Origin of the sequence: Paenibacillus sp. MDMC362 (genome assembly GCF_003269305.1) — a bacterium.
Lineage (GTDB): Bacteria > Bacillota > Bacilli > Paenibacillales > Paenibacillaceae > Paenibacillus_AQ.
In genome coordinates this window covers 1-57,671 of sequence record NZ_QLYT01000059.1, presented here as the reverse complement: position 1 = coordinate 57,671, position 57,671 = coordinate 1, and the positions used below count along the sequence as shown (strand labels likewise).

Genomic DNA, 57,671 nt, shown 5'->3' with positions numbered 1-57,671 from the left:
CCGCCCAGCATAAGTCCCAGGAAAAAGCTTGCGTTGATATATCCCCACCATGCCTCTTCCCTGTGCAGCACATCGGCTACATACACGTAGATGGTCGCCGCGATCCAAATCACGCCCGCCATCGTCTCCAATACATAAATCACATGAATCGCACGAATAGAAGGCTGTTTCCAAATGAGTGTCCAGCCTTCTTGAATGGAACGCCAATTCGAAACGCGTGCCTTCTCTTTCTGTTCCGAAGAGGATTCATGCCGATCCTCGATCATCTTCATGCAGACAGCGGCTGCCAGGGCCAGGGCAAAGGTCAGCCATATCACATTGCTTCCGCCCAAGGCTGCGACCAGCAGTCCCCCAACGGCCCAGCCTCCCAGTTGGATCAACTGATCCACGATGGCAACAAAGCTGTTCGCTTTCGTCAGGTCAGCGGCATCCACCAGTCGCGGCAGCATGGCATGACTTGCAGGTGCAGCCCAGCCATCGAGCAGAGAGATGAGGAATACGAATCCGAGAATTGCATAAACCGCCACCTCCTGCTCTCCCAGCGCATAGCAGGTTACCAACAATAGAAACAGCATGGCCGTTTTTCCGATCTGGGACGAAGCAAGCAATGACTTGAGGCTGTATTTGTCCATCAATACGGGTGCAAAACTCCCGCTTATAAAACGAGCCATCGTCGTGAGAAAGGGTACCATAGCCATCAGCATCGCAGATCCTGTAATCTCATGGATCATAGCCATCAGGCCGACAATGTAAAATAAATCGCCGCTATTGGCGAACGCCTGACCGATCCAGAGATACCGAAAAGATTTTCTTTTCATCTTTCTACCCCAATTCTGTATTTAGTTGTATGGGTTAGGGTAGAAAAACCTACATGTTCTGGCCTCCGTACATTTTATATGGTTAATATAGTAACACCGTTAAGGACTTTTGTTAAGTTCATGGACTTTTTTCATCCCCGGTTAAAACTATTTGGCCCCCTCCACGGTCTAATGATCAGTCAAGCGCACTCAAGTACTTGAGCATGATCCAATCCGGCCAATGGATGAATAGATGAAACGAATTCGTGCCATGACATGAATACTAGTGCTAGTAGTTAGGGGTGAGTGAACTGAGAGTGAAAGAGTCGAAGCAACAACAGTTCAGCGAAAATATGGAGAAATGCAAAAACAAGTTATACCGGGTAGCCTATTGCTATGTCAAAAATGAACAGGAGGCACTGGATATCGTCTCCGAGGCAACCTATAAGGGATATCTCGCTTACGAGCGGATGAACACGCCGCAGTATTTTGATTCCTGGATGACCCGGATCGTTATTAACGCTGCCATCGACCATCTCGGTCGCAAGAAGCGGGTTACTTTTATGGAAGATCAGACGCAGGACTATGCAGCCGCAGAGCATGCCGTACCGCTGGAAGAGAAGATGGACCTGTACGATGCGCTGGACAGACTGCTGCCGGAGGAGAAAACCTATATTATTTTGAAGTTTTTTGAGGACCTGCGTTTCAGGGAAATGGCGGATATGCTGTCATTGTCCGAAAATACGGTTAAAACCAGGTTCTACCGAATTATCGGAAAATTAAAATCATATCTACTCGAGGGAGAGGTCGATAGCCTATGACAGGAAAAGAACGCTACGAACACATTGAAATCCCCGCCCAGCTAACCGGCGTAATCGATGCTGCACAGAAAAAGGCGGCTGCCCGCAAACGCTCCATGCGCTTGACGAGATACTCTTCCGTTGTTGCAGCTGCCGTTGCCCTGCTATTCGTGGTCAACATCCCGACGGTGGCCAACGCCTTATCCAAAGTCCCTGTGGTGGGCATCATCGTTCAGGTTCTGCAGTTCGGGGGCGGAGGCGAGCGGACCGACGGCGTTACCGTGGGCACAGAAGCTTCCGAAGACGTATTAAAAATTCAATTTAACCAGGAAGGCAAGTCCGTTTCCAGTGTCCCGGCCTACACGGTGGATCATCGGGATGCGCCAAACCGTCTGATCTTCACGTTTAACGGCGTACGAAATTTTGATTATGAAACCCTCAAGAAAGACATGCTGGCTCTGCCGCTGGTGAAGGATGTCTATGAGAATGTGATTCTGGACGACTCGGCCATGCGTTTTGTCGTTGAGCTGAAGGATGGCGTGAAGCATACCGTATCCGAATATAAAGACCCCGGCTATATTGAGCTGAAGCTCACTTCGACCGGAGAGCCGGTAACCCCGCGCGAGGTCTTCTATATCCGCAGTGAAGCCATGCCGCAAGGGGAATCCCTCGCCATCCTTGAAGAGATTTATATGGAAGACGACGTGACCTTCATTAAGACGGCCAGCAACGACTTCATCGCGGTCATCGGCGGGTTCGATACCCGCGAGGATGCCGAGCAGAAGCTCGGCGAAATTTCGGCCCGCGACAGCTACGGCGATGATCTGCGCATCGACAGCTGGATGAGTAATGAACGCCCGAACTAACCGGTAACGCGAAAAAAAGCACCGCTCCGACAAGTGTTGGAGCGGTGCTTTTTGATGATGGTCCATTACGCTGCATTGGCGCGTTTGTTACACGACAGCTCCGGAAGCGACTCTCCAGGCCGCGAACAACCTTAAGCGTTTGGATGAGGATAGATCATGACTTTTACGCTGGTGTCCTTGTGCGTGCGAGCAAGCTCTACGGCTTCCTCGATCTGATCCAAGGAAAATTGGTGGGTGATGATGTCGCGTATGCGGCTGGCCTTGTTGTTTTGCAGCATCTGAATAGCCGCCGGGTACGTGTTTGCGTAGCGGAACACGCCATATACATCCAGCTCGGCGTCAACCAAAGCGCCAATATCCACCGGGATCGCATCCTTTGTGGGCAGACCTACAAACACGATCCGGCCTCCCCGGTTCACATATCCGATAGAATCCGCGATGGCCCCGGCGTTGCCCGACGTTTCAATAATAAGATCAATGCCATTGCCGTCCGTCAGTTCGTTCAATCGCTGCGAAACGGATTCGCCCATCGGATTGATCACGCCGGAGGCTCCCATCTGCAGGGCCAGATCACGCCGGTATTCCACGACGTCGCTGCCATATACCTGAGAGGCTCCGGACATTTTGGCCGCCTCCATGGCAAGCAAGCCAATCGGCCCCAGTCCGAGCACGAGCACCCGGTCCTCTGGCCGGATACGCCCCCGTCGTACGGCATGGAGTCCTACGGACAGCGGTTCAAGCAAAGCACCTTCCTCAAAGGACATTTCATCCGGCAGCCGGAACAGGAAGTCGCTTCGCACCGCAACGTATTCGGCCCAAGCCCCGTTAACCGGCGGGGTGGCCATAAATACAACATCCGGACACAGGTTGTAACGTCCGCTTTTACAATAAGAGCAGCGCCCGCACGTTACGCCCGGTTCCACGGCCACGCGGTCACCAACGGAGACATTTCTTACCTTCTCCCCCGTCCTTACCACAACGCCGGCAAGCTCATGCCCCAGAATCAGCGGTTCCTTCACCTCATACCTGCCAATCCGTCCATGCTCATAGTAATGCACGTCCGAGCCGCATATGCCGATGCAGTACACCTGAATCAAGGCTTCATCCGGCTTCGGCTCGGGAATGGGAACCTGCTTCACCCCGATGGATAACGGGCGATCAAGAACGGCGGCAGACATCATATTGAATTGTGACAAGCTGCTTTCACCTCTCATCTCAAGAAATCGCTTACCCACTTAGTTTACACGATAAACTATCGCTTCATAAGGGTGTAGCGCGAATTCGTCGAAGCTTCGGTCCGAACGCTCGTAATTCGAGAGTACAACTTCCGGTTGATGCTCACGCCATTCCGCCGGGAACTGAAAATCCGGTGTTCCGCTATAGAAGTTGAGAACAATCAAGTACGTCTCGTTTCCCAGCGACCTGGAATAGGCGAAAATTTCTGAATGCTCGTTAAGCACGGCTTCATATTTTCCGTAGATCAGCGCTTCACTGGATTTGCGCAGTCGGATCAAGGCTTTATAGTAATTCAGAATGGAGTCGGGATCGGTTAGCTGCTGCTCTACGTTGATTTCATGATAATTCGGATTGCAGCGGATCCACGGCACAACCGTTGAGAAGCCGCCATAGAGCGTGTCATCCCACTGCATCGGCGTTCTTGCGTTGTCCCTAGCCCGGTACGCGATTCTACGCATCGTCTCGGGCACGTCTTTCCCGTCCAGAAGCCGCTCGCGATAATAATTGTAGATCTCCACGTCCCGATAATCACTCAGCTCTGCAAACTCGACATTCGTCATTCCGATTTCCTGCCCCTGATAAATAAACGGCGTCCCCTGCATCAGCATAAAAAAAGTAGCCAGCATCTTGGACGATTCCTTATGATAATGGACCGGATCGCCAAAACGGGATACGGACCGCGGCTGATCGTGGTTCTCCATATAGAGGGCATTCCAGCCCACGCCTTCAAGGCCCGTCTGCCATTTATGCATGATCTGCTTCAATTCGGCCAAGTCCCAGACCGCATAATCCCAGCGTCCTTCCAGTCCGAAATCAAGATTGACATGCTCAAATTGAAAAATCATATTCAGTGACCCGTTCTCTTCCCCGATCCAGCGGTCTGCTTCCGCTATCGGAATGCCGCTCGCTTCGCCAACCGTCATAATGTCATAATGAGCAAACGCCTCGCGTTTGAATTGCTGAAGAAATTCATGGATGCCCGCGATATTCCGATGTCCGGGATTCGAGTCGACATAACGAAGGTGATTCGGATTCGGCATATCCGGCAAACCCGGCAGCTTCTTAATATGGGTAATCGCATCCACGCGGAAACCGTCAATCCCTTTATCCAGCCACCAACGGATCATCTTGACCAGATCATCTCTGACCGCCGGATTCTCCATGTTTAAATCAGGCTGCTTCTTGGAATAGAGATGGAGATAATATTGATCCGTTAACTCGTCATATTCCCAAGCGGAGCCGGTGAAGACGGATTCCCAATTATTCGGCTCGGCTCCATCCCTCGCATTCCGCCAGATATAGTAATCCCGCTTCGGATTGGTCCTTGAGGAACGGGATTCAATAAACCACGGATGTTCATCCGAGGTATGATTAAGCACCAGATCCATAATAAGCCGCATGCCGCGGTTATGGATCTCGGCCAGCAGCTGATCGAAGTCGGCCATGGATCCGAACTCCGTCATAATATCCTGATAATCGCTGATATCGTAACCGTTGTCGTTATTGGACGAACGATAGATAGGGCATACCCATATAACATCAATCCCGAGATCCTTCAAATAATCCAGGCGGGATATAACCCCTTGCAGATCCCCGATGCCGTCTTCATTCGAATCCATAAAGCTGCGCGGATAGATTTCGTAAGCAACGGCTTCTTTCCACCATACTTTCTGCATTGTCGTATCCCCCGTTTACAATAAAGATGCTGCTTATTTAGAAATGCAGACCGAGTCATTACACGTACATCATTAACCAACTTGGTCCGTCGCAGCATACAGTATTGCCGTTTAAGCGATCTTATAAGCCTAACAACCATAGAATAGCCATGCCGCAGGGATATGCGGCATGGCTATTGGCAAGTCTATTATGAAACTACGAAAAGCGAATTCCTCCCTGCTCCCATGCAACAGTCCGCATGGGTTCGGTCAGACCCCGGTAAGGACCGGCCTTCGCTCCCTTGAATTCCAGCTAACCCCGTACATACTTCGCAGTCAGCGATTGTTCCGCCTTGATCAGTTCAGCAGGCGTTCCTTCGAACATGACCCTGCCTCCCCTGCTGCCGCCCTCGGGTCCGAGATCAATGATCCAGTCCGCCTGACGGATCACATCCAGATTGTGCTCGATCACGATCACCGAGCTGCCATTATCAACGAGCCGATTCATCATGTCCAGCAAATGCCCGACATCCGACATATGCAGTCCGGTCGTCGGCTCGTCCATCACGTAGATCTTCCCCTGCTTGTGCAGCTCGCTGGCCAGCTTGATGCGCTGGCTTTCGCCCCCGGACAGAGTGCTAAGCGGCTGTCCGAGGGTCAGATATTGCAGGCCCACATCGTGCAAAGCTTCCAGCCGCCGCCTGATTTCTTTTTTCTCGAAAAAATCGAGCGCCTGCAGCACGGTCATATCCAGCACGTCGGTAATCATTTTTCCATGGAACTTATACTGCAGTACATCATCCTTAAAGCGCCTGCCGTCACAGGTGTCGCACGGAGACTTGATGCCTTCCATGAACGCCAGGTCCGTATAAATGAAACCAAGCCCGTGGCAGTCGGGGCAGGCCCCTTTGGAATTGAAGCTGAACAGGGATGGACTCTGATCGTTAGCTTTGGCGAACAAACTCCGGATGTCATCCATGATGCCCGTATAGGTAGCAGGATTGGAACGGATCGAGGTGCTGACGGCGGACTGGTCGATGACGACAGCCTCGGGATGCTGGGACAGGAAGGCATGATGAATCAGCGAGCTCTTGCCTGACCCCGCTACGCCCGTGACCACGGTCAACACGCCTTCCGGGATATCCACCGTTACATTGTTCAGATTATGATGATTGGCATTGGCAATCCGCATCTGTCCTGTCGGTACCCGGAACTGTTCTTTCATCGGCATGTAACGTTTCATATACTGCCCGGTTAACGTAGAATCTTGGCTGCATAGCTGCTCAACCGTGCCCTCGAAGACAATTTCCCCACCCCGGGTTCCGGCATTCGGCCCCACGTCCACCACATGGTCGGCAATTTCAATCACGTCACGGTCATGCTCCACGACCAGCACCGTGTTGCCCTTGTCGCGAAGCTTCCTGAGCATGTCGTTCAGCCGGTGAACATCCCGTGGATGTAAACCCACGCTAGGCTCATCAAAAACATACATCATGTCCGTCAGGCTGCTGCCCAGATGCCTAACCATCTTCACCCGCTGCGACTCGCCCCCGGAGAGCGTGGTCGTCTCCCGATTCAGCGTCAGGTAATCCAGCCCCATATCCGTCAAGTGCTGCAGCCGCTCGGCCAAGCTGGCCACCATAGTGGCAGCCACGGGCTCTTTGATATTCAGGATGACCTCTCTTAACTCCCCGATCTCCAAGGCCGCACAATCGGCGATATTATAACCGTTGATCCTGCAGATTAATGCCGCTTGACTGAGTCGCGTCCCCTTACATAACGGGCATGTGCCATGCGTAATAACATTTTTGACGTGATTCAAGGTGCGTTCCGACAATTCACTGCTGTCTCTCTGAATATAGAGCCGGTTAAACTTCAACACGAGACCTTCGAAGTCGGACTGTACCGGTCCTCCCTTGGACGGGAACGTCACCTTCCCCTCCTTGCCGTACAGGAAAAGATCCCATTCCGCTTCGGAATAGTCGGCCAGCTTCTTGTCGTTATCAAAGAACCCGGACATGGTGTAATTCTTCATATACCAGCTATCTACGGAGAAAATAGGGAATCGGACCGCCCCCTCATTCAAAGATTTGCTTGTATCCAGCAGTTTATTTAGATCGAGCTCGACCTTCCTGCCGATTCCCTGACATTCCGGACACATGCCTTGCGCATCATTAAAAGAAAAGACGTTGGAATATCCCACAAACGGCTTTCCCACCCTTGAAAACAACAGACGGAGTATGGCGTACAGATCCGTAATCGTCCCTAGCGTGGATCGCGAATTGCCCCCCAGACGCTTCTGGTCAATGACGATGGCCGTCGACAAGTTCTCGATCGAATCGACGTCCGGCTGACTGTGCCGTGGAAGTCGGTTACGGACAAAAGCGGTAAACGTCTCATTCAGCAACCGCTGAGCTTCCGAGCTGATGGTATCGAACACGATGGACGATTTGCCCGACCCGGATACGCCGGTAAAGACCGTGATTTTTCGTTTAGGAATTTGCAGCGTCACATTCTTCAGGTTATTCTCTCTGGCTCCACGAATGTTGATATATTCTTGCACCATGGCCGTTCCTCCCTTGTACCCTGTAGTGTTCTTATTATAAAAGGGCAATCATGACATGTACTGTCATAATGGATGAAGGCTTTATTAAGTTATTCCCATAACCGCGAAATATCAGGAAGGTTGTTGCCGCATTAATGCTATACTTAGTTTATAATGAGTCAGGAGAAAGAAAATGTTACTCCCTCCCATTTTTGATTCCGGTTTGCCAACAAGCATCCTGTCCCTTACAATTTACGGAACATCATCGTTTCTTAGAATTCATGATTAACAGGAGAGTAATGACGATATGAGCAAAAAAATAGTCGCCATCGATATGGATGATACCATCTGCCATCTCATACCCAAGGCCATTCATTATCACAATCTGCAGTACAAGGAGCCTCAGCTAACGCTGGATCAGATTACCGATTATAACCTGCACCAAATCTGGCATCCTGAATGCTCGGAGGAGTTTTTCTTCGGAAAGCCGGGTTTATATGAAGAACTTGAACTATTTGATGAATATACGATTGACGAAGTCCACAGAATGACGCATGATTATGACGTCATTGTTGTTACCGCAGCCCGCCCCTCCTCGGTGCCCGAGAAATGGAGATGGCTGCAGCGGCATATGCCTTTTATTCCGTTCGAGAATTTTTTCGTGGCCAAGCGCAAGGATTTAGTGGAATTTGATCTTCTGATTGACGATGGTCCCCATAATGCGATTGCCGCCAGAAAAGCCGGAAAACAAACCATTCTGATTCCGCGTCCGTGGAACGCGCACATTCAGCATGAATTTATTCTGAAGGATTCCTGGAAGGGAATGAACGAGCTAGTAGACCGCATTTTATCTGATTCTAACCATCAAGGGGATATGAAATAAATGAATACAGACCGCAATAGCCGGTACCTATCGCAAGACATCCATTTTTTCGCGGCCGCCTTATCGGAAACGGTGGTTTCCGTATGGGAAGAGGATCCCGCAAGCGTATACGTGGAGATCGAGCGAGGTTACATTGAATGCTACACACCGGATGTCGTCCGCATCCGCAACGAAGAGACAGGTTATCTGACGCACTACAGCCGTGACACAGCTATGTTTCAACGGATGTAAACCGATAAAGGCCGCTTCCCTTGCCGGGAGGCGGCTCTTTAATTGCTCTGATTACCTTTTAGCTGACAGGATAAGAATCAGGGTTGCATCTCCAATTCTCTTAACAGCTGAAATATCTGTCCCCGATGGTGGGACTCATGCTCAATCAGATGATAGATGACCCATTCCGGTGTTACATCGTACGGTTCCAGTTGTCTGACTTTCCTCCAGTCCGAGAGGTCCATGCCTTTGAAGTGGGCAAGCAGTTCATGACGTACCTTCTGCATACGGTGAAGGTGTTCATCCAGTGACTGATCCGGGACTTCAGAAAGACGGTTATCTTCGGAACGGTGATCCCAGGGAAAGCTTGCCTTTATTTTCGGATCCCAATCGGATTCAAGCACCTCAGCGTATAGCCAGTCCGCTTCAATATAAGCAATATGGTACAACAGCGAACCGATCGACTGCCGACCGTCCGCCCTATGGTTCAACTGCTCATACCGAATCCCTTCCAGCCGTTTCAATATCGTTCGCCGCACATCCTCAAGTCCCCATATCCAGCGGCCGATCTCCGGCTCAAATCCAGGCAGTGCCTCAACCGTCAACGTTTTCCTCTGCAAATCTTCACGCTCCCTTAAATCATCCTATGGACTTAAGAGTAACAGGCTCAAGCGGCAGACTGCCAGGTAAAGTTCGGTTTAGGCAAAAATCATCCCGGGCCATTCAGCCGTTCTTACTTCTTTCTAGTCGCAATCGCCTCTGCCGTTTGTTTAACGGCTTGATGCCCAAATACAGCAAACGCCCCTGCGAGTATGCCTTGAATGATATTTTCCACGCTCCAGCCGATCAAGCCGGTTGTGAACAGAATCGATACGACCATAACCAAATATACGATGCTCCAATTCGGAACCTTTGGCGTTTGCTTCAGCACAAATCCGATTACCCAACAGGCAGCAACGACCATGAAGAGCCGCGGGTCGATCAATTGAAAAATGACGCTCCATTCCATGGTAAACCCACCCTTTCCATTCATCTTCTACATCCTATTCCCCGAGCCTATCGATCGGCTTGTATTAATATCCTTATTCTCGCAAGCAAAATAATAGAATCTGCCAAGCTGAATTTACGATAGGTTTGACGATAGATATGCAGACGAAGAAGAAGCAACGAATTACGTTGTTCCCCGGTGGAGGAAATACGCAGTGAGTATCCTTATGAATGGCGGTGAGACTTAAGGCTGCTGCCTCCCCGCTTCAATAATACCGATGATCCAGTCGGTCAGCCGCCGATCCTTCTCTTCTTGACTGCAATCAGAGGGAAAGGCTAGGTAATGCTGATGCTCAGGAATCCGGGGCACGCCCTTCTTAAGAGAAGCTTCTTCTGAATCCTCTTCGTACTGCAAGAAGCGCAGATCTCTTCCATCCAGTGTCTGATAGGCATAACAGCTATACTCATGCCCATCAATAACGGTCCAGTGATGTCCTTGTACCCTGGGATTGCACAGCACATGCGTACCCTTCAGCTTGTTTAGCGAGTAAAGAAAGCCTTGCAGCTTGGCTTCCGTGACGTGGTAATCATCCAAGTAATAGCGCTGCGAGACTCTGGCAGCATTCGTGTCGATAATCTGGTAGTTTAGAATAAACGCAGCCCCTGTGTGCAGCACCGGATCAAAGTAATCCTTCTGAATCCAGCCCTTATGGCGGGACAGGCGATCGGACACTAGGTAATCGATATTGCTATGGTCCAGGTTATGACCGAACGTTACCAAGAATTTGCGATTCTTCATATAGATCTCTCCCTTATACATCTGAATATAGATCCATTATTTCCCATTAATATTATACAAAAAGAGGCAGCCCCCACACCAACGGAAGCTGCCCTGCTCTAACCTAGCTAAACCTATCTAAACCTGTTCTTACATCCCCAATTCCAAACCAAACTTGATGTTATACCTTACTAACTTCAGCTTCATCCTCTGCGGTGGCCTGAGCTTCGACAGCGGACTGCTCGCCCTGCCATAACAGCTGCATCTCTTCGCTAGTGGCGAGCAGCTCCGTCAAGCTGCCCTCCGCTTCGATCCGCCCATCCTTCATGACGATGATATGATCGGCCTTCGAAAGGGCTGCCCTCCGATGCGATACCGCGATGCAAGTGACGCCCTGTTCCTTGAACAACCCATCCCATACCTGCTGCTCCGTCTCCACGTCCAGCGCGCTGGACAGATCATCAAAAATGAATAAATCCGCGCCCGTGATCAGCATGCGTGCCGTAGCCGCCCGCTGGATTTGTCCCCCCGACAGCATAACGCCCCTCGGACCGACAAACGTCTCCAGTCCCTGATCCAGATTTTCGATATCCTTCTCCATGACGGCCAGCCGAACAGCCCGTTCCAGAGTTTCCTCGGTCCGCTCCTTCTTCCCTTGCACGATGTTCTCTCTCAAGGGATCGCTAAACAGCCTTGGAACCTGCGGAGTATATGCCGCCCGAGGAGGCATAAGGAAGGTTGCCGGATCCACCTCTTCCCCGTTCCAGCGGATCGTTCCTTCCTGTTTCGGCAGCAGTCCCAGCAATGTCCGGACAAGCGTTGACTTCCCCGCCCCGATTCGTCCGGTCACCACCAGAAACTTGCCGCGCTCTAGGCGGAAATTAATATCCGATATGCCATTCACCGAATTCGGATAATGGTACGATAAATTCTTGACCTCCAGCTCCTTCAGCTTCTCTCCCGGTTCTCTGTGAATGACGGGCAGTTCCGGCGGCTCTTCGTTCAGATACGTTTCCCGTGCCTCAATGATCCGGTCTTCCTCACCAGGGCGAAACAGCGAGCGCATCCGGTCAAAGGAAACCTTCAGCCGCTTGTGCTGGAATACCATATAACCGAATAAGGAAATGCTGAAGCCGATATTGGCCAGGTAAGAAGTGAACAAAGCAAAATCCCCGACGGTAAAATGCCCGGCCTGCATTTCAGCAGCGCACATCAGCAGAATCAGTCCCGTACAGATGCTAAGCACATGCTGATTCAAGGATCGCATCCATTGTTTGAACAGATTATCCTTCAGCGCTGCCTGCCGGCGGTCTTCGTTCAGCTTCATGAAGCGCTCATGTACATGATCCTCGGCCTGCCCGAGCTTCAAGGCTTGAACCGCACCGAAGGTTTCCGCGATAAAGCTGGTAATGCGCCCTGTAGCTTCCCGGTTCTTTAGGCCGTAACGACGCGCGCGGTTGCCGGACAGATTGTTCAGGAGCGTGACCACGACGAGCGGCAGCACGGCCACCAGCATGATCTTCCAGTTAATGCTCGCCATAATGACAACGGATACGAGAGCAAAAACGAGACGTCCCCAGAAATCCACCCAGGATTCCACGTATTCCACAACTTCATCCACGTCATCGCGGAAGCGGCTCATCGCCTCCCCTGGAGAAGCTGGCAAATTCCGCCCCGGCCAGCGCATAATCCCGGCCAGCATGTTCGTGCGCAGAATGGCCTGAATGTGGTAAATATACGTTACCCATTGATAGAAGGCCGCAAAGAACGTCCCGACCCGCGCAACCCTTACAACGGCAATAAAGATCAAGGGCACCGCCAGCCATACATAATCCGTGGAACTGGCCGTTGCCCGGTCAAAAAACCACTGCATCCCCAGTCCGATCAATAGCGGCAAGGAATGAAATATGCACCACAGCAGACCGTTGATTAAAAATAATGAAGGCCTGAATCGAAAGAGACGTCCTATAAAACCCGTGATGGTCATGCCAGTTCCTCCTCTCTGCCTGTGCTCAGCAGTCTGGCATAATGTGATGCCGGATCAAGCGCAAGGGCTTCCCGTGCGCCGAATTCCATAATTCGCCCGTCACCCAGCACCATAATTTTATCCACTTGCTCCAGCGTAGCCAGCCGGTGCGCGATGATGATGCCCGTACAGCTGCTCATCAGCTGATCCACGGCTACCTGCAGCATCGTTTCCGTTGCGGCATCCAGGCGTGAAGACGGTTCATCCAGAATCACCAGGCTTGGTTGCGTCAAAAATACCCGGGTTAAAGCGAATAGCTGCGCTTCTCCCGCGGACAGCGAAGCTCCGCCTGCTGTCAGATGCGTATCCAAGCCTTCCGGCTGCGCATCGATCCATTGCCGAAGCCCCAAACGCTCCGTCGTTTCCAGAATGAATGCATCCGACACGCCGTGATCAAACAACGTCAGGTTGTCACGCAACGAGCCGTCGAACAGCTGCACATCCTGTGTGACCATACCCACCCGGCGGTAGAGCGCAGGCAGCTTCAGCTTCGTGATATCGGTCCCTCCAACGCGGATCACGCCCCTGTCGATGTTATACAGTCGAAGCAGAATACGGCTGAGACTCGACTTTCCGCTGCCGGTACGACCGATAATGCCCAGGCGTTCGCCTGGTTTGACTTCAAAGTTGATGTCTTTTAACACCGGCTTATCTTCGTTATAACTGAAGCTGACACCCTCAAATTCCAAGCCGAGCGCTCCTTCCGGAAGCTCTTCCTGCTCTCCGTCCACAATCTCGCTCTTGTTGGACAACAGCTCTCTGGAGCGCAGCATGCCGGATTTTGCTTTTTGGAACTCCTGCACCTGGTCACCCAGCATTTCGATCGGATCATTCAGCATCTGCGTATATTGGTAGATTAAGAACAGGGTCCCCAGCGTAATTTCACCGATCAGATAATAGCGAACCCCTAGTAACAGGACAGCGGTAACCGCAAGGGCAAACAGAATCACCGTGGTATTCCAAGGGACAACGCGGAGCATCCAGGCTTTTCTTCCTTTCAGAAACACGCTGCGCATCATCCGGTGAAACCGATTCATCACATACGGCACATTGCCGTTCGCCTGTACATCCTCAATACCGGCGATGCGTTCCTCAATTAACCCGAACAGGGAAGCGCTGGCTTCACGTTCATTCTTCGAAGAATTGACGCCCATATTCCGGATGAACACCATGAACAAAATGGACAGCAGCGTAAACACCGTCATAACGATCGCAATCGGCAGATTGACCGTAAACATAAATCCTAGTATGCCGGCGAGCAGCACAAAACTTCCGATAACCTGCACGATGAACATCGCGAAGAAGTTCGAAATATTCGTCACGTCGCCGTCAACGCGCTCGATCATCTCGCCGGGCGTTTTGACATTATGAAATCGCATATCCAGCCGCAAGCAATGCTTCAAAAGATCGCCGCGAAGCCGGTTTGTCGCGCGCCATGAAATATCGTTCCCCATATAGCTGACAGCCACGGTTATCAGCTGGTTAAAAACAGCCACGACCAGAAACAATCCCGCCAGCTGAATCAGCGTGGCTATAACTCCGCCTTCGGCTGCCGTGTCAATAAACCGTTTGACAATTTGCGGATTCAAAAGCTGCAAGCCCGTCGACGTCAGCAGCAACACGAGCAGCAGTATTAGCCGTCCTTTTACCGGTTTCAAATACCGCAGCAGCCATGACATTGAAACCTTTTCTTGTTTGGGCACAGTGCCCACCCCCATATGCAAGCAAGTATGTACGAACCTCCATCCCCCTAAAGCAAGGTGTGGCGGCAGTAAATCATTACCAGTCTACATGATATCCACAGTCATTCCTAGGTAAAGAATAATTATAAATATGTAATAAACCTTCTCCCCCTATATAAAAATAGCAAGTCAATACCTGCTTCAAAAAAAAGCGAATCCGATAATTCAGCATACTCGTATATGTATAATAGAGTGACGTGCAACTTTTTGGAGGTGGGCATAATGAATACTGGGATCAGTGGATTAGACGGACTGGATGAAGAGAAGCTATCAGAAATTCGCGAAAATGCCGCAAGGCTCTCGGACATGAAACAAGAAGTGCCCGTGGAAGAATTGTTCTCGGAATCATTTATTCAAAGACATACCAAGTTTTCTTCAATCGGTCACTTGCTGAAAGCTGCAGGTTATGAGGGAAACACAGATGAAGAGTTTGACGAATTCATACAAGGACATACGATTAACCCGTTTATCATTGAACATACCCCATTTCGCAGCTGGCAGGATTTCCAGGAATTAGCCGTATCGGCTTATATCACGAAATGGGTGGGATTGTAAATAGTTCATCCAAGAACCTGGACTTTTGCCTCAGATGAGGGAAGACAACCAAAGAAGCCCCTCTAACCGATGTTAGAGGGGCTTCTGATATATTTTTTAAGGGGTGCTTATATCATATGCTCCGAATATTAATGGGAGCTTAAATTAGGATTAAAGGGACATAAATTGTTGGATGGGGCACAAATAGCACTGCTCTTTTTCACTCCCCCAACAAGGGAGGTTTGCATATATATGGAGGAGAACCATATTTCCTATCTCAAAATAATCAGGGGTTTATTCGGTTGTAACTGTAGCCGTCTTGGTCTTATTATCCCAACTCACCTTAGCACCTAATGCTTCACCGATGGCCCGAAGCGGCACATAGGTCACGCCATTCTCAAGCTTGCCATCCGCGATCTGCTTTCCGTTGACGACGACATGTACCTTATCCTCCACTGTACCAGCCTCCTCTTTCTTCTGAAGCCCCAAATATTTAGCAATGCCATTCACATGCCCGATCGCAATAAAATCTACTACATCCTGCCGTTTAAGCTTGGCTGCATCTGCCGCGACATCGATAAACAAGTTTTCGGTTAAGACAGCAGGCATTTTAGATTCACGGACCATATGCAAGTTAGCGGCCTTCTGCCCCCGATCGATGACTCCAAAAGATTTAATGGCATTCATGACCTCCGTATGCATAACGTTCTGCAATTTTACCGAACCGGAGCTTGCCGAGGTATATCGATATGACTCAAAGCCCCCTGCTCCTCCACCCGCGTTACAATGGATGCTAACTAGAATATCAGCGCCAGCAGCGTTTGCCTTATGAGTCCGTTCAGCCAATTCAAGGAACACGTCTGAAGACCGGGAGAGTAGTACTTGGACATCGCTATATTCAGCTTCCAATCGTTTCTTCACAGCAAGAGACACTGCTAACACGATGTCCTTCTCCTGCAGGCCGTTTCCGGTTGCTCCGGAATCCTTCCCGCCATGCGCTGCGTCAATCCAAACCTTTTTCACGATCATTCACCGCCTTTGTAGGTTGTTGAGTAGCCCGGTGATCCATTACAGCGAAGGCAACTGCAGCAATTCCTTCCATCAAATGCTTCCACGCTTATATTAGGCAAGCAACTGTAAGTCCTACTGCAAGGACGAGTATAATATATAAGATACTCCAATCTGGTACATTCTGTGTTTGCTTAAGCCTATTGGATGGCCTAGATACAGCCTCTATTCCCTTTTCGGGCATTTCAGAAATTTGAAGCAATAGCAATCCCGTGAACTACAGGTCTGGTGAATTATTCGCCTTCATAGCTTGTAATATGTATTACTCGGATTAACTTTTTCATTGATCTTTTGGTGAGGGCTGGTTATTCTCCTGCTGATTCTGGGTAGTGCACCCCGCATCATGCAGCAGTACGTATCAATTCTCGCCTCTTTATAAGGTTGTACCCTATCAGCGGAAAGGTACTATAGATAGTGGTGAACCTTTGTTAAGGTTCACCACTGCATTAACTGCATTAAAGACTTTTTATGCGTGATTCTTCTTATGCTTTTTACACTTTACAATGACTTTTTGTCCAGGTTTGAGGACTATAACTTTAATCTTATGATGATGTCTTTTCATAAGAAATCCTCCCTTCACAGAAGATGATTCATTATATGCACCGTCTACGAGAATGGATTGGACTAATAATCTATGAAGTGAAATTTATGTACAGACCCACTCTCCCTGATTGCACTGTGATCCTTTATATGTTTGTAACTGAGGTTATGGAAAGGGCACCCAGATTTGTCTGGATGCCTTCAAATATAATCCTGGAACATTCAACTCACGCAAGTGGGGTCCTTATATAAGGTGTTCACTTAAAATCCCCAAGTACGCAGTATAATTACCAGTAGAATAAAGAGAACGAGAATAACACCAATACTGCTGCCATACCCAGAACCTTCGTATCCACTCATTTTCCCTACCCCTTCCCAATTGGAATAATACATAGTATGTACGCGCATCTGATAACACAAAGGCAAGAGGTAATAGTGAAGTACATATTTTATATAAAAACAAGAACTATCGAAGATGAGATTACTTTTTAGCCATGTTCTGGGGTGCTTTTCTGTCTTTTTTGAGATACGTCCTTCGTTGCTTAGTAACGAATAATAATTTCCGTAAAGGGCACCATAATTCTGGTACCTGTTCCACTAAATAATCAACAATATTACGGAAAGGAGTTCAAATCGTGAAGAAAATCCTTGCCACATTTTTAGCCGGTATAAGTATTGCTTTGATTCTTGTGGTTCCTGCTTTTGCAGAAAACAACAACATGAATTCAAACGATATGAGAACCAATAATGTGAACACAAACGGCTATAACACGAATGCTGTAGGCAATGACAACGATACAGACTGGGGTTGGCTCGGTTTACTCGGTCTTGCCGGCCTCGTGGGTCTGAGACGTCGCAATCCTGAACGCCATTAAAGAGAACGTTGAAGCAATATCATAAAATCCTGCTCATTCGAGCGGGATTTTATGATTCCTTTCATCATCTCAGAGTCCCCCTTGGTCAAGATCGGTCCCTCCATCACCCTCATCTTTAACTGCACCGGCAAAGCCAGCCTCTAAAGTAAACCCCATTTTTCCAGTTAGCATCTACACGTGTTCAAATGAATCATAGTAAGTATTACCTGACTTTGATATACTGACATCATTACTTTTGTCATGGGTGCGTGATCAATCAGATGTGGGATAAAGAACTAAAAATAGCCATTCAGAAAAAGCAAATCGTGACGGTATACCTTATCAATGGTGAAGCATTACAAGGCATACCCGATTCTTGTACAGATCGGTTAAAGATGCGGAGTGCTTATGGGCCAGTCTGGGTTCCGTTAGAGGAAATAAAGCATGTAAGTCGATTAATACGACTAGACGAAAAAAGGAATCTGCTGGCATCTAGCCCGTAGTTTCTTTTTTTGTGTCATTTTCTATCTGGCTTTCTATAGCAAACTTCTTTCGCCCTCACCACTCACCTAATTCAAGTTCACTATGACACCAATCCATTCCTCATTTTGATGATTCACGTACACTATAACCATCTATAGGAAGGTGTCACTGTTGGGTAGGCCTTAACCCAAACAATGTAGATGGAAGAGTCAGAATACTATCATCAAAAAGAGCTCAACAGTATTGATAAGATTGTGACAAAATTCGGGGATTTCATCCGGGTAGGTAAACAAAGCATTTTCGATGAATCTCAAATTGCACGAGAAAAGAAGAACATCGGTCCAAAGACTTTGCAAATAATTCTTGATTACGGAATCTTTTTAAAAGACGATTCCTCAAAATAGGATGAATTCAAATAAGGAGCAGCTGTTAGGTAACTGTTCCTTTTTGATTTACTTGATTGACATGCCCATTCGCTTGGAAGGAGCTGTACTGATATCCAGCATTCCAGTTTAAAAAGTACCATAAAAGATACTAGTAATCCGTCCAGTAATAAGCCTCCTTTATTTGCTTACTCCCTCGTCCTTCAGGAGATCCGCCGGCGATCCGAGCTGAACACCTTCTCGACCTGTTGCCAAGATCGAATCCCATTGCGACGTCGAACGATTCGGGTTTCCTTTGCGACTGCCCTTACCCTGGGAAAGATCTCGGCGTGTTCCCCTTCATACAAAGTCGGTCATCATCATGCCGATTTCCTGGTCGTATAGGGGCGGCGGGAAAGTCTTTTTGCTGTAAACAATCGTCATTGTCTTCACCTTCTTTCTACCAGCCTGTGGACAAATAACACTTTGTGCTTAGGTACATTATGGTGAACCTTGTCATAGGTAGAAGTACGGATCATTAAGCTAACGGGGTGGAATGCTGTCTTCATGTAGTTCATGCTTGTCTTTATTCTCTTTATCTAAATATTCGGCGCTCTACTTAATTCTCAATTAAAAAAGAAAAGCAAACACCTTCCCAAAAGGAATAGTGTTTGCTTTCTTTCGTCAATTAAGCTTTCTTTTTCTGAACATGAGAACCAAGCCAGCGCACAAGGCGATGAGTCCTGCAAGTCCCAAGTTGAAGAGGTTTGTTGATGTATTCGGCAACTTGTTGCCTTGAGGTGTACCAGATTGGTCTGCAGATGAAGGAATTCCACCAGATTCTCCTGCGATCATTTCGTTGTTATCTTGTGCAGAGTCTGACTGGCCAGCCCCATCTCCAGAATCCTCAGGAGTTGTACCGTTACCTGGATCCGTTGGATTTGTACCATTGCCCGGATCTGTTGGGTTAGTTCCGTTACCTGGATCCGTTGGGTTCGTACCATTGCCGGGATCTGTTGGGTTCGTGCCGTTACCCGGATCTGTTGGGTTAGTTCCGTTACCTGGATCCGTTGGGTTCGTGCCGTTACCCGGATCTGTCGGGTTCGTACCATTCCCTGGATCTGTCGGGTTCGTACCATTCCCTGGATCTGTTGGCGGTGTATTCGGCTCTGTTACTCGAATGGTAACTGTAACCTCTGTCTTGTTACCCTTGCCATCATCTACAATGACGGTGAAGCTGTCTTCGCCAACAAAGTCAGGATCTGGAGTATAGGTCCAGCTTCCGTCCGGATTCACAATTACGCTTCCGTTCCCCGGTTGTTTGCCTGGGATATATGTCAGCTGATCTCCATCCGGATCCGTACCATAAACATCGCCCGTTACGGATGTACCTTTGTCCGTAGTCACTTCCTTATCCGGAGATACTGGAGGTTGATTTGTTGGTGGTGGAGTCGTTGTTTCCGTCACATCAACGATAATCTCAACCTCAGTTTTGCCGCCCCTGCCATCTTCAACGATAACCGTGAAGCTATCCTCGCCGACAAAGTCAGGATCTGGGGTATACTTCCAGCTTCCGTCTGAATTCACAATGACTGTTCCGTTCCCCGGTTGCTTGCCTGGGGTATACGTCAATGGATCACCATCCGGGTCGGTGCCATACACATCACCGGTCACGGAAGTGCCTTTTTCCGTTGTTACTTCTTTACCAGAAGATACTGGAGGGTTATTCGGCTTGTCCGTTACATCCACAGTCACCGTCGATGTCGTAACTCCGCCCTTACCGTCGCTCACCGTGACTGTAAAAATATCCGGACCTACATATCCGGGATCCGGCACGTACTCCCATGTTCCGTCCGGATTGACGATCACCGAACCATGCTTCGGATTACTTTCGATGACAAACGTAAGCGTATCTCCATCCGGATCGGTTCCATAAACACTGCCAGTTACCGATGTATCCTTCTCCGTCGTTACTTCATAATTTTTAGTCACAGGCGCTTGGTTTGGCGGGTCTTCTACGTGAATCGTCACCGTCGAAGTAGAGGTCCCACCTTTGCCGTCGCTTACCGTAACCTCAAAGCTATCGGTTCCGGTAAAATCAGGATCCGGTACATACGTCCACGTTCCGTCCGGATTGACGGTTACCGAACCGTTTGTTGGATCGCTTCCTTTGTTGAACGTAAGTGAATCGCCATTTCCGTCCACGCCGTATACGCTTCCGGTTACGGTTGTGTTCTTCCATGTCGTTTCTTCGAAATCCGGCGCGATCGGCGGACGATTCACATCGACCGTAACACCGTTGGAATTCCGGGTTTCATGATCCCCTGACAACAAATTGTCGTACTCCACAGTCGCTTGGTTGGAGACGGCAGTCGTTTTGTATTTCGAGAGGATTTTAACTTTGAATTGGACCGTTGTCCCGTCAGGTAAGACGTCGACGTTCGGAATTCTGCCTGCCTGGCTTCCGTCCGCTCCGTTCCCTAACCGAACGACAATCCGATTTTCACTTGCAATAAATTCCCCTTGGTCATCGCCGCCTGCATCGGTCAACTGACCGGCATTCGGGCCCGATACAATCTCTAAAGATCCAGGGACGTATTCGGTTCCCTCAGGAATGTTATCCGTAAATACTGTGTTGCCCGAATCGTCTCCACCGTCATTTTTAAAGTTAACGGTGTAAGTTAAGACATCCCCTTCTTGTACATTGTCAACGGGGTCTACGGACTTTGTTACAACACCACATGGTTCTGTATCAAGGAAGATGTCGTCTAAGAAGTTCCCTGCATCTTGTCTTCCATCGGCACTACTAACCGATTCAAACGCGAAGCGTGTTACCTCCTGCCCAGCTGGAACGGTATACGTACCGGAATAATACGTCCATTCTTTATTCCCGGAGCTTATTTCTCTCACGGTATTTAAATCTCCGATTGATACAGTGGATGGACCGATTTTAACTTGCATCGTGTCTATACCTTGATCTCCCCTGTGGGCTAACCGCCAATAAATCGTTTGTCCCGGTGTCGTTTTCACATCTTGATATAAGGTGGATGCTTCCATTGCATTCAATTCTGCAAATTGATTTCCATGCGCACGAGAGATATTTACATAACCATTTTCATACCTCTCTATCTGCAGTAAATGATCAGACGCTGTTGTTTCCCACCCGGGGACTTCATCCTCATGAATTAACGAATATACACCAGAAGGGGCAGTAGGATCAGGGAAAGGTCTATTATTTGCTGGCTCTTCAAAACTACCGTTAACTAAAGCAACCCTATTCCCGCATGAATTCTGAGTTGGATCTGCAAATGTTGTTTGAATCCCAAGCGGCGCAAATGGCAGCCAGTTGCTGACTATTAAAGCTGTCGCCGCTGTGATAGCAGCCCGTTTCATTAACCGCAGGTTCATTTTTCAACCTCCTATTTAAGTTCAATCACGAAGTCTTTTTTCTAGAGCCTAAAGCATTAAAGTTAGCTGATAATAGCAGACATTCGAGATTTTTCATGATGTGACTCTATCAGTTCTCAATTCAAATGGGGAGGCATTCATATGTATTTTTCATTCGCCTCAACTGCCTTTACTTTTTTCCCCCCTCGTTTATCATCATTATCTATAGACAAAGCTAAAAGCCCCGACTATCACTAATTCAAATTTTAAATATCTCAAAAAGAAAACCTCCGTCCTAAAGCAGACGGAGGTTTCCGTCGTATTCGATAGCTGGCTGACATAGGATTTCAGTAAATCCGTTAGCCCCTGTAGCTTTGCGTCCCCATTTTTCAATGGGTTTGCCTTTATCGTACGAGCATGTATTTTTTGAGAAAATTAACCATTAGATTTAAATTATATTATAAGAGAATCATAAGTTAGGATCTCGAGACTCATTTTTCGTAGTTATTTCTTTCTATTTGTCGTTTTTAGGAAAAGTATGATGATAATAGGACATTGGTCATATTTTTTAGAAAACGTTTATTTTAAATATAGAACAAAAAAGCTGTACGATGAGGACAGTTTTTTTTACTTTCCTATTCTTAAAACTCCTCATGATCCTGCTCAAAGAACCCCATTAGTTTCAACGTATTGGCCATACTCTAGGTTCCCTGAAGTATCAAACCAAAAGCCCTTTCAAGCTGCTGCGTATAGAACCGATACCGTTGATACACCCAACGCTGCTTTTCTATCAGAATCGTAGTGTTGGCAGTCTTATCAGCATGAAGATCCTCCTGATCGATGCGGCGAGCAACTTTGCCATCAACGACCGCTGTTTTAAATCGTCTTCGAATTTTTCAAAATCCTGCATGAGCATTGCCATCTCTTTATATTTTACGAGCAGGAATTTTGTACGCTGGATCTCCGCTTCGTTTTGCTTTTGGAAAGAATTCTCCTTGTCCCCACGCCATCGCCGCCCCTTCCGTTTATTGATTCTCTGGGGTTGGATTTTATTAATTTTTAGCTACCGGGATTAAACTTGATTGGTTCTTTTAACATTAACCGTGTATTTAGGTACCCCGGCCTGAATCAACCGGGATTGTGACCCTGGTCTCTATTAAGCGGCTCCGCCGCCTTTATCATTTTTGTGACCTTTTCCTTATACTTCTTCCACTTCGGCTGAATTTGGCTGGAAGGAATGCCAGCATTTTTTTGAAATCTCAACCCATGTCTTACCCTCACTCAGACTTTTTTCCAAGAACAACGGGAAATCCAATGGAATATCTTCAAAAGAGGCGTTCTTTCAGGAAGAACCGTTCCAGCTCCTCCTTGCTAATCTCTTCATCGCTGGATAACTGGCTTTCCTCAGAATCAGAGGTGCCGTTCGCTGCGACTTTTGATCAGCTTCCTCGAAGGTCATTTCCTGCCCATCCGATTTTTCCTCATGCTGCTGGTCTTGCATCCATTCCGGGAGTTCGGAACCTTCCTGAACTCCTCCGCTCATGATGATTTGATCTCCCCTCACAATTTATCATTCATGTAGACTATGAAACTTTACATACTCGAGAGGAACTTATCTTCTCCTTGGATGGTCCATTTGAGTTAGTTGAGGATGGCCAGCTTATGAATTTCACAGACAGTAAACCTGTAAAGTTTCATGATTTGGATTACACGATGGACAGACGGATCAGCTTAAAGCTCAGTCATCCTGCCAGTAGGTACTATAATTCTGCCTTCGTGCAAAGGAAAGATATCGAGCAATTGCTGCAGTTTTATGGAGAAGATTTTTAAGGAGGATCTTTGATGAGAGGACATATCGCCAAAAAAGGGAGCAAGTATTACATTAGATACCTATTCCCACGTGCTGCCCAACTTGCAAGAAGCTGTTCTAAATACAATTGGTGACTCAATCTTAGGGAAGCAAATCGAGGACGAAAAACCCACTTTACTAGACTAAAGGGTAGAAAAATAGTAGAAGAACGGGTTAAACAACAAAAATGGCGCGATTCCGAAAACTCAGAAAACCGCGCCGTTGTTGACTTTATGAAGATGCTGGTGAAGGGAATTGAACCCCCGACCTACGCATTACGAGTGCGTTGCTCTACCCCTGAGCTACACCAGCACATGTGGTTCGATGTTATTCCTCACGAAACAACAAAAATTATTATAATACTTCAGCAGCAAAATGCAAGCCCAATTCTTAGGGAATATCCCCCGAAACTGGCGCAATTACCCGCCTAATTTCTCCTGCACGGATTGGATCTTCTGTTTGCTTGAGGAAACTCGATCCCTGCGGTCATCGATCTTCACGGAAGTCGATACGCGCTGCGCACCGGACAGAAAAGGCGCTTCATGCAAAGCCTCAATTGCCCGCCAGATCATGTTAAGGTCTCCCTCGATGATGGTGCTCATCGAAGTCAGCTCATAGGATATTCCCTCCTGTTGTTTCAATACACGCTGCATCTCGGCAACATAAGAGCTCAAACTCGTTGTTGCGGTTCCGATCGGAATCACCGTTACCTCCGCTATCGCCATTTTGAAAACCTCCCTCGTTCCCATCTCATCTATATGGAATGCTCTAAACTCCCGAATACTGTTATCATAACAATTCTGGCCCTCCATATCAAAGTCCGTCTGTCTTTAGCTTCACACAAGATATGGTGTACCTCCCTCGTTTCGTCCATACGAATATATCCTATTTTGTCAAAACGATAATATACGTGGTATCTGCTCAGAAAAGGTCGCATTTGGTCACAATTCAGGAAATGTTATGGCCTTTTGGCAGTTTCTTAACTGGCACAATGACCGCTCGTTTGCTATAATTCATTTTGCGTTCAATTTTAAGAATATGGTTTACAAACACAATATATTGGGTTAAATTAGATTAACAACAACCAAATATAGTGTATATAGGTGCCGGATCAACCTATAAGGCAGTCCGGCTTAATAGGGAAGCATGGTGTAAATCCATCACGGTCCCGCCACTGTAAGGGCTCTACGGCTGTTTATGATCTATCAGCCATCCACGTACGACATATGCCACCGAGGAACCCTCGGAAAGGCAATGCCGAGGGAAGAAGCTCGAGTCAGGAGACCTGCCTATATGCAGTAGACACCAACCTACGGGGTTTTAGGTAAGTGTTCGTTAAACTTGCGTCTGTACATAACATCATGCCCGTTCATGGGCTTATGGCAAACGTCATTTTCGAATCACAGCGCACGGACATTTTCAAGCCTGCCCGCGGGTTTTAGAAAATGTTTTTTTGATGTCCTTTTTCATATTTCCCCCGAAGAAAGCGAGGAATTTATTCATGCCCCAGCTCGTAGTTAAACCGAACAACCGTCAGCTCGCCTTTGATGAAATTCGCCTCTCCGTATATGCCGACCGTACTCTGAAAGGATTGGACATGCTCGATAAAGAGCGCCTGCTCCGCGGCGTCAATGCCAAATTGCGCGGTGAGCAAGTTACCGGCGAAGAAATCAGCAACGCCTTCACGATGTCCGCCCTTGAGCTTGTCACCAAAGAGGAGCCGAATTGGAAGTTTGCAGCTGCGCGTTCGTTTCTGACCTCTTTATATAAAAAAGCGGCCACCAACCGCCGATACAAAGCCTACCCTGAAGAACCATACGGTGCCTTCTATCCGCTCATTACGGAGCTTGTACAAAAAGGCATCTATCGCGAGGACCTTCTGACCAGCTATACCAAAGAACAAATCGAAGAACTCGGCGAGTGCATCGATCCAAGCCGAGATCTGCTGTTTGATTACATCGGTCTGTTGACGCTGGCTGAGCGTTACCTGGCAAACGATTTTGACGGTCGCGTTATGGAACTTCCGCAAGAGCGCTACATGGTCATCGCGATGTTCCTCATGCATAACGAGCCTGCCGACAAGCGTCTTGACCTTGTCAAAGAAGCCTACTGGGCCATGAGTAACCTGTATATGACAGCCGCTACGCCGACAATGTCCAATGCAGGCAAAAAGGTAGCCGGCCAGCTTTCCAGCTGCTTCATCGATACCGTAGACGACTCCCTGGAAGGAATCTTCGATTCCAATACGGATATCGCCCGCCTCAGCAAAATGGGCGGCGGCATCGGGGTATACCTCGGTAAAGTCCGTGCACGCGGCTCTGACATCCGCGGTCACAAGAACACCAGCTCCGGCGTTATCCCTTGGATTCGCCAGTTGAACAACACCGCTGTCAGCGTTGACCAATTGGGAACTCGTAAAGGTGCCATCGCGGTTTATCTGGATGTGTTCCACAAAGACATTTTGTCCTTCCTGGATCTGAAGCTGAACAACGGTGACGAGCGTATGAGAGCACATGACGTGTTCCATGGCGTATGTCTGCCTGACCTGTTCATGGAGGCTGTAGAAGCACGTGAAGAGTGGAGCCTGTTCTGTCCGCATGAAGTGAAGAAAGTCATGGGCTGGAAAGACGAGAATGGCCGTCCGCTGGGCCTGGAAGACTTCTATGATCAAGGACAAGGCGAAGGCGAATTCCGTCAAAAGTATGCGGAAGCCGTGGCGAACCCGCTGCTGCCGCGCATTACGGTACAAGCCATCGACATTATGAAGCGTATCATGAAATCCCAGCTTGAAACGGGTACACCGTACATGTTCTACCGCGACACGGTCAACCGTGCGAACCCGAACTCTGCGCATGGCATGATCTACTCTTCCAACCTGTGCACGGAGATCATGCAGAACCAATCTCCGACAGTCGTTGAACAAGAGGAGCTGGTTACGAAAGACGGACAAACCCGGATCGTCATTTCCAAAATCCCTGGCGATTTCGTTGTCTGCAACCTGAACTCCATCCACTTGGCTCGTGCTGTACCTGCCGGTGTGCTGGAGCGTCTCGTTCCAATCCAGGTTCGCATGCTGGATAACGTCATCGACATTAACAATATTGAAGTTCTGCAAGCTCAATATACCAACAGTCAATATCGTGCGGTCGGTCTCGGCACTTTCGGTCTGCACCACCTGCTGGCGCTGGAAGGGATCCGCTGGGAATCCGACGAAGCCGTTGCCTATAATGACAACCTGTATGAGCACATCAACTACCTGCTCGTTAAATCCAGCATGGAGCTGGCCAAGGAAAAAGGACATTATCCGAAATTCAAAGGCTCCGACTGGGAGAGCGGCGAGTACTTCACGTTCCGCGGTTACACTGACGGCGAGCATGAAGGCAAGTTCGTAACCACCGAACAATGGCGCGAACTGCAGCAAGAAGTGCAAGCGAACGGTGTCCGTAACGCATGGCTGTTTGCCATCGCACCGAACGGCTCTACATCGATCATTGCCGGTTCCACGGCGAGCATCGATCCATTGTACGAACTTCTTTCTTATGAAGAAAAAACCACCTATAAAGTGGCTAACCCGGCTCCGGATCTGTCCGAAAAAACGATCTGGTACTATAAAACGGCTTTCTTGATCGATCAGCATTGGTCCATCAAGATGGCTGCCGCCCGTCAGCGTCACGTTGACCAGGCACAAAGCTTTAACCTGTATGTCCGCCCAGATATCCGTGCTTCGGAATTCCTGGAGCTGCACCTGCATGCTTGGAAAGCCGGTATCAAGTCCACGTACTATGTACGCAGCCGTGCGCTGACGATTGAAGAGTGCGAGTCGTGCGCAAGCTAAGAGTTTAGTCTAACCTTTTTCGAACCCGCCCAAACCCTCCCTTCCAAGGGAGGGCCCCAAGGGCTCTGCCCTCTGGACACCCGGAAGGGGTTCAAAGTGTGAATGTGCGCTTCTACGTTACTTTGGTGGCTAGAAGCGCTTTCTCCCTTCGGGAACGCTGGAATTTAGTGCGGAGACGAATGAGTTGCTTCGTACGTTTTTTGAGTTACTGCCTGCTGGGATCGCTCTCCCTTGGGAATCGCTTCTCATGTGGTGCGGGGTCAATGAGTTGGCTGCATGCGGGTGTTCCCGCATAGCAGGAGTGGATAAGCTTTCTAAATAGAAGACTGCAAGGGTAAGGGTGTCCAATCGGAAGAGTTTACGTCCGCCTTTGGGAGCCCTTTGCAACCTTTACGATACATTCAGGCAAAGGGCGGACAACAAGCGGCTGGAGATGGATACCCGTCCCGTGAATACGCTGGACCAATATCCCTCAGCTTCGCCTCTGCGCCGCCCTACTATGATATACAAGGAGAGAAAATTGGCATGCAAATGCAAAAGATATTTAACACCGAAGCACCCAACCGCTCCACTCGCGTCATTGAAGGTGAATGCTCCGGGATCTTGAACTGGAACGACATTCGGATGCCTCATATGTATAAGCTGTACAAGGTCCTGCTGCTGAACCACTGGATCGCGGACGAGATTCCGATGTCTAAGGATGCGCAGCAGTTCCCGCGCCTGGACCCTGAAGAGCAGCGCACCTTCAAGATCAACATTTCTCTGCTGGCTGTTCTGGATTCCATGCAGACGATGTTTGTCAGCGACGTGAAGCGTTACTTCACGGATTCGTCGCTCGAAGCCATCTCGGCTATCATCGGTCAGCAAGAGGTGGTTCACAACCAATCCTATTCCTATGTGCTCTCTTCCATCGTTTCGGATCAGGAACAGAAGGAAATCTTCGAGTACTGGAAGCATGATCCGGTTCTGCTAGAGCGCAATCAGTTCATTTCGGACATCTATCAAAACTTCCGTGACAATCCGTCGCCGCAGTCCTTCTTCGAAGCCATGGTCGCGGACCTGATCCTGGAAGGCATCTTCTTCTACAGCACGTTTGCCTTCTTCTACAACTTGGCCCGTGACCAGAAGATGATGGCAACCAGCCAGATGATTTCCTATATTCAGCGTGACGAGAACCAGCACTGTTACTTCTTCGCCGAAGTGTTCAAGCAGCTGCTCAAGGACTTCCCTGAGCTGAACACGAAAGAGAACATCGACTACCTGTATCGCACCATTGACCGTGCTGTTGAGCTTGAGACCAACTGGGCTCACTACACACTCAGCAATGTGCGCGGCATCGATCTGAATGAATTGGGCGATTACATCAAGTACATCGCGAACCGTCGTATCACCATGATGGGTCTGGAAAAAGCTTATGAAGGCGTGGACGTTAACTGCATGCCATGGATCAAGCCTTTCTCCGATGAAGCCCTCAACGCGACGAAGACCGACTTCTTCGAAGCCAAATCCCGTAACTACGGCAAAGTTGGCGACGACAACGGGTTTGACGATCTATAAGCCCCTCTCCATATTAACAAACCTCCGTGAGCCCTTAACAGGAATCCACGGAGGTTTTTTTGTTACTGTATATGATCGGCCACAGTCCAAGTCTACAGCTCTTACTTACGGTCTATCAATGCTATCCCTTCGCTGCCCATACCTCGATCTCCACCAGAATGGACGGCATCGCCAACGCCGGCACGTAGGCCATCGTCATGGCCGGCGCCTTCCCCCCGTGGAATTTCTCCCATACCTGATGGAAATGATCCCAGTCGACCTCCTGAGCCGCCCAAATGTTGATTTTGACGATATGATCCGCCGACATCGCTTCCGCAGCCAATAACCTCTCAATGTTCACTAAGGTATTCTCCACCTGCTGCTTCATATCGTCCGGCAAGTTCCCCTCCCTGTCGGTTCCCACCTGTCCGGAGAAGACCAACAGCTCGCTCCCTCTCGGAACCTTGGTTATATGGGTATAAGGCCCGATCGGCGGGGCAATAACAGGTGGATTGTACCGCTGAATTGGAGACGGCTGCTCCTCATCGGCTTCATTCAAAATAGCCAGCGTCTGATGGTCTTCCCACGTTCCGTTGATTTTCACGTTTTTTCGGGCAATGCCTTCTGTATGGAATCCGGCTTTCAAAAGCACATGGATCGAGGCCCGGTTGTGCGGCATCACGCCCGCCTCAATCCGGTGAAACTTCAATTCCTGAAAGGCAAACCTCACGACCAATTGAACCGCTTCGGTCATATAGCCCTTTCCGTTATGGTCTTGGTCCATAAAATAACCGATCCAGCAGCTTTGCAGATCTCCCCGCACCACTTCGGTCAGCATAATCTCGCCGATGATCGCTCCGGTGTCCCGCAGCCCAATCATATAGACATACCCTTGATCTGCCTTACTGTCTACCATGGCCTTTCGAATCCGCTCAAGCTGTCCCTGACGGGTGTAGAAGCTCTCTTCTCTTAAACCCGTGAACCGCTGAAAAAAATCCCGGTTATCCTTCTCGAGCTTCAGAAGTGCGTCCACATCCAATTCTTCTACCGATTTCACATAAATCTGTTTCCCTTGCATGAACATCCATATCCCTCTCCTCTGTTTGAATCATTAGAAACACAAAAAAACACCACAGCGCGCCTGTGGTGTACATGCCGATCTATGCAACCACAAGCTAGCGACCTGTGGTGTTTCATTCCACTGCATCCTCATTCGGTCACCGAATGGAAGGATCCTTGATCGCCGAATATCCGATTTTGGACACACTTCTCCCATAATCGGACGGATCAAAGAAAACAGCGGTGGAGTATCCCATGCCTTTTGCCAAAGACGCCAATGATCTTTTTTTCATGTGAATACTCCTCCCTTCTGCTTCGCGTGTTTCACCTATGCCAAACATCTATGTCCATATAAAATCTCTCGCCTTAAGCTCGAGTCGCAGCGTTAGCTTTCCATCATCTAATTAACCATAGGATATATGATTAGAAATAAAGGGTCAAATCCGCTTAACTGGACTCACATGACTGTCCCCTTCGGATTGCCTTGGGACGGTCCTCTGCCCTGCTTCAGATGCTTCAGCTGAGCTACAATGATAACACTGATCACGACCAGCAGAAACCACGAGCTGATTTTGCCGATATGCACAAGGCTCCATGTGCGCTCCTGACCCGGATAAGTCCAGGCCCCAAGAAACGTAGAAATGTTCTCAGCGATCCAGATAAAAAAGCCAATGAGCAGAAACGACAGCACCAGCGGCATCCGCAGCGTTTTTCCGTCCACGTCAAAATACACCATGGTTCTGCCGAACACTACGAATAACAATGCCGTGAGAAGCCAGCGTGCATCCCACACATAGTGATGGGTAAAGAAGTTGGCATAGATCGCTGCGCTGATCAGCACGGTCAGCACGGGCAGCGGCCAGCCCGTTATACGCAAATGCATTCGGCGCCATGCCTGGCATATATAACTGGCCACACTGGCGTACATAAAGCCGCTGTACAGCGGGACGCCGCCGATTTTGCTCCAGCCTTCCTCCGGGTAAGACCACGAGCCCATATGCACTTTATACAGCTCCAGCATCAAACCGATGACGTGAAAGACGCAGATGACCTTCAGCTCATCCCATGTCTCCAGCTTGCTCGCCAGCATCCCGATTTGCGCCAGCACACATATGAGAAGGATGAGATCATACCGCGCCAAGCCGGGAATCTCAACCACCTTGGTCAGTCCCAACGCACCGAAGATCATAACCGGAAATATGCAGGACAACGCCTGCTGATAACCGAATATCCACAGCTTCCGTATAAATTCCATAAGCTCCTCCTACCACCTGCACATTCGTATACTTCACCCTACCACAGACCGCGATTTCAATAAAAGAACAGCATTGTCATATTTCGTGCAATCCATTGAAGGGTGTAATGCAAAAAAAGAGAGCAGCCCTTCAGCTGCCCTCTTACCCGTTAACGTCCTATTTACCCATGCTTGAGGTTGTCCTTGACGCCAACGATGCAGCTCAACAACCCCCATTCAATCGCTTGATACCTTTCAAGTTTCCCTATCTTACGCCAGGCTTCAACGGCCGCAGGGATTATCTTCTCAACATGGCCGATGAACGACCGGTCAGAGCGCGGCAGGGTGAGCCGTTTTTTTCTTTTTGACCCGTAACAAAAATGTAAGAGGTATGGCAATAACAGCCACCAACGTTCCGATCATAAACACGTCATCAATGCCCATCGTTGTCGCGGCACGCTGGGTCGAAGCCCCCGCGCCCAAGTAGTAGGACGTTCTGGATACCACCAGTGCGCTGAATATGCCGATCGATAACGAAGCGAGCCCTTGGCGCGCCCAGTTCGTGATCGACGAGGCGTGGCCTGAATATTCGCTGGACACCGCGCTCATTGCTGCGTTCGTTAACGGCATATTGCATAAAGCAATGCCGAGGCAGCGAACCAGCTGCAGCAAGGAAATGTACAGAACCGAGGTATGGACGCCGATTCCGCTGAAAGCGAGCGTGGCAGCCACAATGATGAGAACTCCCGTGATCACCAGCCGGAACGGACCGATCCGATCATAAAATTTGCCGATAATCGGCGATGCAGCGGCCATGACAACCGCGCCCGGCAGCATGATAAGCCCGGTATCCATCGGAGACAGCTTCAGCACAGTCTGTAAATAGAGCGGCACCAGCAAGGTTCCCGTATACAGCGATATCGTCACGATGCAGTTCAGGATCAAGCTGTACCGAAATCGGGGGAATTTGAATACTTTAAGCTGCAATAACGGGGATGAAATCCGCAGCTCCCACTTAATGAAGAACAGCAGCAGTAAGATTCCGGAGATGAGCAGGGACAGGGTCTTCCAGGATCCCCAACCCCAGTCGTTGCCGTGGCTGAAGGAGAGCAGCAAAAGAGAGCTCCCCGCCACCACCGTCAAGAATCCGAGGAAATCGAACCTCTTCTTCCCGGTCAGTCGATAAAAAGGAATGAATTTGCTTACGATGACCATCGAGATCAGGCCGATCGGAATATTTAGAATGAAAATCGATTTCCATCCAAAATATTGCACCAGCCATCCGCCAAGTGTCGGCCCAATCACCGGTGCCAGCATAGAGGCCAGGCTCCATAGTCCCATGGCGTAGGCTTGCCGCTCCCGTGGGAATACCTGGTAAATGATGGTCATCGTAATCGGGATAATCATCCCGCCGAACACGCCTTGCGTAATCCGGAAAGCAATCAAAGTCTCGATGTTCCAGGCTACAACGCATAATAGCGACGAGAGCGTAAAGCCCAACAAGGCCAGGACAAACAGCCTCTTATAACTGAGCTGGTCTCCCATGTAACCTACGATGGGAGCCACTATGCCCGTTGCCAGCAGATAACCGGCCATCAGCCATTGAGTTGTGCTCAGCGTGGCATCGAACTGCTCCATGACAACGGGAAAAGCCACGTTGATGGTCGTGATGCTGAGCACCGCCAGAAAATTACCGAAAAAGATAGCGCTCATTATAAGCCAAAATGAAGATTTATCTTGTGTATTCACATGAAGCCTCCTAAACAAAGTAACCCCGCCCGGATCTGGTTAACAGAGCTGGAGGCGGGATTCAAAGAGTTTGGTCTTTGGTTATGGAAATAATTTTTTGCCAAGCAATCGCAGTAAAATATACAGGTTATCCGCTTCGTCCTCATCCAGCTGCTTGAAGGATTCCATGACGGCATAATCTCCTTCACTGCGGGCATCGAGCACAAGCTGCCGGCCTTCTGCCGTAAGATTGACGTAGTGGCTGCGTCCATCACTGGGATTTGGCGTTCGAACCACCAACCCCCGCTGTCCCAGAGCGTCCACTAAATACGTGATCGTTGCAGCCTTAAGCTCCATATGCTCAGCCAACCGATTGGGAAGCAGCGGACCCTGCTGCTCGATCAAACTTAAGATCTTATACTGATTCATCGTTAAATCGTTCTTTCTCAAGTGACTCAAAAAAGATACGACCCGATGCCTCGTCATTTTATCCGATAACTCACGATACATGTCCATGAGTCTCTCGACGCTTGCTTCTCTTCCGTTCTCCAGAGTTTTTCACCTCGCTTCTTATTTTAGTTCAATGATTCTAACTTGTAAACACCATTTTCATGATTATCATTCTATTTAACCCCACTTATTGAGGATTAACTGACTAAATACTTAAATTGTTCGAAGTTTATTTCAGAATTTCAAACATCCATGATTCTTGAAATCAGAAACATCAACGATGAAAAACTCCCAATCATTCCCCTAACTCGAAACGCTCGGTAGGATAGCAGGCTCCTACATAAAAAGGACTCGCAAGATCTATGCGATCTTACGTGCCCTTATCTTTCCCGTTTATTCCTCATCGTCCGCAAACAATTCATGCAGCATCGCTTCCCGGCGATTCACGAATTCCTTCGTAATCATATAATGATCCGTTTCCTCCAAGCTCGACTCTTCCACCCCTTCGGAAGTCAGCTTGTAGATGACGGAATCGGGATAGGCCATAACAATCGGCGAATGCGTGGAAATAATAAACTGCGAGTCTTCCTGGACCAGGTCATGGATGCGTCTAAGCAGCGCCATTTGGCGGAACGGGGATAACGCCGCTTCAGGCTCGTCCATAATATACAGGCCGTTCCCCCAAAACCGATGCAAAAAGGTAGCAAAAAACGATTCTCCATGCGACTGCTGGTGAAGCGATTTGCCGCCGTAGGAATCATAAAGTCCCGGTCGCTCCCGTTCCAAAGCATCTACCTCGCTGGCGACGTTATAATAGCTCTCCGCCCGAAAGAAAAAACCATCCCGCGGTTTGCGTACGCCTCGAACGGTTCGTATGTATTCATGAAGCTTGGAATGCGTCTCTTCGGTTGAGAACGAGAAGTTCATCGTTCCTCCTTCCGGATTAAACCCAAGGGCCGTGGCAATCGCCTCCAGCAGCGTGGATTTGCCCATGCCGTTCTCGCCCACGATATAAGTAACCTTGGGATGAAAATGAAGACCGTCCAAAGCCGCAACGGCCGGCAAATTAAAAGGATATTCATGAAATGAAGGGATACGATCCCTCATTAACACAACGCTTCGTAGATAGGCAAGCATAGCAGCGTTATCCAAGCGCTTTCCCTCCTCGATTGTGAAACCTATAATTACTACTCTACTATATATCATTCCAGCAATGGTTCCAATTCAGGACCATCACTCGATATTTCCGAGCATAAACATGGGACGTTTCCCTGGAAGGGTGAATACGAACATCCTTTTTCACGCCATAACAGGAGGCATTGCCTCGAGCTATTGATGCCTCGTGGATACTCAATAAAAATGCGCCATCACAGGGCTTGTCGGGACCTGGAATGACGCACTTTTTGATACGATATCGAATGGTGTTATTCTGATATGCTACTCGCTGACGATAAACTGATAGAGCTCCTCAACCTTCTCTTCCGTCAAATCGCCGCTGTTATCGAATACCTTAATGGACGTCTGCGGAATGTCCCAGTTCACTTCCGGCACGAAATCGACGCGCTTCTTGAAGTCGTCCCAATGATCCAGCTTCCACTGATCCCGCTCGGTCTGTCTGTCAATGATGCGCTCCTTCTGCAAATCCATGTCTTTGAGCGCAACCACGATGACCTTCACGTCAACGTCACTCTTCGTTAACCCTGCCGATGCAATGACTTCTTCAATCCATTCGCGGTTCTTGAGCTCGGCGGTAAACGGAGAAATCATAAAAACATTTTGTCCGGCACCCAGGTTCTCGATGCAAATATCCTTGGTCGTATCATATTCCAGATCGCGCAGGTTCTCTTTATAAAAGGAAGAATCGCGGTCATTCGGATCCAGTCCGTTACTTTCCAGGAACTTCTCAACAAAGCGTCCCCCCACCGTATCACGGTCGAGAAATGCAGCCGGTATACGGACTGCAAGCTTCTTGGCTACGGTTGTCTTGCCTGTACCGGCCACGCCGACAAAAAACACTAGCTTTTGCAAATGGTATCCCTCCATATGATCTCTATCGCTTTCATATCCCTGCCGTCCACTCATGCTATCCTTATGCGCGTTCTGTCCGGTAACGGGTTTCTTCAATTAATTCCTCCATCGCGGAGGTCAAGCGTTCCTGAAGCACATCCGCTACATCAAATCCGCCCTCCTCGGTACGTGCCACCTGGGCATCCACCGCGTACACGCCGCCAAGGATATGACGGGCCCCGATCGAAGAAAGCACGGGCTTGAGCGAATAATCTATCGCCAGCAGATGTGCGAGACTGCCGCCGATAAACATCGGAAGCACGATTTTGCCGGCCAAGCCTTTTTGCGGAATCAGGTCTAAAAAGGTCTTTAAAACACCGGTAAACGAAGCTTTATAAACCGGACTTGCCACAATCACGGCATCGGCCTCGGCCACAAGCCCGTTCGCTTTGACAATATGCTCACTCTCAAACTTGGTATGAATCAAATCCTCAGGCGGCAGGGCGGCCACATCGATCCGGCTAACCTCGAAATTCGCAGCAGTCAATGCCTGCTCTGCATATTCCATAACGGCATTCAATCGGGACCCGGCTGTGGGACTTCCGTTAATAATAACAGCTTTCGCCATAATCATTCACCTCGGCTTATCTTATAGTGTCGCCATCTCATCCATTCATAAGATCGCTATGTAAGGTCCTCTCGAACGTCAACCCATATAAATCAGAGCAAACTTGTCAGAATTAGTATCATCGTATCAATGTGTCTGCGCTTTTGTCAATGCAGCAGCTCCGGCAATTGAACCTTGGTATCACGCCAACTATTACACTAGGTGCCTCCACCGGGGTTGGGGGAGATTTTTTACTGAGTAGCCCGAAAGACATCGTAAAAAATCGGTATTCCGCGCGTTTGCGCACGACCTTTCTCCTATTCTGCTCATAAACGGCACCCTCGACTGGGCGGATGCATAGAGATAAAGCATCGGCGTTCAACGAAAACACTCTGTATATCAAAGGAGGAAGGAAATGAATCCCCAGCAGCCCATTCCATACGTAGGCTCCAAAACCGAATGCAAGATACAGCCTATCGCGTTCCCTCCCCAGCATCAGAACTGCCAGCCCGGTCTTGAAAGCCTCATGTCCCCGCATCCGATCAGCGAGGATCCCGCCTACCGGGGCAGCGGTAAACTGGATGGCAAAATCGCGATTGTAACCGGAGGGGACAGCGGCATCGGCAAAGCGGCGGCCATTGCTTTTGCCAAGGAAGGTGCCGATCTGGTCATCCCATACTTATATGAGACTTCGGATGCGGAAGTGACGAAGCGGCGGATTGAGTCGCTCGGCAGACGCTGCCTCTTAATGAAGATCGACCTGCGGTATAAAAAGAACTGCGAAGCCGTAGTAAACGAGACGATAGCCCACTTCGGCAAGCTGGATGTGCTCGTGAACAACCATGCCGTCCAGTACGTTCAGCGCAGCATCTTGGACATCACGGAGGAACAGCTGCATCATACCTATCAAACGAACATCTTTCCCTTTTTCTTCATGATCCAAGCTGCGCTGCCCCACATGAAATCCGGGGCGTCGATCATCAACACGGCCTCTATTACCGCCTATCAAGGATTTAAGGAGCTCATCGACTATTCTTCCACTAAAGGCGCCATCGTTTCCCTTACCCGATCCCTTGCCCTTTCGCTCGTCGATCAAGGCATCCGCGTCAATTCCGTCGCTCCCGGCTCGGTCTGGACGCCGCTCATCCCATCCAGCTTCCCTGCCGAAGAGGTCGCCGTATTCGGAACGGATTCACCGATGAAGCGGGCGGCACAGCCCTATGAGCTGGCACCCGCCTATGTTTACTTGGCGTCGTCCATCTGTTCCTCTTTTGTCACGGGTCAGGCTATTCACGTCAACGGGGGACAGATGGTAACCAGTTAACAGCAGTGCCTTAAGCGTTCGAGAAGCTATGAATAACAAGCAGAGGATGTGTACCATGAACACGGGAATTCCTAAACGGTCCGGCCGGATGGACATGGGATTTTATGCATTAAACAAGCTGGCCAGCGCCGGCATCGTTGTGCTGCTGCTGAGCCTGCTCGATTGGGTGTGGCCTCCCGGCGCTGATCGAGCTTCGGAATGGTTAGGCCTCTATCTGCCGCAAGAGCACTGGGTATACGGTTACGCGCTCACTGCATCCCTTGGAGCAGATGCCATACTCTCGTTCTTGCCTTCCCTGCATAAGGCTAAACAAGCCGCCGTGTACGGAGCGGTCGGATTTCTGTTCTTCGCCTTATTCACAGGCGGAAATCCGGAGCAGCTCTGGCTGCGGGCAGCAGCGGGAGCCTTAACCCTGCTCATCTTCTTGTGGGGGAAGCATACGTTCTCCAGCAATTCTCTGGTCACCCCGTTCTTTGCCTTGATCGTTCCCCTGTTGTGCTGGGTGATCTGATTCAAGCGACTATAGCTTTCCTCATGAAAAAAAGCCCTTCGATGAGGGCCTTTCTCTTCCGTCAAAGTGCTTCGATGACATCCCCGGCGATGACCGAGGCGGGATGTCCCCGATGCCGCGCGGCCCGCTCGCCGGCACGGCCGTGGAGCCACACGCCAAGCGCGGCTGCAGACGGACCGGTATTTCCTTGCGCCAGCAGGCTGGCAATGATGCCGGTCAGCACGTCCCCGGTGCCTCCGGTCGCCATGCCGGAGGTGCCGGTTGTGTTGATGTAGGCTTGTCCGTCCGGCGAAGCCACGACGGTATGCGCCCCCTTGAGCACGAGGGTAACCCCGTGCCCGGTCGCGAACGATGCGGCAACACCGATCCGGTCCCGCTGCAGCTCGGCGGTCGGGATGCCCAGCAGCCGGGACATCTCCCCCGGATGCGGGGTCAGCACGGTTGCCGCACCGCGCGGCTTCCAGGTGCCGAAATCACCGGCCGCGGACAGCATATTCAGCGCATCGGCATCCACCACCAGCGGTCCTTCCCATTCTTCCCACAGACGGCGAAGCCATCTGGCATCTCCTTCAAAACGGCCAAGTCCCGGACCTACGGCCAGCACATTGCGGGTTTTGGCCAGTTCCAGCACCTGCTCCGCGGAAGCCTCATCCCAGTAACCGCCGCTCTCCTCGCCTGTGGCGGGGGCGAGCATCACCTCAGGCGCGGCTCCGCTCAGCGGCAGCACCAGGCTTGCGGGGAGCGCCCAGGTCACCAGACCGCAGCCCGCACGAAGTGCTGCCCGGGAAGCGAGCAGGCCTGCGCCGCTCATCGTGCGGCTGCCCGCTACGGTCAGCACGTGACCGTAGGTGCCCTTGTGTCCATCCGGCGAGCGATGGCAGGACACGTCCACACCCAGCTCGGTCCGAAGGACATGCGGGGTGAGCAGATGCGTGCTGACGCCCTGCTCCCGGCACAGCGATGCCGGGATGCCGATGGCGCGGACCACCACCCGGCCGGCCGCCTCGGCGCCGGGGTACTGCACCAAGCCTCGCTTCAGGAATGCGAGGCATACCGTCACCGCGGCCGAGATGCACGGCTCGTGCCGCGCGCCGGTATCGGCGTCCAGTCCGCTCGGAATATCCGCGGACACAATCGGCAGGCCGCTGTCATTGGCGGCCTGGATCAGCGCGGCGTAAGCGCCGCGGGGCGCGCCCGCCGCGCCCGTGCCGAGCAGCGCGTCCACGATGCCGGTGTACGCGCCGTAGTCCACGGCATCACGGCCGTGGACCAAAGCCGGGATGCCCAGCGCTGCCGCGGCATCCCGCTGCACCGCCGCCTCGCCCGCTAACGCGGACGGCTCGGCGGCATAGAGCAGCGTGACGCGTATACCCGCGTCACGCAAATGCCGGGCGGCGACCACCCCGTCGCCGCCGTTATTGCCCTTGCCCACCAGAATGAGCCAGTGCTCCTGCGACGCAAGCGCGGTGGGCAATCGAGCGTCTCCGTCGATGACTGGCGACGGACGACTCATCTCCAGAGCCAAGTCGTCCCCGGCGATAAGAGCCTCCGCCGCTGCCGAATGCTTCGATAAGGATAGCCGCTGTTCACCTGGCCCGTACTCGGGCATGAAGGACCGAGCCTGTCCTGCTGTCCCAGCAGCGGCTCCGTCAACAGAACGGCTTATTCTATCACGCTCCAAGCACAGCTTCAGGACTTCCTCGGAAATCGCCTTACCTGCATTCTCCATCAGGGCTATGGCCGGAATGCCGAATTGATGAATCGTATGGTTGTCGAGTGCCCTCATCTGTTCAGACGTCACAACATACATCCAAGCTCTCCCCTTTGCTTCGATATATTCTACGCATACGCGTTGGCGACTCAGGATGCCTGTCTATTAATAAGCAACGGTAAAACGGGACTGAATAAACTGCGGATCATCCAGCTCATCGATAACCGCTACCGCGAAATCTTCAACCGAGATTCGGCTGCTTCCGCTCTCGTCAGTCACCAGGCGATCCATGCCGATCCGGAACTGTCCGGTACGTTTCCCCGGCTCAATGATCGCCGCCGGACTGACATACGTCCAATCCAGATCGCTTTCCTTATAGAGATCGTAAGCATCCGCATGCGCACGGGCAAGCGGCCTGATTTCCTCCGGAAATTCCGGGGTATCCATAAGCGGTACGCCGCTGTCGGCGATCAAGCTGCCCGCGCCGCCAACGATCAACAGGCGGGTTACGCCGCCGCGTCTTGTCCCCTCCACAATCGTGCGTGCGGCCGCAACGAGTTCCTCTTCCCGGCCGAACTTCGGACCGAAAGCGCTAATGACAGCATCATGCCCTTGAATCGCCTCTTCTAATGATGAAGGATCCATGACATCCGCTTTAACTTTCCTTAATTGCTCATGCTCTGCATCCAATCGATCCGGATTACGCAAGATCGCAGTAACTTCGTGCCCTCGTCGCAGCGCTTCCTCCGCAATTCGTCTCCCGATCGTTCCACTTGCTCCAATTAATGCTACCTTCATGTTCATCGCTCCTTCGCTTAGAAATTATACTACATCACCCCTGGTGATGAATGGCTCTTCTTGAATCCTAAGTAGTATTATAAACACCTGGTGCCGTCTATAGCCGTTTCGAGGTGTCACGCCTCCTATTTACTTATCCCCATGCAGACCTCTTCAAACTCCACTCGTTCATTTTTCCTCTAAACAATAGATCCTAAGACCTATATATATTCTTATTATTTTCGCCGATATAATACACAAATGCATATTTACGAATATATTTATCTTGCGTAATGACTTACATTGCAATACCAATGTTTGTGTGTTTGTTCTGGCCTAATCGTATGTAAAGGAGATTATCCATACAATGAACAAAAATTACGTTCGCTTGCTGGCCCTCTGTCTTAGTGGCAGTCTGCTGCTGCTATGCAGCTTGTCCCTTCACCCTGATACGGCTACGGCCGAGCCCCGCCAAAAGGCGACCTGGTTCTGGAACACCCCGCAAATTCAAGATTCAGCTGACGATATTCTGAATTTTGCAGCCAGTCAAGGGGTCAATGTGCTCTATCTGCAGATGAACCGGGATGTTCGGCCCGAGTATTACCGCAGCTTTATTCGCCAAGCGGGTGATCAGGGGGTCGAGGTTCATGTCCTCGGCGGCGCGCCTAAATGGGCGCTGGAATCGGAACGTCACCGATTGGAGACCTTCATTCAATGGACCGCTGAATATCAGGCTTCCGCTGCTCCGAATGAGCGTTTCGCCGGCATTCATGTCGATATCGAGCCGCATGCGCTGACTGAGTGGAAAACAAATCAAGCCTCCATGGTAAAGCAATGGCAAGCGAGCGTCCGCTATCTGGTCCATGAAGCGCACACCCTGAATCTGCCCATCGGTTCCGACATGACATTCTGGCTGCACGGCTACCAGCTGCCGGACCAATCGATGTCGATCAGCCGATGGATGATCCAGCAGTTCGACCAGGTCGTCATTATGGCCTATCGTGATCAGGCAGATACCATTTATAATGTCGCTGCCGCCGAGCTTAAGGAAGCCGATGAGCTTGGCAAGGAAGCCTTAATTGCCGTAGAGACCAAATCGAGCAATGAGGGAGCTTACATTACCTTTTTTGAGGAAGGCACGTCCTATATGGAGGAACAGTTATCCAAGGTATGTATCAAAGCGGAGAAGCACCCTTCGTTCTCCGGGTTCGCCATCCATGACTATAATAACTGGAAAGCACTGCATGAGTCCGATCGATAACCATCGCGATAATTTCATAATAAGAATAAAAAAGATGGCGTTTCAAGAGGGAGTTTTCCTCCGGCGCCATCTTTATATTTTAGATGAAGGAACTCATCCTCTCCCTTCGGTAAAAGGCCTGATCGCTTTAAACCGTCAACATGAGAAGCAGTACATAACCGACCGTCAATTTCGCGCGTTGTAGCGGCCCTTTTTTCAACTGTACTTCCATCCCCCGGCCCCTCCTTCTCTTACGATGCTACCGTCTTATTCATATACTATATGCGGCTCGGCCTCTTATGTTGCCTTGAGGAAAAATTGTTTGCCAACAAAAAAATTGATTGGGCATGTAAACAGAAGAGTACGATTTTCAGCTTCCTGCATTGGAAGCAGAAACTGGGCTGCAATGCAGCTCATTCACGATCAGGATAGTGCTTCAAGACGTCCTGCAAATATTGTTCTGCCTCCACTACAAGCTGACGCTCTCCCGTATTCCATTGATCCCGATTTCTGTCGACTGCTAAGAAGGCAGCATAAATCCGTTCGTCGCCATGTGTCACACGTTGAACCATCCGTTGCCATTCTTGGGCTAAGGTTCTGGCTAAACGGGACTCGATGGGAACGTTTGAGGCCTTATAAGCTGCAGCTTGCAGCGATATTTTTCTGAACGTATTGTAAAAATCCAGTGCCGCCTGCTCAGTATTAAATACTTCTTGAAATAGTCGCGAGTCTTCCTCCGAAAATTCGTATTCTTTCCAAGCCGACATATCGACCTCACTCAACGAACGCATGAGATGGGCTAACATCTCCCAGGGTACGTTGTAACCTTCTTTCATCATTTCCTTTGCGACATGCAATCCGTCAAGCTTGGCTTGGATACTCTCTTTCTGTGAATAGAGGACCGATGCCTGGTAATCTAGAATGTTCTCGATATCCTGAACCTCGGTGCCCACGATCAATTGTTCTTTGATCTTTTTTAAAGAGAAACCGATGGCTCTATAGAACATAATCTGTTCAAGTACATACAGCTGTTTACCATAATATACTCTATGCCCCAGCTCATCTCGCTCCGCCTTAAGAATCCCTTCGTTATCGTAATACTGAATGGTTCGCGGAGTTATTCCCGATAATTGACTGAGTTCTTTTACGGAATATTTTTTTTCCATGAACCCATCCCTTCTTTGTCCCTTACTCGATTTTCGCTAAAAAAGCTTCTATTGTTTCCAGTAACTCTTTAGGGTATTCCCCGTTAATTGCGTGCGAGGCATCTTCAAATACGACCATCTCGCTATCAGGGTCTTTCAGAGAATCCTTACCCGTTTGATACGACTTATCAGCATGGTGCATCGTCGATTGTCCAGCTAAAATGCCGAGCACCGGCATCGTCAGCTCAGCTAATCGTTCCGGCTCGATGGCTTCCGGCATAGGCAGCTTGCTCTTGAATGTCCGCATCCCGGTTTCGATTAATTTGGCGGTCGGGTCGCTGTCATCAACTTCAGCCCCGCCGGATATATAGCTGAGCATTCTCTCCCGGATCGGTTTGGGCACCATGGGCACGGACGCCGGAATGGACACCAGTATCATTTTCAGTGGAATGGGGCCAAACACATAGACAGGATCCAGCAATATGAGCGAGTGAATCTTCTCAGGATGCTTGAGCGCCACATTCGCCGCACTCCACCCGCCGAACGATAGCCCTAATAGGTGGATCTCTGATTCCGGCAGCTGATCCAGCACTTGCCCTAACCATGCTGCTTGGTCCGCTGCGGTTTCAATCCGTCTGGTTTCTGTGCTTAAACCCGGCTCTCCTATCAAATCAAGGGTGTATACAGGCCTGTGTTCTAGAAAGCCTCTTAGATTGGCCTCCCACATCGGTGTAGCAGATCCTTTACCGGGAAGCAGCAGCAGGGGTGTTTTATGCGGTGTATCGCTCCCCTGGTACTTGTAGAGCTGTACCACGCCAAAATCGGTATGAACCTTAATCGATTCAACCGGTTCTGGTAAGTGACTCATCGCCTCACCATAAGCTGCCGCATATTCCTTCTGCCCATCCTCTGTAACAAAACCGCTTAACGACCCGTCATCTCTAAATAAGAAGCCTATTCCCGTCAGTATAGCTAGTATCGCAATGAGAATACTACCCAAGAGTACCCATCTTTTTTTTCGTTTCACTTCAATCCCCTCCTAAGGTGACTATAGGATATGACGTAACGTTATACGCAACCCCCTATGCTCTCCATAGCTGCCTGTTACCGAATCAGCTTGAAATCCCTCCCTTGTTGTGCAATAGTGAAAGGTAGAATATTGAAGGAGGGATCCGCTTGTCCCTTACGGAATGGATGAATGATATCTTTGGCTCACTCGACACACTCGTGGCCGTGCTTCTTGCCACTGCGGTATTTACGGGCCTGTACATATACAGTGCATCCCGGCTGTTGGGTGCACGCAAGGATTCACTCGCCCGCATTCGTCAGTCCTTGACGATATACACCAGACTGGCCGGGCCTCTGGGAACCCTTATCAATCGACCGACCCGAACGGCTGTCCCCGAGGATCTGCTTATCCGGCTTCTGCAGGAATGCAAATCCGCTGACCTGTTGACTCGGGAGCTCCACGAACAGATTGATACCTTTCTAAGCGATCGTGATGAATCCAGATTGACAACACTTCACAAGCTGCTGGACCGCGAGATCAACAGGCTTATGAAGGAGCGCGACGAGCTGGTTGGACGGCTCGAGAAACCAGGTTGGGGTATGGGATTATGGCTGCTCTTGAAACCTGCAATACCTGCCCTTGCACTAGGTGCTGCAATCTTATGGACGTCGATTCTCGTCCAAGAACTAAGGCAATCCTCTGCCTGGACAAACCCCGCGGTATGGTGTCTATGGCTCTCCAACATGATTGCCACGATCTCCTTCTACCGACTGTTGATAGACTCTCGAAGAAGAACGCATGGCGCTATCTATACCGTACTGCATCTGCTGATTGTAGCCTCAGCCCTGTTTAATCTGATCTGGAACGAGGCCTCTCCTTACGTTCTGGCTACCCAATGCTTGCTGTATCTGGCGGGTTTCCGGGTTACGGCCACTCGCCAGCGGCGTGAGCGGCCCTATGCCGGGCACCCGGAGCTAATGGAACAATTTCTTCATCCTGCGGGAGATCACGACCCTCTTAGTGAAACGGCAAATTCCAGTGAACCGGAGATTAGCAGCAGTCCTCTGCGGTCCCGATAAGACAACAAGCGACATGAGTATTAGAAAAAACAACCCGCACCGAAATTCATCGGCCGGGCTGTTTTTTATTTTCGCCATCCTATGGAGCAGGCAGATATTATCCAATATCACGCTCTACCATACCGCATACCTGTGTTCATACAAAAAAGAAAAGAACTCCCGCATGAATGCTGAAGCGCACTCCCTTAGACTACATCGGTTAACACTCCGGGGTGTTTTTCCAAAGTCTAATGGATAAGGTGCACTTCATGGCATCGATGGAAGTTCTTATCTCGACACTCGACAACCTTGCGGGGTCATCTTGCGCTCGTTCTTCGTTGTTGGCCGGATGCCCGGGACGTCTTGACCGCTCCGGAGGCCGTATTCTCGAAACGCTTGCGCTCCGTTCGTTCCATCTGAACGATCTGACCCTCATGCACTACGATTTGCAGCGAACCGAATTCCATGTCGTTCAGCAGGCTTGCTATGCGTTCGAGCCACATTTCATCCACTTTTAAAGGTTTAGCCATGGATACGCCTCCTCACCGGGCAAAGCCCCAATCTATTTACTCATTCCCACAAGTCGAAGTGGCCATCTACCTGCACGCGTTCATTATTCATTCTTTTCCAACCTACATAGTATGAATTAACATTAGCATGGGTTGGAAACGACTGTCAATGGTCATTTTTTCGCGTAAACCAATTTTTCAGCAGCAGGGTTACGACGGCTAATAACAGCAATAATGAGGCCACCGCAAACGATGCCGAAAACTGATACTCGTTGTACAAAATTTCCACGTGAAGGGGCAGCGTATTCGTCTCACCGCGGATATGACCGGATACAACGGACACGGCCCCAAACTCGCCCATGGCTCTGGCGTTGCACAGAATGATGCCGTACAATAGCCCCCACTTGATATTGGGCAGGGTAACCCTCCAGAATATTTGCCAGCCCTTGGCGCCCAGCGTTACTGCCGCTTCCTCTTCCTTCGTCCCTTGGTCTTCCATCAGCGGGATCAGTTCCTTTGCCACAAAGGGAAACGTGACGAACAATGTAGCCAGAACAATGCCGGGGACGGCAAAAATAATCTTGATATCATGGCTTTCAAGCCAAGGGCCAAACCAGCCTTGCCGACCGAAGATCAGCACGAAGATTAACCCGCCGATCACCGGCGATACCGCAAACGGCAGATCCAGCAGCGTAATCAACAGATTTTTCCCTTTAAAACGGAACTTCGTTATGGTCCATGCCGCGATGACACCGAACATCGAATTCAGCGGTACCGCAATGGCCGCTACCAGTAAAGTCAGCTGAAGCGCGGATAGGGCATCTGGATCGGATAAGGCTGCTATATAGACGTCCCATCCCTTCTTAAGCGCTTCGGACATCACCGTAATGAGAGGCAGCACAATAAGCCACAACAGCACAAGCCCAGCCAAACTTATGAATGTCCATTTCACCCACGGCTTCTCCGCTGCAGCCGGAGAGGACGGCGAATTTCGTTTCGCTGCGGGAACGGCAGCGGGTACAGTTCCAGCCATGGTATCCCCTCCTTAACGCGCGGTTTTCCGCGTCCAATGTTGTAAAATATTGATGCCGAGCAGCAGCGCAAAAGAGATGAGCAGCAAGATCAAGGCAACCGCCGTCGCGCCGGCGTAATCAAATTGCTCCAGCTTTGTCATGATCAGCAGCGGCGCAATCTCCGTCTTCATCGGCATATTCCCCGATATGAAAACCACGGAGCCGTATTCTCCGATCCCCCGGGCAAAAGCAAGCGCAAATCCGGTCAACAGCGGCGGAATCAGGGTTGGCAGAATGATGGTGCTAAACGTTCGCCATCGGCCTGCCCCCAGCGTAGCAGCCGCCTCTTCCGTATCCCGCTCCGCGTCCTCCAGCACCGGCTGTACCGTCCGCACAACAAACGGTATCCCGATGAACATGAGAGCCAGCGTGATGCCTAAAGGAGAGAATGCCGCCTTGATCCCTAGCGGCTCCAGCAGCGATCCGATCCAGCCATTAGCGGAATAGATCGCGGTTAATGCCACCCCCGCCACCGCCGTTGGCAGGGCAAAGGGCAAATCGATCAGGGCATCCCACAGTTTTTTGCCGGGAAAATCATAACGCACCAGCACCCAAGCCAGCAGCAGCCCCAATATCGTATCCGCGAATGCGGCCAGCGCCGCCGTTGTCAGGCTAACCCGGTAGGAGGCAAGCACCCTCGGATCGGTTGCAACCGACCAGAACTTTTCCCAGGTTAGTCCGGTTTGATTGAGCAGCAGCGCGGACAGCGGGACGAGCACAACCAAACTCATATAAAGGACGGTCAGTCCCATGCCGATTCCAAAACCAGGGAGCACCCTGCGATGATTTCTGCCTTGCTTCTGTACGCGGAGTACAGCCATATCCACTCATCCTTTCCTGCCTTCGGCCGGTTATGCCGATCAGCTGCCTGGCACGTAAATCTGATTAAAGATGCCGCCGTCATTGAAATGCTTCGTTTGCGTCTCTTCCCATGTTCCAAATACATCCTTGAGCGTAAACAATTCGATGGCCGGGAATTTCTCCTTGTACTTGTCAGCCACGCTGGCAAGCGTAGGACGGTAGTAATTCTCCGCCGCAATCGTCTGCCCCTCTTCACTGTATAGATATTGCAGGTACGCTTCCGCTACCTCGCGGGTCCCTCGCTTGTCGACGTTCTTATCCACGACGGCAACCGGCGGTTCCGCCAAAATGCTGACCGACGGGTTCACGATTTCGAATTTGTCCGGTCCCAGCTCGTTAATCGAGAGATACGCTTCATTCTCCCAAGCCAGCAGCACATCCCCAATTTCACGTTCTACAAAAGTGGTTGTTGAACCACGTGCGCCGCTGTCCAGTACCGGCACGTGGGTGAACAGCTCTTTCACGAATTCCTGTGCCTTCGTTTCATCGTTATGGTTAGCCTTGAGTGCATAGCCCCATGCCGCCAGGTAGTTCCACCGTGCACCGCCGGAGGTCTGCGGGTTCGGCGTGATGACCTCTACCCCTTCCTTGATCAGATCCGGCCAATCCTTAATGCCTTTCGGGTTGCCTTTGCGGACGAGAAAAACGATCGTCGAGGTGTATGGCGCACTGTTATGCTCGAACTTGCTCTCCCAGCCCTCATTGATCAATCCGGCCTGACGGATTGCATCGATATCGTATCCGAGGGCCAGTGTCACCACATCCGCCTCCAAACCATCGATTACCGATCGGCTTTGCTTGCCTGAACCCCCGTGCGATTGCTTAAACGTTACCTTCTGGCCTTCTTCTTTCTCCCAATGCGCCGCGAATGCTTTATTGTACTGGTCATATAACTCGCGGGTCGGATCGTAAGAAACATTGAGAAGTTCCACGCTCGGCTTGCTTGAACCCGAAGCAGGCGACTCTCCAGTAGCTGTTGCATCTGTCTCTGTATTCTCTGCACCGCAAGCCGTAAGCGCCGCCGTCAACATCACGGTTAATCCGATAAGAACCCCTTGCTTCAACACCTTTTTCATATGGATCACTCCCCCTGGTATTCTCTACTAAACAGGCGCCGCTATGGCAAAAAAAAGACGGAGGAAGGCTCATCAGAATAGAGTCAAGCCGGTTTGTTACCGTGCCTGCTCTTGATCCTTGAGCGTTCCTCCGTCGATACGGTGAGAACAAAACATTATAATTCCTACCTGTTTAGTATGTTATGTAGCTATTGTAATAACTCCATCCCCTGCTGTCAAACCTTTTTTTCAAATAATTACAAGTTCGGGACTCCCCGGTCTATAGAACCATTTTTGGCCCGCGAGCGCAGTCACAGCGCGGTTTTCCATTTACTGAGGGTTGTATGAACCCGCTTCCATCCTTATAATTCAACCCCAAAGGAGATGATCACCATAAGAAAGCCAACTAGGAATATAATTCCTGCCCTTTTATTAAGTATTCTTCTGCTCATGCCTGCATTCGCCCAAACGACGGAGGCAGCTCCGCTGTTAAAGCCGGGCAGTGAAAACGGGGATGTCTGGGAGCTTCAATATCGCCTGAAAACGCTGGATTTCTACACGCAGCCGCTGGATGGCAAATATGGCGCTAACACGAAAACAGCCGTTACCCGTTTCCAAAAAGAATACGGTGTGCCAGCCGATGGAGTTACCGGCGCACAAACCTGGAGACAGCTGAAAAAATATACGTTAAATCAATCCGAAATGGATGTCATGGCCAGAGTCATTTACAGTGAAGCCCGCGGTGAGCCTTACAAAGGACAAGTTGCCGTCGGGGCTGTTGTCATGAACCGCATTCAATCCAGCGAATTTCCGAATGATATTCGGGGCGTCGTCTTTCAAAAAGGCGCCTTTACAGCCGTAGACGATGGACAATACTGGCTGCCCCCCAACCGGACCGCCTATCTTGCCGCATTGGATGCCGTTCGCGGCTGGGATCCGACATATGAATCCCTTTATTATTTCAATCCCAAAACAGCGACCAGCAAATGGATCTGGTCCAGACCGCAAGTGCTGCAGATCGGCAATCATATCTTTGCGCATTAATTATTCATCGAATGAATCTTTAAATCAATGAATTCCTATAAATTCCCATGATTTTTCTGACCTTGCTTAGAGCCTGTTTCCTCGCTTTAGCTAACACCGTGTTCCTTGTCCATTGCTACGGGCGAAGAACACCAAAAAAAGAAGCAGCTTAAGTCCCATATCCGGGTCTTCGGGCTGCTTCTTCTTTATATAAGTTAACGTTTATTCTGCCTTTGCCTTCTCTACAGGACAGATACATACCGGGCGCGTAACTTCTAGTGTATAGCCCGTAGAGACCAGGTTACCCGTGTCCGGATCGATCCGGTAACTTGCGATCAAGCCATTGTCCTGATTCGCCGTCAGCAGAAAGCCCTCTGGCAGTATATTGAAGTGGCGCGGCGTTTTACCGCCGGAAGACACCCAGTTAACTGCGCGTAGCGTACCGGTCTCCTGGTCGATCACATATTGAACGATGCTGTCATGGCCCCGGTTGGAGGCGTACAGATAACGGCCGCAAGGAGACACCAGCAGATGGGCCGATGTGTTGTTATCCATCACTACGTCCTCTGGCAGCGTCGATATATGCTGTAATATTTTCAAATCCCCAAATGTCCCGTCGTTTGCGTAAGCCGTTATCGTGCTGTTCAGCTCGTTCGTGCCATACACCCACTTGCCTGATGGATGAAAGGACACATGCCTTGGGCCCGAGCCTGGCGGAAGACTGATCTCGCGGTGGGTGACCAGCTTGCCTTCCTCCAGCCGATACAGGTTCACATCATCCATGCCCAGGTCACTGACCACGATATACTTGTTGACGGGGTCTTCAAAAATCGAATGCGGATGCGCTTCCGACTGACGGTCATCGCGAAGACCGCGTCCGCTGTGCTTGATCTTGGAGACCAGCTCTCCGATCTGACCGTCTTCTTCTAATGCCAACACCGATATATGTCCATCGCTGTACCCTGTCGTAAGCAGGTACTCCCCGTCCGATGTCCGGGATACATGACACGCACCGGATGAGCCGGTAGACTGAACATTCAGCAGCGTTAATTCACCGGTTACCAGATTGGCTGAATACGCCGACACATCGCTTTCGCCCTTCTCGCTGGCTGCATACAGTACGGAGATGGAATCATCGAAATCCAGATAGGTAGGGTTTTCAATACCAGCCGTACCGCCTAAGAGACGCAGCTCGCCTGTACCCCGATCCATCGCCCCCCAATGAATGCGATTCTCTTCCTCCGAACCGTAGGTTCCTATGTAAAATATCAGTTCCTGTCCTGCTGTCATGTGATCCACTCCTTTGTCTAATGAATGTTCCGGTGACCCGGCCTGATCCTTATTATGTATTACCCATAAGGGCTTCGTGCTTACCGCCTTTTTTCAATTCGAACCGGCAAGCCGCCGCCACGTTGCCCTACCCATTATTACTCTCGAAGAAATCTATTGCTAGCATTGGTTTTATCATGTACGATTACCACAATTACCCCTCTATTCTATCATTCGTTGAAGGAGATGACAGCCAATTGAAGAAAAAAATCAGCCTCCTGGCGATCGCTTTCCTGTTCCTGTTCGCCAGCGCGACCCAAGCCGCTCCGGCAAAGAATCAAGGGAATATCCGAGTCTACCTCGATAACCAGGAAATCAAATTTCAGGCAGCCCCTATTATGAAGAATGGAGTTACCTTCGTGCAGTTCCGCCCTCTGTTTCAGGCCCTGGATTATAAAGTCAATTGGAACAGCGGAAATAAACAGGTGACGGGCACATACCTCGATCAGAAGCTGCAGATGACCATCGGACGGAAGACCGCTTATGTCAATGGCGCAAAAACCACGCTTCAAATCGCACCATTCACGCAAGGCGGCAACACGCTGGTTCCCCTTCGTTTCGTAGCGGAAGCCACCGGACTGCCCGTGAAGTGGGACTCCAAGTCACGTACCATCAAGATCGACCGGGAGGGTGCAATCGACAACGCCACCGACGAGGTGAAGAAGCTTTATCATGCGATTGAAGAAGCTGGTAATGCCAAGAAACTGGATGCTGTCATGAGCGCCTTCCATCCAAAATCTCCTGTTTTTGCAGAAATCCAAGAAAATTATCAGAACCAATTCAAGAACGATCTGCATGTATCCGCTGACGTATGGGAAGTAACGGTAGCCGGAACGTCGATCCATGCCTACACCAGTGTGACCCTCGAACGCACCAGCGGGCCTTTTGCTTGGGATGCTACGCTCCACTACGAGAATCTCTTGAAGAAGGACGCATCGGGAGCATGGAAAATCTATGATCTGAGCCATTACGAGACGGAATATCTAGTCGGAGATGAACTGCTGGAAGCTCATCCGGAAGTGCCGGAGGCGGAACAAAAAGCCATAGTGGCGACCATTGACACCCAATCCAAGGGCTTCAATGATGAGAATGGCCCGCTGCTCATGTCGGTTATTCATCCGGAATCGGCCTTCCACGAGATGTTCCGAACCAGCATTGCGGAAGGCATCTTCGATGAGGTTAATTTCAACCTTAAATCAGTTGAGCTCCGGACCGTCTTTTTCCAAGGGGAAGACGCTGTGGTCTACGCTGAAGAAACCGATGATGCCGACGGTGAAATCATCCATTCCACCTCCCTTTACTGGCTTAAGAAAACCGAAGGCAAATGGTTGATCTATGATGTGCTGGAGCTGGAATAGGGCATTGGCATAATGAGTTCGATTTAACCGTGAATTCCCCGGCGAGGGGAGCTCACGGTTTTCTTTTTGTACCCACCGTGTAAAGCCATACGATTGATATTCTTCCTTCCCTACCAGCGTCATGTATAGAGTTTATCGGCAAAGGTTTTACCAAGACGATGGGTCATAGTTACCGACTATTGGGTATAAGTAGATACCTTTCTCTTCGAAGGAGGCATCATCGATATGGAAACGAACTCAGCAATTGAAGTCCAATTTCACTGCCGTCAGTGTCAAGCGGATATCCGGGTTACGTTCAAATCAGAACAGTTCACCACGCTACTCTGCCCGCAGTGCGATTACAGCTATTCACTCATGAGACCAACCATTGGTGAAGAGATCCTGCTGGATTGGGAGAAAGAAGCCGTATTCCAAAAAATCCGCGCAGACCAAACCGAGCATGACAAAATGGAGCTCATGCTCCTCGTCATTAAGGTCGTCGAGCTGCTGACCTGGCGGGATGAGGGAAATGGCCATATCCGCGCCATCGAAACACTTCGTGAGTGGCTGCTCCTCAACGGAGTGCCCAAAGCTCTAATTGAACTCCTGGATGCCAAGGGACACGAAGGCAGCTCCCCTACCGAACGCAAGGGATAGCGTAATCAAGCCCTTGATTCAAGATATAAATAGATGAGAAAGGAACCGTCCTCCGGCCTTTATGGTCGGAATCGGTTCCTTTTTCTAATCCTCATTTCTGGCGCATCACTTTAAATGGGGATGCTCTCCTTTTTACACATGTTGGAACTTCATTAATTAACCTTGCGTATTATCGTTAAAGAAAGGAGCTGATTGACCTCTGTTCATCAACTTCCTATTTACAGCGTTAATGGGCATCGCATTCATCGCGATTGGGCTATACGCCATCCGAAATCCGCATTCATGGTGGTTTAGAAGAACCAGGGATGATATTGAACTCAGCGATTTGAGAATATGGTATCTAAAATTCGCCGGCAAAGTGGCCATCGCATTCGGCGTTGTGGTTATCCTGATGAGCTTTCAGCATCTTTAAGTTTTATTGAATCGGCACCTCGAATGCCTGCTCCATGACACCAGGATAACTGCTTAACGTAAATGTCAGCGGCTGAGGGTAAACCCCGGGCTTAAGGTGAATATACTGCGTAATGAGGCTTACCTCAGAATCCGATGAGGATTGGGACGAGGCACTAAGCCCCCCTGCATCCTCGTTGATCCTATGCTTTTTCCCTTCTCCATCCACAAACTCCGGTTCAATCGACACGCTGCCCATATGCCGGTCAGCCTGTTCTTCGTATTCAACTGTCAGCGTATGCCCCGTGTACTCTCCGAACCGAAGATCGCCGTCCGGTGAACGAATGACCTCCTTCTTATCCGTATCCACCACGAGTTTCATCTTCGAGGGGTCCACTGCCTGGAATCCGCTCGCTTTCAGCGTGATCGATTCCGGCTTCTCCAATATATTGCTGTCGAAGAAGTAAGTCATGTCTCCACCTCCTGCACCGGGCAAAAACGCGGAATCGCTGTTCAATCTGATCTTCTCGCCGTTAACCACGGCTTCCAAATACACATCCCATAAACCGGATACCTTCATCGTATTGCTGGATGGGATGTTTGCTTTCACGACGATACCGGCAGGAGACAACACGGCTTCTTTCAAATAGAACCGCTGACTCTCAATCTGCAGCATTTTGTTGAGCGGAATCGTGCTAATATACTTCCGGACCGTCTCCATATCAACGGATACGTTAATATCGAGCACCTGCTGGTTCTCTGCCGAGGATTCATAAGCCGTATTTGTCGAATAGGGGGCAATCTTAAAAGATAACGTCAGTTCCTCAGGTATAGCGTGATTCTCAGCCATATGAATGTACGATCGGGAATGGAACAGCTTGTCGGCGCCGGGCTTAATCTCGTTTCCACCCGACGACCCAATACTATAAGGCAGCGGTTCGCTGGATCCCCGGCGCTTCATCTCCACACCCTTTAAATCTGCGGGATTCTCCGCACGGTTTTGGATCGTATAGAACACCTCCATCTGCTGGGAGCCTACAAGTATCCCGTTGACGGTTACCGTATAATCCCCCTTGGTCGCCGATTGATCCACCAGCTGAATCATGCCGTGTTTGTTAGCTGAATTCAGCGTAATATCTTCTCTGAAATCAAACCCGGTCAATGGCGGATACGGCCCTTGAGCCGCCATTCGCTCCTTGGGATTTACCAGCCCTTCGTTCCCGCTCCATACGACGAACAGCAGCGCAGCCGCAACGGTTATAGCCACGGCAGAGACGGTAGCCATTCGGGCCCGGCTCCGGTGCGTGCGCCGTCCTCTTCGCATCCCGCTTCGCACCGCTGCGTCCAATGCTTCATCGGATACAACCGCTGCGCTGATCTCCGCGTCCCTGTTCATCTCCTTGAGCATTCGCTCTTCCTTCTCAAACATGGAATATGGCACCTCCTGGCTCGATTTTTTGCCGCAGCAGCTTTAATCCTTGATGCAGCCGGGTTTTGACCGTACCCTCCGGAACATCGAGAATATTGGCGATATCGCTGATCGTCATGTCCTGATAGTATTTCAAAATCAGCACATGGCGGTATTTGGGCTTCATCCGGCTGAGCGCAAGCTCCAGATCCAGCTTGCTGTCGCTGACCATCTCGGCAGCCGTCTCCTGGCTGCGCACTTCTTCAACCGGAACCATGCGTTTTTTTCGTTTCTGCTCATCCAGGCAGCAGTTAATCAGGATCCGAATGAGCCAAGGGACAAATGCCTCCGGATGCTTCAGCTTCCGGCACTTCACCCAGGCCCTGCACACCGTCTCCTGCAATACCTCCAGTGCGTCACTCTCGTTATGCAAATAACTGTACGCAATGCCATATAGGCGCCTTCGGTGCTCCGTCACGAGTGCATAGAACGCTCCCTCGTCTCCTCTGCATGCAGCAGCCGCAAGCTCATTATGATCTATCATCCGATTACCCTTTCCCTTGTCCGACCTGCCTCGCTTTGTTTACATCACTGTATATAAGACTGCAAAGTGATTCAAACGGTTTTTTTATTTTTCGCACAAAAAAAGCCCGCCCGGTTAGGCAGACTTGTACGTATCTTCGATTAACTTCGTTTTCTGCGTCCTTTAAAGAAATAATGGTATCCAAGATAGCCGATGCCGCATAACAGCAGCATAAGCGCAGAAATCCAGATGACAGGAAGCAGATATGGCGTGTGCTGACTGGCTACATACAGAAGTACCGCGGAGAAGGCATACATCACCATCAGAAGTACGATGCGTTTGAAAATATCCATGTCGTCCGCCCCTCACCCTTCATCTCAATAATCTACATTTTTTTCCGTATATCTATCTTTATGGTAACGCAAAACAATGAAAATTGCACTCAAAATTTGGTAAATATATAAAAATTTTAGGGGTGAAATGAGCCTATTCATCAAAATGTTAAAATTTAGGCTTGATAAAACTAATGATATTAGTTATTATGCTAACATAATTAGTTTTGAGTGAAAGGGGAATCCTATTATGTTACAAACAACGATTGAGCACGTGACTCAAATTTCATTTCTTCCTCGCCTATTCCCGATAAATGTCTATCTTGTAGAAGAGAGCGACGGCATTACGCTGATTGATGCTGGTATGTCATTTTCCCAAAAGGGAATCCTGCAAGCGGCAGCCGCTATAGGCAAGCCCATCACCCGGATCGTGCTGACCCATGCCCACGGCGACCATGTCGGGGCGCTCGACGGGTTAAAGAAAGAGCTTCCGAATGCGTCGGTCTACATCTCGCGGCGTGATGCGCTGCTGTTGAAAGGAAACGCGGAGGTCCAGCCTGAGGAGTTGCAAGCTCCGATTCGCGGAGATATCCCCAAGAACATAACCACCGTTCCGGACGTGCTTCTGGCTGACGGGGATTCCGTTGGTTCGCTCAAGGCGATCGCCACTCCCGGACACACGCCGGGGCATATGGCATTTCTCGATGAGCGCAGCGGTATATTGATTGCCGGCGATGCTTGGCAGACACGGGGCGGATTAGCCGTATCCGGTGTGCTCAAACCCTGGTTTCCCTTCCCTGCCATGGCGACCTGGAGCAAGGAGCTTGCCTTGGAAAGCGCCAAAGTGCTAACCGCACGAAAACCCGCCGTTCTGGCCGTCGGCCACGGACGGATGCTAAAGAATCCTGTCGCTGCCATGCAGAAGGCCGTTACGCATGCGGAATCTACAATTAGGAGGAATGCAAAATGAGTCCAAGACCCGGAATCGACCGGCTTCAACTGCTTCAAACCGCTGCCGATCTGGCGGATCAGGATGGACTTCATGCCGTGACCTTGGCCGCGCTTGCAGGCAAGCTGGGCGTTCGGTCGCCTTCCCTGTATAACCACGTAGACGGACTGCCGGGTCTGCATGCCGCCCTGATGCTGTATGGCCTCCAGACATTGCATGATCGGCTGCTGAAGGCTGTCGCCGGCCGGTCTGGTGAAGACGCGCTGCGTTATGTATGCCTTACCTATGTCGACTTTGCCAGATCTCACCCCGGATTATATGAGGCCGCATTGCAGCCTCTCCGTCCGGAACAAGAGGATGCGCAGCAAGTAGGCAATCAGATTGTCGAGCTTCTGCTCCAAATCTTGGCTCCATACCAGCTCAGTGAGCAGGAGGCGCTGCATGCCGTGCGGACACTTCGCAGCCTGTGCCATGGCTTCTCATCTCTGGAACGCGGGGGTCAATTCGCTATGGATCTGAATGTAGATGAAAGCCTGGATTTCATGATCCGGATTTTCATCGATGGACTCCAACCTTAAAGTGACCGCCGCCAAACCGCGCTGATCCTCCTGCTCCTGCCTGATTTTGCCTGGCATCAGAATGTGCTATAATCAAAAGGCAGCACATTTCATGTCATTTTATTTATGGAAAGAGGTTCTGAATTGTGGTTAATTTCGATTCCCCAATTCTTCAGATAGGCTCTACGATTGTGATGCTGGTTATGGCACTGACCGTTATTTTCATTCGGATGAAAGCGAGTAACCGCCCCGTCACCGTCAAGAAGATCATCATCCCTCCCGTCGCGATGAGCACCGGGTTTCTGATGTTCGTTGAGCCGCAGGTACGCATCCCTATATGGTGGGCGGGAATTGCCTTTCTGGTAGGCTGGTTCATCTTCTCCTATCCACTGATTCGAAGCACCAAATTCGAGAAGGTCGATGGCCAGATCTTCATGCAGAAATCGAAAAGCTTTGTTTACATTCTGCTCGGCCTGCTGGCTGTCCGGCTCCTGCTCCACGGATACATTGAGCAGCATATTTCCATCCCGCAGACCGCGGCGCTGTTCTTCATGCTGGCTTACGGCATGATTGTCCACTGGCGCATCTCGATGTATCGCCAGTATCAGCAATTTACGACACCAGGAGCGGCTGTATAGCGACAGCTTCCATCGTAGCAAACGCAAAAAAAGAGTGCCGATATTCACGCAAACCGGACGGCTTGTACCCGTTCGGCCGTGAAGCTCCCATTACGAGGAGTTTCACGAAGTCGTGAATCCGACACTCTTTTGTTATCTATATGACGGATTGTCAAACCAAGTGCGACAGTTCCTCTGTGAAAGATTCGTGAGCAGTC

The 57,671-nt window shown here is 50.1% G+C and carries 52 protein-coding genes, 1 tRNA gene and 2 riboswitches (1 of these 55 running past the window's edge); of the genes, 19 read left to right on the top strand and 34 right to left on the bottom strand.

The genetic code is table 11. The features are described from left to right. Positions 1 to 818, bottom strand: partial view of an MFS transporter gene (locus DP091_RS25705; RefSeq protein WP_113060952.1) — the 5' portion only. It extends 433 nt beyond the left edge of the window; the window shows 818 of its 1,251 coding nt (coding positions 1-818); it begins with the start codon at positions 816 to 818; its stop codon lies beyond the left edge, outside the window. A 281-nt stretch (positions 819 to 1,099) separates the two neighbouring features. Between DP091_RS25705 and DP091_RS25700 the strand changes: the two genes are divergently transcribed. Further along, positions 1,100 to 1,618, top strand: coding sequence for a sigma-70 family RNA polymerase sigma factor (locus tag DP091_RS25700; RefSeq protein WP_113060950.1), 519 nt, complete (start codon positions 1,100 to 1,102; stop codon positions 1,616 to 1,618). Further along, positions 1,615 to 2,463, top strand: a complete 849-nt coding sequence (locus DP091_RS25695) for a hypothetical protein (RefSeq protein WP_113060948.1) — start codon at positions 1,615 to 1,617, stop codon at positions 2,461 to 2,463. Before DP091_RS25700 ends, DP091_RS25695 begins: the two co-directional genes overlap by 4 nt. Positions 2,464 to 2,594: 131 nt before the next feature. On the opposite strand, the gene DP091_RS25690 is transcribed toward DP091_RS25695, so the two are convergent. From DP091_RS25690 to DP091_RS25680, 3 genes are all read right to left on the bottom strand, one after another. Continuing rightward, the gene (locus tag DP091_RS25690; RefSeq protein ID WP_113060946.1) at positions 2,595 to 3,659 is read right to left on the bottom strand and encodes an NAD(P)-dependent alcohol dehydrogenase; all 1,065 of its coding nucleotides are present in this window, start codon (positions 3,657 to 3,659) and stop codon (positions 2,595 to 2,597) included. A gap of 39 nt (positions 3,660 to 3,698) precedes the next feature. Further along, entirely contained in the window at positions 3,699 to 5,375 is a 1,677-nt protein-coding gene (locus DP091_RS25685) for a glycoside hydrolase family 13 protein (RefSeq protein ID WP_113060944.1), read from the bottom strand. A gap of 292 nt (positions 5,376 to 5,667) precedes the next feature. Beyond that, complete coding sequence (locus DP091_RS25680) at positions 5,668 to 7,920, bottom strand: ATP-binding cassette domain-containing protein (RefSeq protein ID WP_113060942.1); 2,253 nt, start codon at positions 7,918 to 7,920, stop codon at positions 5,668 to 5,670. Between the two features lie 286 nt (positions 7,921 to 8,206). Between DP091_RS25680 and DP091_RS25675 the strand changes: the two genes are divergently transcribed. Then, a complete protein-coding gene (locus DP091_RS25675; RefSeq protein ID WP_113060940.1) occupies positions 8,207 to 8,782 on the top strand; it encodes a 5' nucleotidase, NT5C type in 576 nt (191 codons plus the stop codon). Beyond that, on the top strand, positions 8,783 to 9,013 hold the full coding sequence (locus DP091_RS25670; protein WP_071222107.1) for a hypothetical protein: 231 nt from the start codon (positions 8,783 to 8,785) through the stop codon (positions 9,011 to 9,013). It begins immediately after the preceding gene. A 77-nt stretch (positions 9,014 to 9,090) separates the two neighbouring features. Here the strand turns inward: DP091_RS25670 and DP091_RS25665 are convergent, their stop codons facing one another. The 5 genes from DP091_RS25665 to DP091_RS25645 all read right to left on the bottom strand — a co-directional run bounded on the left by DP091_RS25665 (position 9,091) and on the right by DP091_RS25645 (position 14,486). After that, positions 9,091 to 9,612, bottom strand: a complete 522-nt coding sequence (locus tag DP091_RS25665) for a DinB family protein (RefSeq protein ID WP_113060938.1) — start codon at positions 9,610 to 9,612, stop codon at positions 9,091 to 9,093. 113 nt (positions 9,613 to 9,725) lie between these two features. Beyond that, complete coding sequence (locus tag DP091_RS25660; RefSeq protein ID WP_113060937.1) at positions 9,726 to 10,025, bottom strand: phage holin family protein; 300 nt, start codon at positions 10,023 to 10,025, stop codon at positions 9,726 to 9,728. A gap of 198 nt (positions 10,026 to 10,223) precedes the next feature. Then, positions 10,224 to 10,778 (bottom strand): hypothetical protein, encoded by a 555-nt coding sequence (locus tag DP091_RS25655; protein WP_113060935.1) that lies wholly within the window; start codon positions 10,776 to 10,778, stop codon positions 10,224 to 10,226. 160 nt (positions 10,779 to 10,938) lie between these two features. Then, positions 10,939 to 12,744 carry an ABC transporter ATP-binding protein gene (locus tag DP091_RS25650; protein WP_113060933.1) on the bottom strand — a complete coding sequence of 602 codons (1,806 nt, stop codon included), beginning with the start codon at positions 12,742 to 12,744 and terminating at the stop codon, positions 10,939 to 10,941. Next, on the bottom strand, positions 12,741 to 14,486 hold the full coding sequence (locus DP091_RS25645; protein ID WP_113060931.1) for an ABC transporter ATP-binding protein: 1,746 nt from the start codon (positions 14,484 to 14,486) through the stop codon (positions 12,741 to 12,743). Before DP091_RS25645 ends, DP091_RS25650 begins: the two co-directional genes overlap by 4 nt. 261 nt (positions 14,487 to 14,747) lie before the next feature. Here DP091_RS25645 and DP091_RS25640 point away from each other — a divergent pair, with 261 nt between their 5' ends. Next, positions 14,748 to 15,080 (top strand): hypothetical protein, encoded by a 333-nt coding sequence (locus DP091_RS25640; protein WP_113060930.1) that lies wholly within the window; start codon positions 14,748 to 14,750, stop codon positions 15,078 to 15,080. A 273-nt stretch (positions 15,081 to 15,353) separates the two neighbouring features. Here the strand turns inward: DP091_RS25640 and DP091_RS25635 are convergent, their stop codons facing one another. Further along, positions 15,354 to 16,082 carry an N-acetylmuramoyl-L-alanine amidase gene (locus DP091_RS25635; protein ID WP_113060964.1) on the bottom strand — a complete coding sequence of 243 codons (729 nt, stop codon included), beginning with the start codon at positions 16,080 to 16,082 and terminating at the stop codon, positions 15,354 to 15,356. A 1,220-nt stretch (positions 16,083 to 17,302) separates the two neighbouring features. Here DP091_RS25635 and DP091_RS25625 point away from each other — a divergent pair. Next, entirely contained in the window at positions 17,303 to 17,542 is a 240-nt protein-coding gene (locus DP091_RS25625) for a WGxxGxxG family protein (RefSeq protein WP_071222116.1), read from the top strand. 1,508 nt (positions 17,543 to 19,050) lie between these two features. On the opposite strand, the gene DP091_RS25615 is transcribed toward DP091_RS25625, so the two are convergent. From DP091_RS25615 to DP091_RS25590, 4 genes are all read right to left on the bottom strand, one after another. Then, positions 19,051 to 21,276: a DUF11 domain-containing protein gene (locus DP091_RS25615; protein ID WP_181469921.1), complete on the bottom strand. Its 2,226-nt coding sequence runs from the start codon at positions 21,274 to 21,276 to the stop codon at positions 19,051 to 19,053. 799 nt (positions 21,277 to 22,075) lie between these two features. After that, a riboswitch (cyclic di-GMP riboswitch) is annotated at positions 22,076 to 22,166 on the bottom strand. Positions 22,167 to 23,095: 929 nt separating this feature from the next. Beyond that, positions 23,096 to 23,296, bottom strand: coding sequence for a hypothetical protein (locus DP091_RS25605; RefSeq protein ID WP_113060924.1), 201 nt, complete (start codon positions 23,294 to 23,296; stop codon positions 23,096 to 23,098). 546 nt (positions 23,297 to 23,842) lie between these two features. Next, positions 23,843 to 23,914, bottom strand: a tRNA-Thr gene (locus DP091_RS25595). 107 nt (positions 23,915 to 24,021) lie between these two features. Continuing rightward, positions 24,022 to 24,327, bottom strand: a complete 306-nt coding sequence (locus tag DP091_RS25590) for an MTH1187 family thiamine-binding protein (RefSeq protein ID WP_113060922.1) — start codon at positions 24,325 to 24,327, stop codon at positions 24,022 to 24,024. Between the two features lie 359 nt (positions 24,328 to 24,686). Next, a riboswitch (cobalamin riboswitch) is annotated at positions 24,687 to 24,909 on the top strand. Between the two features lie 194 nt (positions 24,910 to 25,103). Between DP091_RS25590 and DP091_RS25585 the strand changes: the two genes are divergently transcribed. Together DP091_RS25585 and DP091_RS25580 are read left to right on the top strand one after the other, a co-directional pair. After that, entirely contained in the window at positions 25,104 to 27,437 is a 2,334-nt protein-coding gene (locus DP091_RS25585) for a ribonucleoside-diphosphate reductase subunit alpha (RefSeq protein ID WP_113060920.1), read from the top strand. A 525-nt stretch (positions 27,438 to 27,962) separates the two neighbouring features. Then, the gene (locus DP091_RS25580; RefSeq protein ID WP_071222122.1) at positions 27,963 to 28,994 is read left to right on the top strand and encodes a ribonucleotide-diphosphate reductase subunit beta; all 1,032 of its coding nucleotides are present in this window, start codon (positions 27,963 to 27,965) and stop codon (positions 28,992 to 28,994) included. 121 nt (positions 28,995 to 29,115) lie between these two features. On the opposite strand, the gene DP091_RS25575 is transcribed toward DP091_RS25580, so the two are convergent. The 8 genes from DP091_RS25575 to ssuE all read right to left on the bottom strand — a co-directional run bounded on the left by DP091_RS25575 (position 29,116) and on the right by ssuE (position 36,079). Beyond that, positions 29,116 to 30,057, bottom strand: a complete 942-nt coding sequence (locus tag DP091_RS25575; protein WP_113060918.1) for a GNAT family N-acetyltransferase — start codon at positions 30,055 to 30,057, stop codon at positions 29,116 to 29,118. Between the two features lie 133 nt (positions 30,058 to 30,190). Continuing rightward, the gene (locus DP091_RS32090) at positions 30,191 to 30,325 is read right to left on the bottom strand and encodes a hypothetical protein (protein WP_256720505.1); all 135 of its coding nucleotides are present in this window, start codon (positions 30,323 to 30,325) and stop codon (positions 30,191 to 30,193) included. Between the two features lie 164 nt (positions 30,326 to 30,489). Then, the gene (locus DP091_RS25570) at positions 30,490 to 31,287 is read right to left on the bottom strand and encodes a DUF817 domain-containing protein (protein ID WP_113060916.1); all 798 of its coding nucleotides are present in this window, start codon (positions 31,285 to 31,287) and stop codon (positions 30,490 to 30,492) included. 309 nt (positions 31,288 to 31,596) lie between these two features. Beyond that, on the bottom strand, positions 31,597 to 33,015 hold the full coding sequence (locus DP091_RS25565) for an MDR family MFS transporter (RefSeq protein ID WP_113060914.1): 1,419 nt from the start codon (positions 33,013 to 33,015) through the stop codon (positions 31,597 to 31,599). 81 nt (positions 33,016 to 33,096) lie between these two features. Beyond that, a complete protein-coding gene (locus tag DP091_RS25560; RefSeq protein WP_258394694.1) occupies positions 33,097 to 33,504 on the bottom strand; it encodes a MarR family winged helix-turn-helix transcriptional regulator in 408 nt (135 codons plus the stop codon). Between the two features lie 333 nt (positions 33,505 to 33,837). Beyond that, the gene (locus DP091_RS25555; protein WP_258394693.1) at positions 33,838 to 34,596 is read right to left on the bottom strand and encodes an AAA family ATPase; all 759 of its coding nucleotides are present in this window, start codon (positions 34,594 to 34,596) and stop codon (positions 33,838 to 33,840) included. A 285-nt stretch (positions 34,597 to 34,881) separates the two neighbouring features. Continuing rightward, entirely contained in the window at positions 34,882 to 35,472 is a 591-nt protein-coding gene (locus DP091_RS25550; protein WP_071222319.1) for a P-loop nucleotide/nucleoside kinase family protein, read from the bottom strand. A 61-nt stretch (positions 35,473 to 35,533) separates the two neighbouring features. Then, positions 35,534 to 36,079, bottom strand: a complete 546-nt coding sequence (gene ssuE, locus DP091_RS25545) for an NADPH-dependent FMN reductase (RefSeq protein ID WP_113060910.1) — start codon at positions 36,077 to 36,079, stop codon at positions 35,534 to 35,536. Between the two features lie 394 nt (positions 36,080 to 36,473). Here ssuE and DP091_RS25540 point away from each other — a divergent pair, with 394 nt between their 5' ends. Continuing rightward, positions 36,474 to 37,382 (top strand): SDR family oxidoreductase, encoded by a 909-nt coding sequence (locus DP091_RS25540; RefSeq protein WP_113060908.1) that lies wholly within the window; start codon positions 36,474 to 36,476, stop codon positions 37,380 to 37,382. A 55-nt stretch (positions 37,383 to 37,437) separates the two neighbouring features. Then, entirely contained in the window at positions 37,438 to 37,893 is a 456-nt protein-coding gene (locus tag DP091_RS25535) for a hypothetical protein (protein WP_113060906.1), read from the top strand. A gap of 61 nt (positions 37,894 to 37,954) precedes the next feature. Here DP091_RS25535 and DP091_RS25530 read toward each other — a convergent pair whose 3' ends face one another. Further along, positions 37,955 to 39,703, bottom strand: a complete 1,749-nt coding sequence (locus DP091_RS25530; RefSeq protein WP_113060905.1) for an NAD(P)H-hydrate dehydratase — start codon at positions 39,701 to 39,703, stop codon at positions 37,955 to 37,957. Positions 39,704 to 39,769: 66 nt separating this feature from the next. After that, positions 39,770 to 40,402 carry an NAD(P)-dependent oxidoreductase gene (locus DP091_RS25525; protein WP_113060903.1) on the bottom strand — a complete coding sequence of 211 codons (633 nt, stop codon included), beginning with the start codon at positions 40,400 to 40,402 and terminating at the stop codon, positions 39,770 to 39,772. 346 nt (positions 40,403 to 40,748) lie between these two features. Here DP091_RS25525 and DP091_RS25520 point away from each other — a divergent pair, with 346 nt between their 5' ends. Next, positions 40,749 to 41,642 (top strand): hypothetical protein, encoded by an 894-nt coding sequence (locus tag DP091_RS25520; RefSeq protein ID WP_113060901.1) that lies wholly within the window; start codon positions 40,749 to 40,751, stop codon positions 41,640 to 41,642. Positions 41,643 to 42,034: 392 nt separating this feature from the next. On the opposite strand, the gene DP091_RS25515 is transcribed toward DP091_RS25520, so the two are convergent. Both DP091_RS25515 and DP091_RS25510 read right to left on the bottom strand, forming a co-directional pair. After that, positions 42,035 to 42,787, bottom strand: a complete 753-nt coding sequence (locus tag DP091_RS25515) for a MerR family transcriptional regulator (protein WP_113060899.1) — start codon at positions 42,785 to 42,787, stop codon at positions 42,035 to 42,037. 22 nt (positions 42,788 to 42,809) lie between these two features. After that, positions 42,810 to 43,793: an alpha/beta fold hydrolase gene (locus DP091_RS25510; protein ID WP_113060897.1), complete on the bottom strand. Its 984-nt coding sequence runs from the start codon at positions 43,791 to 43,793 to the stop codon at positions 42,810 to 42,812. A gap of 149 nt (positions 43,794 to 43,942) precedes the next feature. Here DP091_RS25510 and DP091_RS25505 point away from each other — a divergent pair, with 149 nt between their 5' ends. Further along, complete coding sequence (locus DP091_RS25505; protein WP_113060894.1) at positions 43,943 to 44,854, top strand: hypothetical protein; 912 nt, start codon at positions 43,943 to 43,945, stop codon at positions 44,852 to 44,854. A 296-nt stretch (positions 44,855 to 45,150) separates the two neighbouring features. Here the strand turns inward: DP091_RS25505 and DP091_RS25500 are convergent, their stop codons facing one another. The 4 genes from DP091_RS25500 to DP091_RS25485 all read right to left on the bottom strand — a co-directional run bounded on the left by DP091_RS25500 (position 45,151) and on the right by DP091_RS25485 (position 48,352). Further along, positions 45,151 to 45,363, bottom strand: coding sequence for a YezD family protein (locus DP091_RS25500; protein WP_071222142.1), 213 nt, complete (start codon positions 45,361 to 45,363; stop codon positions 45,151 to 45,153). A 145-nt stretch (positions 45,364 to 45,508) separates the two neighbouring features. Next, on the bottom strand, positions 45,509 to 46,375 hold the full coding sequence (cysW, locus tag DP091_RS25495) for a sulfate ABC transporter permease subunit CysW (protein ID WP_113060893.1): 867 nt from the start codon (positions 46,373 to 46,375) through the stop codon (positions 45,509 to 45,511). Positions 46,376 to 46,387: 12 nt separating this feature from the next. Beyond that, positions 46,388 to 47,236, bottom strand: a complete 849-nt coding sequence (cysT, locus tag DP091_RS25490) for a sulfate ABC transporter permease subunit CysT (protein WP_113060891.1) — start codon at positions 47,234 to 47,236, stop codon at positions 46,388 to 46,390. Between the two features lie 39 nt (positions 47,237 to 47,275). Continuing rightward, complete coding sequence (locus tag DP091_RS25485; protein WP_113060889.1) at positions 47,276 to 48,352, bottom strand: sulfate ABC transporter substrate-binding protein; 1,077 nt, start codon at positions 48,350 to 48,352, stop codon at positions 47,276 to 47,278. A 363-nt stretch (positions 48,353 to 48,715) separates the two neighbouring features. On the opposite strand from DP091_RS25485, the gene sleB reads away from it, so the two are divergent. Next, positions 48,716 to 49,375, top strand: coding sequence for a spore cortex-lytic enzyme (gene sleB, locus DP091_RS25480; RefSeq protein WP_113060887.1), 660 nt, complete (start codon positions 48,716 to 48,718; stop codon positions 49,373 to 49,375). 201 nt (positions 49,376 to 49,576) lie between these two features. On the opposite strand, the gene DP091_RS25475 is transcribed toward sleB, so the two are convergent. Further along, positions 49,577 to 50,644 carry a lactonase family protein gene (locus tag DP091_RS25475; RefSeq protein ID WP_113060885.1) on the bottom strand — a complete coding sequence of 356 codons (1,068 nt, stop codon included), beginning with the start codon at positions 50,642 to 50,644 and terminating at the stop codon, positions 49,577 to 49,579. Positions 50,645 to 50,880: 236 nt separating this feature from the next. Between DP091_RS25475 and DP091_RS25470 the strand changes: the two genes are divergently transcribed. The 3 genes from DP091_RS25470 to DP091_RS32490 all read left to right on the top strand — a co-directional run bounded on the left by DP091_RS25470 (position 50,881) and on the right by DP091_RS32490 (position 53,089). Further along, the gene (locus tag DP091_RS25470; RefSeq protein WP_113060883.1) at positions 50,881 to 52,041 is read left to right on the top strand and encodes a copper amine oxidase N-terminal domain-containing protein; all 1,161 of its coding nucleotides are present in this window, start codon (positions 50,881 to 50,883) and stop codon (positions 52,039 to 52,041) included. A 225-nt stretch (positions 52,042 to 52,266) separates the two neighbouring features. Beyond that, on the top strand, positions 52,267 to 52,677 hold the full coding sequence (locus tag DP091_RS25465; protein ID WP_113060881.1) for a hypothetical protein: 411 nt from the start codon (positions 52,267 to 52,269) through the stop codon (positions 52,675 to 52,677). Between the two features lie 229 nt (positions 52,678 to 52,906). Continuing rightward, positions 52,907 to 53,089 (top strand): DUF6199 family natural product biosynthesis protein, encoded by a 183-nt coding sequence (locus DP091_RS32490; protein WP_113060880.1) that lies wholly within the window; start codon positions 52,907 to 52,909, stop codon positions 53,087 to 53,089. Positions 53,090 to 53,092: 3 nt separating this feature from the next. On the opposite strand, the gene DP091_RS25455 is transcribed toward DP091_RS32490, so the two are convergent. From DP091_RS25455 to DP091_RS25445, 3 genes are all read right to left on the bottom strand, one after another. After that, positions 53,093 to 54,496 carry a DUF4179 domain-containing protein gene (locus tag DP091_RS25455; RefSeq protein ID WP_113060879.1) on the bottom strand — a complete coding sequence of 468 codons (1,404 nt, stop codon included), beginning with the start codon at positions 54,494 to 54,496 and terminating at the stop codon, positions 53,093 to 53,095. Beyond that, positions 54,489 to 55,019 carry a sigma-70 family RNA polymerase sigma factor gene (locus tag DP091_RS25450; RefSeq protein ID WP_113060878.1) on the bottom strand — a complete coding sequence of 177 codons (531 nt, stop codon included), beginning with the start codon at positions 55,017 to 55,019 and terminating at the stop codon, positions 54,489 to 54,491. Before DP091_RS25450 ends, DP091_RS25455 begins: the two co-directional genes overlap by 8 nt. Positions 55,020 to 55,159: 140 nt before the next feature. Then, positions 55,160 to 55,351, bottom strand: a complete 192-nt coding sequence (locus DP091_RS25445; RefSeq protein ID WP_071222164.1) for a hypothetical protein — start codon at positions 55,349 to 55,351, stop codon at positions 55,160 to 55,162. 229 nt (positions 55,352 to 55,580) lie between these two features. Between DP091_RS25445 and DP091_RS25440 the strand changes: the two genes are divergently transcribed. From DP091_RS25440 to DP091_RS25430, 3 genes are all read left to right on the top strand, one after another. Next, positions 55,581 to 56,300, top strand: a complete 720-nt coding sequence (locus tag DP091_RS25440) for an MBL fold metallo-hydrolase (protein WP_113060877.1) — start codon at positions 55,581 to 55,583, stop codon at positions 56,298 to 56,300. Beyond that, entirely contained in the window at positions 56,297 to 56,857 is a 561-nt protein-coding gene (locus tag DP091_RS25435) for a TetR/AcrR family transcriptional regulator (RefSeq protein WP_113060876.1), read from the top strand. The genes DP091_RS25440 and DP091_RS25435 overlap by 4 nt, the downstream gene beginning before the upstream one ends. 125 nt (positions 56,858 to 56,982) lie before the next feature. Continuing rightward, complete coding sequence (locus DP091_RS25430) at positions 56,983 to 57,474, top strand: cytochrome c biogenesis protein CcdC (protein ID WP_113060875.1); 492 nt, start codon at positions 56,983 to 56,985, stop codon at positions 57,472 to 57,474. Positions 57,475 to 57,671 lie beyond the last annotated feature (197 nt).

What these genes read in the sequence shown, in the direction of transcription:
- DP091_RS25695 (WP_113060948.1), top strand. Translation starts at nt 1,615, where the DNA reads ATGACAGGAAAAGAACGCTACGAACACATTGAAATCCCCGCCCAGCTA.
- DP091_RS25685 (WP_113060944.1), bottom strand. Translation starts at nt 5,375, where the DNA reads ATGCAGAAAGTATGGTGGAAAGAAGCCGTTGCTTACGAAATCTATCCG.
- DP091_RS25680 (WP_113060942.1), bottom strand. Translation starts at nt 7,920, where the DNA reads ATGGTGCAAGAATATATCAACATTCGTGGAGCCAGAGAGAATAACCTG.
- DP091_RS25675 (WP_113060940.1), top strand. Translation starts at nt 8,207, where the DNA reads ATGAGCAAAAAAATAGTCGCCATCGATATGGATGATACCATCTGCCAT.
- DP091_RS25670 (WP_071222107.1), top strand. Translation starts at nt 8,783, where the DNA reads ATGAATACAGACCGCAATAGCCGGTACCTATCGCAAGACATCCATTTT.
- DP091_RS25660 (WP_113060937.1), bottom strand. Translation starts at nt 10,025, where the DNA reads ATGAATGGAAAGGGTGGGTTTACCATGGAATGGAGCGTCATTTTTCAA.
- DP091_RS25655 (WP_113060935.1), bottom strand. Translation starts at nt 10,778, where the DNA reads ATGAAGAATCGCAAATTCTTGGTAACGTTCGGTCATAACCTGGACCAT.
- DP091_RS25650 (WP_113060933.1), bottom strand. Translation starts at nt 12,744, where the DNA reads ATGACCATCACGGGTTTTATAGGACGTCTCTTTCGATTCAGGCCTTCA.
- DP091_RS25640 (WP_113060930.1), top strand. Translation starts at nt 14,748, where the DNA reads ATGAATACTGGGATCAGTGGATTAGACGGACTGGATGAAGAGAAGCTA.
- DP091_RS25605 (WP_113060924.1), bottom strand. Translation starts at nt 23,296, where the DNA reads ATGAGCGGAGGAGTTCAGGAAGGTTCCGAACTCCCGGAATGGATGCAA.
- DP091_RS25590 (WP_113060922.1), bottom strand. Translation starts at nt 24,327, where the DNA reads ATGGCGATAGCGGAGGTAACGGTGATTCCGATCGGAACCGCAACAACG.
- DP091_RS25585 (WP_113060920.1), top strand. Translation starts at nt 25,104, where the DNA reads ATGCCCCAGCTCGTAGTTAAACCGAACAACCGTCAGCTCGCCTTTGAT.
- DP091_RS25580 (WP_071222122.1), top strand. Translation starts at nt 27,963, where the DNA reads ATGCAAATGCAAAAGATATTTAACACCGAAGCACCCAACCGCTCCACT.
- DP091_RS25575 (WP_113060918.1), bottom strand. Translation starts at nt 30,057, where the DNA reads ATGTTCATGCAAGGGAAACAGATTTATGTGAAATCGGTAGAAGAATTG.
- DP091_RS32090 (WP_256720505.1), bottom strand. Translation starts at nt 30,325, where the DNA reads ATGAAAAAAAGATCATTGGCGTCTTTGGCAAAAGGCATGGGATACTCC.
- DP091_RS25570 (WP_113060916.1), bottom strand. Translation starts at nt 31,287, where the DNA reads ATGGAATTTATACGGAAGCTGTGGATATTCGGTTATCAGCAGGCGTTG.
- DP091_RS25560 (WP_258394694.1), bottom strand. Translation starts at nt 33,504, where the DNA reads ATGTATCGTGAGTTATCGGATAAAATGACGAGGCATCGGGTCGTATCT.
- ssuE (WP_113060910.1), bottom strand. Translation starts at nt 36,079, where the DNA reads ATGGCGAAAGCTGTTATTATTAACGGAAGTCCCACAGCCGGGTCCCGA.
- DP091_RS25540 (WP_113060908.1), top strand. Translation starts at nt 36,474, where the DNA reads ATGAATCCCCAGCAGCCCATTCCATACGTAGGCTCCAAAACCGAATGC.
- DP091_RS25535 (WP_113060906.1), top strand. Translation starts at nt 37,438, where the DNA reads ATGAACACGGGAATTCCTAAACGGTCCGGCCGGATGGACATGGGATTT.
- DP091_RS25530 (WP_113060905.1), bottom strand. Translation starts at nt 39,703, where the DNA reads ATGTATGTTGTGACGTCTGAACAGATGAGGGCACTCGACAACCATACG.
- DP091_RS25525 (WP_113060903.1), bottom strand. Translation starts at nt 40,402, where the DNA reads ATGAAGGTAGCATTAATTGGAGCAAGTGGAACGATCGGGAGACGAATT.
- DP091_RS25520 (WP_113060901.1), top strand. Translation starts at nt 40,749, where the DNA reads ATGAACAAAAATTACGTTCGCTTGCTGGCCCTCTGTCTTAGTGGCAGT.
- DP091_RS25515 (WP_113060899.1), bottom strand. Translation starts at nt 42,787, where the DNA reads ATGGAAAAAAAATATTCCGTAAAAGAACTCAGTCAATTATCGGGAATA.
- DP091_RS25500 (WP_071222142.1), bottom strand. Translation starts at nt 45,363, where the DNA reads ATGGCTAAACCTTTAAAAGTGGATGAAATGTGGCTCGAACGCATAGCA.
- cysW (WP_113060893.1), bottom strand. Translation starts at nt 46,375, where the DNA reads ATGGCTGGAACTGTACCCGCTGCCGTTCCCGCAGCGAAACGAAATTCG.
- cysT (WP_113060891.1), bottom strand. Translation starts at nt 47,236, where the DNA reads ATGGCTGTACTCCGCGTACAGAAGCAAGGCAGAAATCATCGCAGGGTG.
- DP091_RS25485 (WP_113060889.1), bottom strand. Translation starts at nt 48,352, where the DNA reads ATGAAAAAGGTGTTGAAGCAAGGGGTTCTTATCGGATTAACCGTGATG.
- sleB (WP_113060887.1), top strand. Translation starts at nt 48,716, where the DNA reads ATGATCACCATAAGAAAGCCAACTAGGAATATAATTCCTGCCCTTTTA.
- DP091_RS25475 (WP_113060885.1), bottom strand. Translation starts at nt 50,644, where the DNA reads ATGACAGCAGGACAGGAACTGATATTTTACATAGGAACCTACGGTTCG.
- DP091_RS25465 (WP_113060881.1), top strand. Translation starts at nt 52,267, where the DNA reads ATGGAAACGAACTCAGCAATTGAAGTCCAATTTCACTGCCGTCAGTGT.
- DP091_RS32490 (WP_113060880.1), top strand. Translation starts at nt 52,907, where the DNA reads ATGGGCATCGCATTCATCGCGATTGGGCTATACGCCATCCGAAATCCG.
- DP091_RS25455 (WP_113060879.1), bottom strand. Translation starts at nt 54,496, where the DNA reads ATGTTTGAGAAGGAAGAGCGAATGCTCAAGGAGATGAACAGGGACGCG.
- DP091_RS25450 (WP_113060878.1), bottom strand. Translation starts at nt 55,019, where the DNA reads ATGATAGATCATAATGAGCTTGCGGCTGCTGCATGCAGAGGAGACGAG.
- DP091_RS25445 (WP_071222164.1), bottom strand. Translation starts at nt 55,351, where the DNA reads ATGGATATTTTCAAACGCATCGTACTTCTGATGGTGATGTATGCCTTC.
- DP091_RS25440 (WP_113060877.1), top strand. Translation starts at nt 55,581, where the DNA reads ATGTTACAAACAACGATTGAGCACGTGACTCAAATTTCATTTCTTCCT.
- DP091_RS25435 (WP_113060876.1), top strand. Translation starts at nt 56,297, where the DNA reads ATGAGTCCAAGACCCGGAATCGACCGGCTTCAACTGCTTCAAACCGCT.